Genomic DNA, 57671 nt, shown 5'->3' on the forward strand with positions numbered 1-57671 from the left:
TACAAATATTGCTAATTACTATTTTAACGCTTAATTATACGATATGCAATCTTTCCACCGATTTTATTGTCCTATGAACAGGACAGTTCGTTAAAGCTTAAGTTCCTTCATGATTTCCTGATTTTGAGCTTCAAAATCTTCTTTTGCTTCTCTAATTTTTTGATAATAAGTTTGCTCATTTTTCTTAATACGAGCGCCAATAGTTTGAATGGTTTCTAAATCATAATCAGGAACTTCAATTGTTTCTAGCTTGCTGGCATTTATGACTTTGATGGTTGTTCCAGTTGTGACGTTTTCAAGGACCAATCTCCCAATTTCACTTTCAAGATATTTTTTTAGAACATATTGGTCATATTTGCTGCTGTTAACTCTGATTATGGTTAGATTGTTGGAAATGAAAGACTCCTTAAAATCATCCGGTACAATAACAGCTCTTGAAGTTGTACCTTTAGATGTCAGAATAATATCTCCAGCCTTAATATCATATTTACCATACCAATTAACTTTCTTGTCTCTAATACGCTCTTCATCGTCATATACAATGCCTTCTTCTTGGATATTCTTAATATTCAAGTAATAATGTGTTGGATTTCTACGAAGTGTCTCAAAATCGCTCTTACTTACTTGGACACCTGGTAATACCTCTGCAACCTCCTTGAGCTGAATTGTCTTACCTAATGATTCCTCTATGACTTTGGCATTAATATAGACACTAGGATTTAAGTTGTACTCGTTATCTGCAACAAAATCAGTATCCGTTAGTGTGCTGAATCCTTCTATTTCCTTATGTTCTTGTAGACAGCTTAGAATTTTATCAATGCCAACATCTGGGATCGTGTTCTGCCTTCTGTTAAGTCGCTCATATTCATTTGAAGCATCTACAAACATTATTTTCTTTTGTCTTTGATTACTTTTATTTTTATTGAAAACAATCAAAGCAGTCTGTATTGAAGTTTCAGCATATAAACTTACAGGTAACAAAACGACAGCTTCAATCATATCAAGATTAACTATTGCTTTTCTGATACCATGATCACTTGAGCGGAATAATGCTCCAGAAGCCGCTGTAACTATTGCTTTTCCAGTATCTTTTAGGGAATAAAGTCCAATTTGGTAATTCCCCCAATCTGCTGCAACTTTGCTAGGAAGTCCATATTCAAAAACTCTATTGTGATCTAGTGCTTTATTTAGAGAGAATGGCGCATCCATTAATACGTAGTCAAAACTATTCTGTTTAACATTGCTTAGGTCATAAGCATCTTTGTTTTTAATATCAATGTTATACATGCCATTTATAAACATCAATATCCTTGAAAGGAGATACGTGTTCCTATTGATTTCTTCTCCACAATAGGAAAAGTCATATCCTTGATTGGCTTGTTTCAGGCTTAAGCCAATACCACCGTATCCCATAAAGTAATCTGCTACTGAATCATTATCTGATAACTTAACAAGCTTAGTCATTATCTGCTTGATTGATTTTGGTGTCAAAAAATTGTCATTACCGATATCAGTTTCTGTTAACAGCATATTGATTAGCGTAATAATTTCGTCTTCTTTTTCTACGAATGAGCCGATTCTTTCCAACATTTCAAGTAAAACATTGTATTTGTTATCCCTAAGCCTATGATTATCTAGAACTAATGCTTTAAGTACACCTTGTAAGGGATAGTATTCTTCTTCGATCTCATCGATCACATTGTGCAAGATGCTAGTAAAATCATACCGATCTCTATCAATCAGTTTTTTTGATTTTAGTTCATACCATCTCAAAACTAGCGCTGAGGTAATAACTGTTCTAAAATCCACACTACTAGAACTCCCTCTAATACTGTCTGCTAACTTGAAAAGCATACTCTCATAATTTACTGCCAATATCCTCACCTCTTTTTTTAAGTATGTTCATAATTTATTTTATATTTCCGGAAAAATGAGCAGTCATTCTGCTCTTTGTAATTCAATAATACACTAGCCGATTCTGTATGTCAATAGTTATTTTTGAATTATGTGCATACTTAAAATTGAAGGTGCCTTTTTGTTTTCAATAACACTAAATATTAGAGTGAATAGTTCAAGGTATGCCATCGTGACATGGGGACCGTGACAAGCATTCTTCTAATAGTTCTTTAAAGTCTATTGTTGGTAAATCTATATTGATTGAAGCCTGATATGAGTAGTTAACATTCAAATAATTAGGCTCCGCATTTGAAACGTCAATAACATTATTATCCTTGTCCCTCTTATCCTCAACTGGCTGTGTATTATCTTGCTCATCTTCCAAGACCTGCAGATAATATAGATTGGAACGTTGACCACCTTGTACGTGAAAGCGACTTTCACGCACAAGAAAACCTACTTCTTCAAGATCATTCAGTGCTCTTTGTACCGTTCTAGTACTGATATTACACTCCTTCGCAATTGTTTTAATCCCTGGAAAGCAAGTCCCCTCGCTATCAGCACGATTGATTAGATAAAATGCAACTAGTGTTGCTCTTTGAGTTAATTCCAAGGAATAAACTTTCTCTATTAAAAAACTTTTACTATTCATACTTGACCTCCGATTTTCTAATAAATGGTTTAATGACTGTTGTCCATATGGATTCATTTGCATCCCCATCAAAATAATTAGGAGTGTAATTTGAAAAATAGATATCCTTATGAAGTTTTAAAAATTTGTGTTGATCTGGCTCTGCAACAAGAGAAAATATGGTGCTAAGTAATGTTGTATCTAACAGGTCCTTATATTTTTCAATGTCGTTTATCTCATATGGTTTACCCGTTGCACAAAGAACAGCTGCATCACAATTATTTCTAATAGCACTTATAATCTTATTATTGATAACCCCCATGTCATAAATAATAAAATCAAATTCATCATGACACTCTGAATGTAGCGAAAGGTATTTCACGCCATTATATAGAATGACATCATCTTTCGATGTCATCCCCTGATAAAATGCTGGTAGTTTACTTAAATGATCATGTTCATTTGCTTCTACATAGCAAACCTTTGCTCCGATACTTGATAAGTAATTGGCAAGATTAATTGCCATGGTGGTTGTACCAACTCTGTTTTGCACTCCCGTGACAGCTATCTTTACATCTTTCTTTGAGAATTTATACAAATTAACTGATGTATTCAGAGCATATTCATCAGGAGCAAGCTTTCGCATAATATCTCTCTTACTAATGCCTAAATCACTTATGGATTTAAGAAATTCTGATCTTATAGATTCAATATCCTCGGCTATAACGATATTAAAAATTCCATTCTCAACAAGCTTAAGGGCTAGATCATGATGACTTTTCATGTCCTCAATATAAAATATCATTCTCGAAGTGAACATCTTTTTATACGCGTTTACAGCTTCCATAATGTCACTGTTTGAATCTTTAATGGCATTAAGGTCAATAACTATATACTGAAAGTGATTTAAGCTTCTGAGATCTCCAAGGACAAACTGTCTAAGTGAAAAAGTACCAGATAGCTTCTTAATGATGATGCCATGCTCATCATTAAGAAAATCCAGCAAGTTGATTTGGTCATTACTCGTTAGGTATAAAAGCATCGTTTACACCTCCCTCCTGCTCAATTTGAAAGTCCTTTGGAAGTACAACATCAACTTCCTCTGGTTCATACATGAATAGCATAATAATGCCAATAACAACGATAACAATATAAATCATAAGTTCTATAACAAGTTTCTTCTTCAAAACAATCGCCTACCTTCCTCCGGAATTTCCCATGAATTTAAATTTATAATCAGGAATCTGAAAATTGACATGGAGTCTTTTTGAGCCAATCATAACAAGGGCATTCCCTCTTTTCTTTTGTGCCAAAAGCTGTTCTTCTGCATCTGTCAGATTAAAAAGCTGTTTTGTTTCAATTAAGTTCATGCCATCACAACCCATTAATATTTTATAAGCAGGGATATCTAATAAGGCTTGTCCATACATTTTGACTTTAGGATCAAGAAAATCAACAACTGAATGTGAGATGATTGCGATTCCTGCTTCATACTTCCTTGCTCTTTTTTCTACATTTCTTAAGAATACCAATGACTGTGGGACATTGGGGTCAATCATCAGATAGCTTTCATCACAGATTAAGAGCACTGGTTCTGTTCGATCTAAGCTCATCTGTTGCCAGCACCAAGTTAGGATATTGAAGTACTGAGTCCTTTTAATATTGTCACTGGTATTTTGAAGATCATGGGTATCTAAGCAAATACATTTTGTTTTGGTCTCAATTGAACTTTTCCCATTCCATAAAAAAGCGTCACTACCAAGAGCAATATCTTGAAGCAGTAACGCCAGTTCTTCATATTCAGTTTGTTCATTTGATGATATCAGGTTATCCTTTATTTTTGCTTTCAAAAGCTCATACAAATCAAGAAACACGGGGAAATCTTCATTAGATAGCTTATTGATATTAGTATCCCAATGGATTCCAAAGTTATTATAAAGCTCAATCAAAGCATTTTTAAGAATGGCCTTTTGCTTATCTGATATAGATGGCAAATATAAACTAAAGAATATTTCAAGGTTTTTCATGTAAATGGCCATATCGCCCATGCCATTACCTTCATCCTTATAGTATTGATCATCTTCATCCACTGGTGTCGGTCTAATTTGAAGTGGATTAATTTTACCATTGATACCTCCACCAGCATTGATCCAATCACCATCAAGTGCCATACATAGCTCTCTCATTTCTCGTTCCGGATCAATGAATATAATTTTTGTGCCCTTCATATACTCCGAAAGAGCAATATGCTTAACGACGGTACTCTTGCCAACACCAGCCACGCCCATAATCGTAAAGTTTGTGTTGGTTCTGTCATTGCCTCTTTTCCATGGATCAAGTACAACAAGACCACCTGTGTTATCTCGTCCAAAATAATAACCGGTACCGTCATTGTAACCAGAAGATGAAAAAGGAAAACCCCCGACAAAACTGCTCATTGGAATAACTCTTTTAAGAACTTCTCCTATGGATTCATCGAGGGTATAATATGGGGCAATGCTTTTGTAAGCATCTTCTTGTAAATTAGCCATGATTCTTAATTTTGCTTTGCTTGTTGCTATAATACTTTCTGCTTTTCTACAAATCTTTTGAAAGTTGTTATCTTCCCTTGCTATGGCCATGATGGATATAATCATAGTTCCAACAGTTTCACCTTCCCTGTCAATTTGTAGCATGATTTTTTCACCATCAAGTGCGGCTTGCTCTGCTCTTTGTCTAATCAAAGGATCTTTGGCTGATTCCGCAGCACCTCTGTTTTGAATTACACTCTTTGATAATCCTGAAATAAATTCTCCATTATCAATCGGAATGAAAGTAATACCGACCACCGTTCCTGGTATGTTTGTAATCTTAGCTAGCCATCCATAATCCACTTTTTGTGGGTACTTGACTACTCCATAAATCCGACCTGTGTTTTCACCAATAATCAGACTGTTTCTTTTGATTTCAAGGCCGATTGGGGTGATGATGTTAAGTAGGGTATTATTTAAACTGCTTTGAATATTTTCAACTTTTTTCATTTTTTCCTCCAATAAAATAAGCACTATAGCCAAGAACTATAGTGCTCATTAGTTTTAATCATATTGATAATTCATACGGTTGGTTTAGTTTAATTTTCTCTAATAAATCTATACAGTCCTGTGAGTACTTATGTGTCTTCGATGTTTTTCCTGTCATCACACATATATGATATCTATTGTCACTTTTTTTAATATTGATACTTTTTTCTGTTTCTATAGCTTTAATCAAGTCGTTGGCATGTGACCAATATGAGAATCCAAGCTTATTTGCGACATCCGTTAGCGTATATGGATAACTTATATTGAAGGCACTTGGGTTTGATAAAGTAGTAATACCATATATCTTATTTATATCCGCTTCTTCGCCAAGTGCTCTTTCAAGAGTATCATAGTCAATTTCAATGGTTTTCTTAGGAATATCTGTACGAACCAACTTATATGTTCTAGATAATAATGCTCTAAGTAACTTTGGATTTACATTTTCTATAGCATTCTCATTTATAAGTGATTCATAAACCCACGAGAAATCTGAGGCAGTGATGTTGTGAATGCGTAAACTTTTTTCATTTTCTAATCTTATTAAGGTCTCAACTGGATAAAATTCATTTTGATTAACTTCTTCTTTCCAATTTACCATAAAAATATTTGGAACCAATTCATTGTTAGATGCTAAGATTTCATCAATATCTGATAGTAAGGCTTGAATATTTGGATCACCTACCCCATATCCAAGTATAATGATAGGATGTTCCAAAAAATAAGTTAGCAACTTGGCACTCAAATATTTCTTTTTCTCATTAAAATCACAGTAATCCTCCTCATGAATTACAATGCTAGATGGTTGGCTAACACAGCCATGAATTTTGAAAATTTCTCCAATACTTGTGTATTGTGTTTTCAAAATTTGCTGACCAATTACTGGTACATATTCTGAAAAAACCATTTCTACAAATCGATCGTAGTTTGTAGTAATTATTGCATGAGGTCTAATTTCTTTTAAAAGGCTTATTTCACTTTGGAGCTCTGGTGATAATTCGCCAATATCTTTAGGTGTAATTTTGCTTAAAAATTCCGAAACTTTATATTTGAAAAAAACATCAGCATTATGCTCTCCAGTAAATAATAATGGATCAAACTCTTCTCGTCCACTAGACCATGCCCACTCTGAGTAACATTCAGCTAACTTAGTCCCAATTTTTATGTTGTCTTTATAAATTTGCTTGTAATAAGCAAACTCCTTTGCTATAGGGTTATAAGCAGATAATTCATGTAGTAATTCGGGCCAGTTAGGAGCATTAAAATATCTTTTTGATAATCCGCTTCCAATAAAAAGAATTGGCTGACATTCCATAACTTCTAAACATTCATTTAATTGTTCAATTGATAATTCCTTATAAGTTTGATAATTTGCCACTTGATAACCCCCTTAATTACATATTAATATCTAATTTTATGCATCGAGATACACATAAGCTGGATTATTGATCAAATTACATAATCTAACAATCTCTTGCTCTTTGATTATATCACAACGAATGTTCACACTTTCAAATTTTTGGATAAATTCTTTACATTCCTTCAAAAGTTCAGGCTCAATCCCCTCTCTGTATTTATTCCACAGCATAATATAGAATTGGCGTTCAATAACTTCACCACTGGTAGCAAAATTACTTATTTCCATTATTTCATTTCTAAGTAGCTCCTTTTGCTTTTGATCTGTCGTTTCTGATAAAAGACTTTGATACTCGTTCACCAGTGGTGTTATATCTACAGGTCTTGAGACAGCTAAAAACTTAAAGGGTTTCTGAACACTGGATAATTCAGCTGTTAAAACCTTTGAAATCTGTTCTTTTTCACTGTCTGAAAACAAATCTATGCTAATGGGATGAATCTTAATATAAGCGATAATCTGCCCATCTCTCGTGTATAAGAAATTGTCATGAATATCTTTCACATTGACAAATTCTTGGGCTGTCTTTTGTTTTTCTGATATTTGATTGTTCTTTGCTTGAATGGGTCTTTTTAAAAAGAAAAAGGCTACTGCTCCTGCAATAGCACATAATACAATCATAACAATTGGTAATACTGGGTTCATGTTTTACCTCCCTAATTTTAATGGATTAGAACTGCCGGTCTTCTATAATATTGAAAACCAACACTTTCTGCTGTTGCTATTGAAACGTTATTAGCACCTGATGAACAATGGACAACCAATATCTGTCCGTCATTATTTCTGCCTACAACGATACCAATATGATTAACCTTTCTTGTTCCTGGTGTTGCAAGAAAAGCAAGATCACCTAACATTGCTGTACTGGCAGGAATACTTGTTGATAAATTCCATTGAGCTGTTGTGCCATGTCCTATGGTTGACTCAATGGACTCAGCAGCTAATCCTGCATTTACAAATGTCCACGTCACGAAGCCTGAACAATCTAAACCAAAGGGACGTATTGTACCTGTAGATGAGCTTCCCGGTGAAGTTACTTCCATATCTGTTCCAAAACGCTCATCCCATCCCATGGCAAGACTTTTTCCACCCCAGAAATATTTTACTTTACCAACTAAGCTTTCCGCTGCTTCAACAACTTTATCACCTTCAATGATTACACCTTCAGGTATATAACTGTTTATAATATCTATCTCTTCTCTAGTTAAAAATGTTTTGACATCATTTGTTGCCATCAATACACCATATCCACTTTTTCGCATTTCAACAATCATCTGGTTCTGTACTTCATCAAATCCATATATTTCACTGATATCTTTAGCTGTCAAGCAATCTATGGTAATAATTTTAGTGGTGGTCGTAACTGTTTTAGTCTCTGAAACTTGTTCACCCTTACCATTGGTTGTTGTGACTACAACTTCTTTTGATGAAGTCTGATAAGTTGTCTTAAACACATTCATATCCCAGTAGACCTTTTTAAGCCTTTCCACTTGCTTATCAGATAACACGGCAATCTGTTCAGCATCATCCTGTGTTACATTGTATTTCACAGCAAAAGCAATCAATACATCTTCTGAATTATCAATGAGAGTTCCATCTTCACTTCCCATTACTATGGTTTTAATGGTATCAGCAGAAGAATCTGATTGCTCTTGCTGAATGCTATAACTAAACTCTTCTTTCATTTCATTTAACACGCTAATCGCTGAGATAGATTCATCATGTCCACCAAGTATTGAAAAGAAGATAGCAAATGGTGAGGATAAAACAAGTAGAATCATTATAAATGGAACAAGGCAGGCGATCAAAATGATTCGCCTGCCCTTTTCATCTGACAAAACTGTTGTAGCAACCTTTGCTACCGCCTTTAGTGTTGCTGGATCTATTGCCATATCTATTACTCACTCCTTTTGGGACCAATATGCCAATCCATATATAAATCACCATCAATGGTCACATCATCATTTAGATTAATTCTAAGCATGCCATCAGGGGTCCACATATCTATTATTTCTGAATAGACACTATACCTTCCATCCATAAACCACAGCGGCGTAAAATGGACTCTGCTATTATAAGTTGAATACTTATTTTCCTTGAATTCAAATTCACCATACCCCCTTGCATCCAACAATCTCCAGTAAGTGTCATAATGAAATTCTGGAAAATAGGTGATGACATTTTGAGCACTGGTTACATGAGAGCTTGGGCCATTTGTTGTAGGATAGGTAGATACATTGATATTGACACCATAACCTGATTTCATTTTCTCGCCATCTGCGGTTGGAGATTTTTCATCCGGTTCCAATGTCATCGTGCCTGTGAGACTAGCACTATAATTTGTATATTCATATTCCCAGTGCCCTTCATCTACCCAGTGACCATTATCAACCCATTCACCTCTATCAACCCAGCGGTATCTTCTGTGTCCTGGACAAGAATCATCATCTCCATCACCATCAGTATCCCTGCATCCACCAGAATGATGATAGGTATAGTAATCCTTCTGCCAATCAGATTCCCATTCCCATTTTGGATGCCATACCCATTTTGGAATCCAATTACAATCATACACACCCCAGTTCGCATTAATTTTCTCTGCTTTTACCGGAATACTTGGTAAGGTAAAATGATCATTTCGGTCATTGGCAGTTGGATTTGGTGGCTCACTTAAGCTTAAATCGACAACTTTACCAATCAAAGTAGTACTTCGACTTGTTCCATCGATTTTAGCTGCACTGTTTCCACTAACATTTACTTGAATTGTTACGTCACCAGGCGTACTTGGAGTATGCCATTTGAGCCAAACTAGTTCTGAACCACCACTAGGAATAACGACTTCTGTGCTTTTTGAATAGCCATTGGCACTTATAGTAACGGTGGCAGTATTTTTAACCGGATTGTTGTAAGCTGCTTCACTTTCATGACGGTTATCTGGAGTTATGTCATCACTTGCATAAATACGAACCGAAGTAATAACATCTGTATCAACACGATACTCATAGTCATACTCTGTATCATTTTCAACGACATTAACCGCATTCGCCTTTAATAGACGCATTCCCCAGCCACCGCCTGCTATGATACGATCCAAATCCCAATAAACATTATCAGGAAGTGCTGACGTTACCGGATAGCCAAACCAACTTTCTTCTAAGAAAATTGAATTTGGCAAATCAGAATGGGTCATTCCTGAAATATATTGTCCATCAGATCCACCTCTAAAATTAAAATACCCTAGCTTTTGAGCTAAGGCATATTCTGTGGCAGTAAAGGCTAATGTAGTTGTTCGGTCTTTTAGATATGAAATAATCACAGGTTCGTAAACAATAAGCCAAGGTACTTTGTTCTGATATTGGCTATCAACTTTAATGGGGAGGATTTCTTCTGCGGGATAATGCATTGTTTCACCTTCAATATTAAAAGTTATACTTTCAACTAATCCTTCTCTCGTTGTTCCTCTTTGAGTTGCAAAGTAATTAATAAACATATCAAGTGTATTTACATCACCAAAATAGGATTTCACAGACCCAATATTGCCTCCATTTGTAATTGGTATTGGCGGCGGATTATCAGTCACTATAATTGGATTATTGTTAGGCGCTAAAGCATCACCCTGCAGATAATTCACTTTATTCTCATTGGCAAAGAACACATTTGATGACATTGAGAAGTTGGACGGTTTTACGTATATGGGGTTTGTGCCTATCATTTTCCAATCCGAGTTTAAGCTTGCATTCTTATCAGCTTGATCTGATAATCCAACGTATACAGATACCTTATACATGTATTCACTACCACGGTAAAATCCTTTTCCATCCAGTGCGTTACTTGTATCACCTGAACCTGTATCAGCATTGTCATCAGCATAAATGGGGATAGAACCAACCAATAATGTCATGATAAGAAATAGCCCTAGTAAACTATTAAATTTCTTCATCTTATTTATTCCTCCATAAAAAAAGACAGCCCCTTTACAATAAGAGACTGTCATAAATGTTTGCTTTCAATTAAAATTTATCGCCTTCACCAGCTTTTCTACCATCTTCATAATAGTCTTCGCCATTTGACTCTATAGGTTTTGCTGCATTAGCAGGATTAGCAAATGGGTTTTCAGATGGTGGCACTAAATTACTTTCGCCTTCCTCCTCAGCTACTGGCTCAGGTTTTGTCGATTCCTGAGGTTCATTCACCACAACAACCTCTTCCGTTTCAACAACCAAATCTTCTTCATTGTACTCTGGTACGTTAGCCATGTCTTCTAAATCATCTGTTGTTTCGGGTATGTCTTCTGGTGCTTCTAGATCTGGTTTTTCTGGTGGTTCAGGTAGTGGTTCGTCAATAGAAACTACTTCTTCATTATCTTTTACTACCTCTGTTTCAGTATCCTGAATTTTAGGTACTTCAACAACAGGCTTAACTTCTTCAGATACCTCAATTTCTTCTATAATAGGCGTGTTATCTTGATTTTCTGATAATAAATTCTCCTTAGTTACTTCCCCTGTGTTTAGCTTCGAAATAATCAAGGCACCAAATATTACTGCAACTAAGATTAATGCTACACCTGTAAACAAAGACGCTTGTCTTGAATTCATTTTTTTCATATTCTACAACCTCCTTAGGTTTCATTCATAATCAACTTTACTTCTTCTAATTTTTCTTTGAGCATATCCACTTCATCTTGAAGGGCTTTCTTGCCCTCTTCTGTCAGTTGATATGTTTTCTTGTTTCTTTCTTGACTGCTTTCGTCAACCTGTTCTATCAGATTAAGGTCTACTAACTTTTTAAGCGTTGGGTACATAGTTCCAGTCCTTACTTCAAGTCTACCCTTGGTGATATTAAGTATATTTCTTGTTAGCTCATACCCACTCATCGACTCTTTAGATAGTGCCAATAAGATATAAAAGCTTGGTTCATTCAAACTTATAGACGTTTTATTTTTCATGTTCATCAACTCCAATAACAATATGTATAATTTATACATGTACTATATATACATATTATCATCAGAGAATTTATTTGTCTATACTTGGCTTATTCTTTTCAGAACTTGGGGCTATATCCAGCATTAACTTTAAGTCGAATCTCCATTGGCGGTAAGTGTTCCCAACCAAATGATAATGGTACTAGTAGTGTCACCCAAGCTTCTGCTTCAAATCTATTGTTATTGTCACTGGTCGCAAAAGGTGCATTATTAATGTGAATATCCAAATCATATAAACTATATTCCAAATACCCACCCGTATATTTATTGCCACCAATCAATCCCAGTTTATCACTTAACTTCATAAGCACTGCACCTGAATCAACTCGTTCTTCCCATCTATCCATTTCATCTAACTGATAACCACCAGAATATCCTTCTCTTAAGGCATTGTAGACTTCATCATAGTTTTCAGTCGCTACTGCAATAACAGAGGATTGCAAGGCATCTCTGACACCGCTTGCTATGATATGTAGTCTTAAGTATTCACTTGCAACTGTAAAGAGAAGAATCAGACATAAAATAATGACAATGGCAATGATCGCTGCACTGCCCTGATTATCTTTTATAATTTTCATCACTTATGATATACCTCCGATCTACCTGTTGCTTTGGCCGTTAATGTAATCGGGAAGGAACCAAATTCAAAAAATCCAATATCTACAGGTAATGTTAAGACAAGACTAAACTCTTCATTGAGATCAATATTCCCTGATGTTGACCAGCTCACCGTTGGGTCAATCCCAAGACTTGCCCTAAGTTCATTTTTCTTAGCTGTGGTTTCTGAACCAATTCGTCCCTCAATCTCTGCCACTCTTGCAAGCTCATTAGCAAATGTGTTTAAATCACTCTTCACTACAAAAACCGGATAGACCTTAACTGCCATAGCAATAACCATCATGGCTACAAGGACAACTACCACTACATCAATATACCCTTCTCCCCGTTTTGACTTTAAAATCTCTATCATTCGACCACCTCCTAAAATAGTTTCCCAAGGGTTTCTATAATTTCAACAAACATAACCGATAGATACATCATCAAGAAGCAAAAGAGCATGGCAAAGGAATATTTCCTTATCTTTGCCGGTCTTTTCATAGCGATTGTCTTTAATCGTTGTAATTCTAATTGTTTCAAATCATGGGACAGCATTTGAAAATAGACCACCCCATCATCACCTCTAAGTACACCAATAAGCCCACGAATCGTTTCAGATAGCGATGGGCTGTTGAGCCTTGCCTCCATTCTTGTAAGGGCAGATTCATAACTACCTGATTTCATATCTGCCACGGTAATCTCTAGCTCATTTTTAAAACTCTTGCCTGCATTTTGCTTATAGGTTTCTAGGATGTTCAGCACATTTCGATTGGCTTTTAATTCCTGCGACAAGGTTGAGACAAATCGTGGCAATTCAAATTCGATATCTTCTCTTCTTTTTCTAACTGATTCATCGGCACTACGGATTTCTTTGAAGTAAACTGCTACTGCTAGAAACAATACGACTGGAAATACCATGGGGAAAATAAATAAAGCAGGGATTATAAAAAGTAGCATCATCCCTGCTTTTAGCCAAGCTCTTGCAACAAAAGTTTCTGGTGAGAGCTTAATATTTGCTGATTTTAAAGTCGCTGTAAGTCTTCGTCTGCTGTAATCCGTCATATGGACAACTTTAGATAATCTAATCGCCCATTCATTGATTAACACTTCAAAATTCTTTGATTTTTTTCTTTCTCTTTTATCTATGACGTGAACCGCTTTAACAGCTCGTCCTGAAGGCAATTTTAATAGGTCCTTCAAAATCAGATAGACACCTAAAGAAAAGGATATCGAAAATAAAAGTAAAATTTGAATCATTCTATCCCCCCTTTCTACCTCTTGTATTCTACAGGTTTAGATAATTTAACAACGGCTGCCAATGAAACAAATATGACGATACCACAGATTGCCAGCACAAATTTACCTATACTTGTGAACATCAAGGTATGATACCAATCTTTGTTGAGCATATACATGAGTGGTATGTTGCCGATTAACAATATGGCCATGGTCACAAACTCTTTAATAGGTTCATATAGAAGATAATCAAGTTCTGCTGAGACCATTCTCATATCTGATAATTTAGATACTATGGGTGTCAGAGTACTTTTAAGGTTTTTATCTTCCTGACAGTCAATAAGTGCATCAACCCATTCATGAAATACAGAACTTTCGATTTTAGATTTTAAGCTTTCCAGTGCCATTTTGGTATTGGCATTGATAAGCTTTGTTTGTGTTAAAAAAGCACGAAACACATCCTGGACTGGAGGATTGATATAGTTGACGTTTTCTTCAATTGCAGTGATAATACTCTCGCTTCTTAAATACGATGTTGTAATTATTGATAAGGCTGTTTCCAATTCACCGTTTAATCCCTTTTTCCATTTTGTTGCTGTAAATTGGATGTACCAAAAAGGAAGTAGTGAAAACCCAATTGCCAGTACCGGTACAAGGAACATATTATTGAGTGTTATGGCAATAAAAAAGCCAAAGGTCATAAATACTAGAGATAGCATGACGATCAGCATAAACAGATTCTCTTTATTGGTCATTTTCAGTACATGTTTGGTTTCTTCGATAAGTTTTTTCAGTCCTTTTTTCTTTTTCTTACCGGTTAATGCTTTAATTCTTTCGTTTAATGGCTGTTCCTTATATGCATACTTTTTTAGAATGTCTGTTGCCATATCAAAAGGAGAAAGTCCAAAGGTAATAAAAAGACCACCCGACATGGCAATAAATGCAATAAACAATAAACTATTCATGGGCTCCACCTCCTTTAAACCTTTCTAATAGGCTACTTGGCATGCCATTTTCAAGGAGCCTTTTCTCTAGAGAAAGTGATATATCATTGACCTTTTCATAGTTTCCAATGATCTTAAGCTTTCCATCTACAAAGGCATTATCCGTCACATTGAATTTATAAAGTGTTCTAATTTCTCTTGAACCATCTTCTTTGATCTGGCACTCCGTTATTTCCATGATATGCCTTGAATTGTCTTCTAGCTTCTTTGAAAAAGCAACAATGGGAAAGGCTTCTGTTACCAGATTATAAAGGGTCCTTTCATCCATATCATAGCGCTGTTTACAAAGGGTTACCATTCGATAATAGGTGGCAATACAAGAGCTGGCATGAATAGTGGTAGTTACCCCATGCCCTGTCCTTGCAGATTCTTGTGCGAAAAAGGCTTCTTCCGATTTCATCTCGGCTACACAGATATAATCTGGATTTACCGTAAGTCCTGTTTCAAGAAGTTTTACCATGGTAATATTCTGTTTTGGATCATCACTATGACGTGTTACAGTGTGGATAACATTGTTGATAACTTCACCTTTTTCATTTTTTTTGACTAGATTAAACTCTCTTGTGCCATTTTCAATGGTATATAGTCTCTTGTTATCCGGTAGTGTTGAAAGAATCCAGCTCATAAGTGTCGTCTTACCGCTAGACGTTGCGCCTGTTATACAAAGGCTTTCACCATATCGGTGGGCCAGTGACAGAAAATCTAGCATTTCCTCGCTTGCAGTATTTTGTCTGATGAAATCCTCTTTGACCAGTTTCTTTGGATTGACGATACGAATCGATACTGCAACACCAATTGCTGGATCAATAACACCTTGTCCCAGAACTGTGATTCTGATACGCTCCGATAAATGCCCTACAACAATAGGCTGTGACTGGTCTAGGATCATACCGCTTTTATGAAGCAGTCTTCTAATAACATCAATGGCATGGCTTGGTGAATTAAAGGTTTCTTTTATCGGTAAAATTTCTCCATTCGAATACGTGACCTTAATATCATTCCAGGCGTTAATGTTGATTTCTTCGATGTCACTTCGAAAAAGATACTTGGTTAGGAAAGAATACTCTGCCATTTCTGAGTATAGGGTTTCTACCAACTCGTCTAGGTTCATATCTTCAACCGCTAAGGAATAGTCCATCAAATACTTAGTGATATAGGATTTCATCTGTTCTTTTTGATTTTCACTGTTATGGGATATTAAAATTGCATATTTCCCTGATATATATTCCTGAACCTCGTGAAGGATATCAGAAAAATCCCGTATATTCTTTGCAGGATCTAAAAACACACCACTCATCTACGCATCACTCCCTTTTTTAGAAAATCCATTTTAAGCTTCTTTTCCTTTTTTACTTTTTCTTTCCCACGTTCAACTTGATCAAAGAACAAGACAGCCATCAGCTTATGAAGTTGATTATTATACCCCTCACTCTTTTTGTCTGTTAGTGATTCAAATAGCCTTGCTTCTAACACTTGTCGCTGAAGTTCTTCACTGTACTCCAACTCATTCTGAATGCCTCCAAAACGATTACCAACGATATCTTTAGGCATTTCCGGTTTCACATTTGATAGTACTTTGATATGATTCTCCACATTGAATTTTCTCTCACCTAATAATGGGAGCGAAGCATCATAATAACTAATGGCTTTTAGGTCTGGGGATATTAAGCGAACAACTTGATCTGATAGTTCAAGCGCACCTCTTGACAGTAAATCATGATGAAACTGACAGCTGCAATCCACAATAATGTGATCAGCAAGATGCTTTAGCAGTATGAAAAAATCAAGGACTCTCTCTTTCCCGTAATCTGCATATGTTCTGATGTTTTCTCCATGAAGATAGCTTAGTACACTTAAGTTCTTAGTCTTAGGGACTGGAATGCACTTTGTTAGAATGCTTTCTTGAGAAATCTGAACCGAGGACATCAATGCTCCCAATGACTGCTCCTTAGTTTCTGTAAAGGGAAGCACAGTATGAATTGCAGGAGTATAGGGGTCTGCCATGACCAATATAACACTTTTATTTTTCTTAATCAGTTCATTTGCAATCTTAATGCCCAAAGTGGTTTTTCCACTATTGGGATTGCCCCAGACTGCAATAATCTTATTGTTCTTCATCGTCACTTGCCTCCACTTCTTCCTCCACTTCTTGATTACTTTCTTGTGTCACATTTTGATTAACATCATCATTTTCATTTTTATCAGCTTGTGCTTCATCTTCACTTTCAGATAAAATCAACATTTGCTCATCTAAGAACTTATCTGCATTTTCCTTGTCACCACGATACACGAAGACTACATGAATTTTACCCTTAGCTTCCATCTCAGCAAGTACTTTTGCCTGCGTGTCATTCACCTTTAATGTCAATGTAGCTGGTAATTCTTTATCTTGCTCTATTGCTTCTTGATCCAATTCATATTCATTTGTATCAAGACCTGTTCCAGCTGTCACTGCTAAAACTTTAACATACTGAAGTTCTATCGGACTTACAGTTTCTCTCATGTCTCCATAGTCAGAAGCCATGACCTTAACAATATCTCCCGGTTCCAATTTTCCTGATAAGCCAGCAGCAAAGCTTTTTATACTGACAGATATAGCTCGTTCACTGCCATCAAAATCTGTTAAATACTCATAATTTGCTAGGGGCTTGCTTGAAATCTTAGAGTTTAAAACATAATCCCCTACATGAAGTTCTGTTAAGGCATAATTGCCGATAATGTTTTCTTCCTGACGTAAAACTGTATCCGGTAGATTATATCCACCGATTTCAACCGTTTCTATCATCTTTGATGTTATAAGTTCACCCTTTTGAATATTCTCTGTTATTCTTGCAACCGATACCTTCTCAGAAATCGCCCGATTGAATAAAGGGGTCAAACCAAAACAAATAATTAAAGATAGCACAATACTGGCTATCCCTAGAATGGTTCTGTTTCTTAATATTTTTTTCATCGCTAGTATTCCTCCCGTTCTTTTCTTTTATAACATTACAAAATTGGCTATTATACAGCCTGCTCCCAGATATGGTCCCAGTGGTATGCTTCTAGTCATCTTTTTACTTCTAATCACGCTATAGGCAAAATGAATGATAATGGTAAGCATGAGTCCTACAATACTCGCCATATATCCTGCTTGTAAACCTAAGTAAAATCCACAAGCAGCCATGAGCTTAATATCACCACCACCTATGCTGTTATCTTTTAGAAGTGCCATAATAAAATACGGTAAAGGAACTAGTATCAGCCCTAATACTGCTGGTAGGGGTTCCATATCAATCAATCCAACAAGCATGATTAGCACAGGTACATAATCCGGTATTGTTCTTGTCTTGAGGTCTATTATGGCAGCATAGATTAGAAGCATAATAAAGGCTAGCATTTGAAAAACTTCCATAGGCTACCTCCATTCATCTTGATACTTATAAGGATAAAATTTTTGCGACCTGGTAAAACGAATCATAAACCCTACCTGATCTACAACCGATATGTTGGATCGGTCTTTTGTCAACATCATGACACTGCCTGCAATTGCCACAAGAATAGCGACTATGCTCACAACCGTATTCTTAAATATCAAGTAATATAGAATATCAAGCATACCAATAACTATGGTCACAATAATGGTCTTGAATAACTCTTCTTTACCGAATCCATCAAAAATCTCAACCCTTGTTTTCAATCCTTGAGGAATATACAAGGGATTCTTTTTTCTTTCTTCCATAAGCACCTCCATCACATGTAATAACTCATGACTAAATCTTTTATCTGCCATATGCTCTCTGCTAAGACATAAAAGACTACTGTATTTTTCATCCTCTTTTTATAGCTAGAACCTTGTTCTTCATCAATCCCTATATGGATAAAGCAGTGTACAACTCTTAAAACTGCTCCAACACGAATTAAAAGGATGAAGGCATCAGCCATTTCTTTTAATAGATCCACTGCCTTACCACCCTTCTATTTTTTAAATACCGCTTTTCCCATTTGATAGATTCGAGCAGTTGAATAGACTCTATTCATCATGCCACCGCCGCCATTTCCACTTGAAACAATCAAGAATTCCTGTAAGAACTTCGGTGTCCTTAAGGCTAACAAAAGAGCTGCTAAGCCCCAAAACACATGGGCATTGAGCATTAAGGCAACCCCCAGTTTGGCAAGTACAATCTGTACCAACACTGCCGCTGTACTTTGAAAGAACTTTTGAATGTAGGTTCTAAATACACCATTATCTTGATCCATCAACCCCACACAAGCCAAAGGTAAACCTATTCTAAGAATTAAAATTTCAAGTCCTCTTGTTAGAAACTGGATATACAGCATGAAGAAACAGATGAAAAAGATGATGGACACAATACCTGTAAATATCCCTGCGCTCGTAATACCAGTAATAACACTACTGAAATCCGTTGCCATATCATTGGAGATTGTGGTGATTAGTTGACTGCTTAAATCTTCAACAATTTCAGCCAACCATCCATATAAAGTAGGAAAACTTATAGCTATAGCAAGGGATTTAAAGAAACCTGTAAGAAGCATAATGGGTTCAATCTCTGCATCACCCTCTGTCCATAAAATGTATCTCTCAAAACCTTTCTTTAGAAACTTCAAGACAATTAGAGAAACACCAAAGGAAAAGAAAATATCAAATATGCCACTTATCCCACTGGTTCCAAGAAGTGTGTCCATATAGTCTTCGGCATGAAGGGCAATTGGAACAAGACCATCTAAGAGTGTGTTTACATATGCTAAGCAGCCAGTTAATATGGCACCAATTAATAGCATGATGACGTATTCCATTAATGTGCACCTCCTTCTTTGATAAAGATTTCAGGGGCTAAAAAGCCCCTATTACTTTATTTTGTGATTTCCATACAATTAGCTAACGCCACCACTGAAATTGAACATGTCCTGAATACGTTGTCTTAGAGTTGGCAAAATTACATCACCAAAAAGAGCATACAAACCTGCTAACAGCAAGGCTCCAATGACAATTGATATCAAAATCTTAACCGCTGAATCAACCATTCCTTCACCGCTATTTCCTGAAAGAATTGCTCTTCCCTTAATCATTACTTTTACCATTTCCATTTGTGCTTTGTTCATTAACTTTTTCATTTCATTACCTCCGTAAATTTAAATATGTTTTTTATTTTTAATCGGGACTTGCCCATGATTAAACGTAGTAACCAATAATCAGATTAAGTGTTGCTGAAGCTAGAACTGCTCCTATAACTGAAACAATCACCGTAACAATACGGTTGTTCCATTTCTTCTGATCAATTTCATCTGCTGCACTTCTTCTGATGAAGAAATAAATAATCAGCAAAACACCAACAATCGGTGCTAAAACCATAAGCCATGTCGTTACATCTTGAATCAGTTTTTCAGTCCCTTTGACTATTTGACTGTCTTGCACAGTATCAGCCATCACCGGAACTGATGACATCATAATTACGCCTAGTGTTCCAATGACCGTCTTTAAAAGACATCCTGCTTTCACTTTTAGTGGTTTAAGATTCACCTTGTTCACCGCCTTTCATATTTCGCATATAAACAAAATTCGATTTTTCTTCTTGGGTGTAATACTCCCAAATGTTCCATGTATCAATGGAATTAGAAGCTTTTCTTTGATTTCGTTTTCTTTCTCTTAATTCACGCACCTTTCTGTTGTGTTCTTTGTCTCCAAGTCCAAAGAGGGTATTAAAAAACCACTCCGATAAATCAGGCAATTGCATCATTGCCGGGTGATTTCTCGAAGTGATTAATGTATAAGGTCTATTGATTCGTCTGATTTCATCCACCGTTAATAAGGATCGGTGGGTCAGATTAATGCTATGGGAACTTGACGGATTAGAATACTTACCATGAGATGAGCTTAAAGAGTAAGTGGATACGGTGTAATTCCCTAGTTTCTTTGATATTTCATCCAAAGTAGATAAATCATCCGCCTGAAGATAAAGCCATGTTTCACAGTTAGATTTAATAGTGCCAGCGACTTCTTTGCCATACTTCTCATCCAGTTGCATGAGGCTTTGAAGAAATAAATTAAAGCGAATGCCTCTACCACCACCAACGGTCAGCTTATTAGCAAAGTCGGGAATCTTCACAAAGTTACCGAACTCTTCTAGCATGAAATTGACTCGTCTATTTAAACGTCCGCCTCTCTCATCAGCATTTTTAACCAATTGCATATAGCATTGATTGACAAAGAGACTGGCTAAACTGTAATAGGTCGTCTTTTCATCAGGAAGCACAATAAACAGTACCTGCTTGTCTGTTCCCATTTTCCTTAAGTCAAAGTCACTGGCCTCTGACATAGAATGTATGAGTGGGTTTGTAAAGAGCCTTAATGTTGTCAGTGCTGAAGTATAAAATGAGCCTCTAGTTTTACTTGGAGCAACTTCACTTATGGCAAGTAAGGCTTTTGCTGGATGATGAGCTGGCATGTTCTTCATGTATTTGATAATAGGCATTGCCCCATCCACTACTTTGCACATTTCGCTTATGAAGAAATAGACATTACTCATGTTTTGATATCTTCTATCTTTACCATTACGATTGTCATAAACGACTGCCATAATGGCACTGGCAATGATGCTGGCTTCACCGTTGGTCCATATTTTTTCATTATGGCTATTCTCTGGTACAAGGGCAGCTGTTAAGTCCCATGTGGCATCCACTGCTTTAGGAATATTATTTTCATCAATGGCATCGATGACTGGTTGAAGGAAGTTATACCGATCACTCTTTAGTGGATTTTTAAAGTCAATGCAAATCACCTCATAACCAAGAGCTTCAAAATAGGGATAAGTGTAAGTGAAGATTTCACCTTTTGGGTCACTAATAACTAAACTTTCAGCAGAAAGCCCCAGTAGTCCAACAGATTGAAGCACGACAGACCTTGTTTTCCCTGATCGTGTTGCACCAATGCAGAGACTATGGGTATCTTCATCAATGTAAAATATCTTTTCTGTATCACCTTCTTGATGAAATCCAACAACGATACCGCCTTGGTTTAGCTTGGGTAACGGATACTCCTGCGTATCGGTTTCTGGCAAGTCTTTTTTATTTGACTTTTCATTACTTCTTTCTGATAGTCTTTGAAGGGTTTCTCCTTGGGGTAAGTTTTCTTTTTTTGAATAGTGTTCTTTTTCTTCATCCTGCCTGATCCTCTCCATTAATATTTTCAATTCGTTTTTCCTAAGTTTTATAGATTTAAAGCCTTTGTTCTTTTCTTCTTCTGTGAGCCATCTAGCTGATCCAAATTGCATTTGTCCTGCTCTAACCGGCGTTGATATATCCGGTGTAATGGCCTCTAAATCTGATTGATAGGGTTTCATATTTGCCAGATAGAAATAAATAGAGCACAGAAAGATAAAGCCTTGTAAATAAAGAAATAGCGACAAATGTTGACCACTTACCGCTATACTTTCAAAACATGATTTTATTGGAACAAAGGTGAGCACCTTCATTTTTCCTGACAATAAAAAATGTAGGTTCGTGGAAAAATAAATGTTCATCCATAAACCTACAAGAAATATTAGTGCTGATATTATCAGCTTCAGTTGTTTATACTTCATTTTTTAGATTACCTCACAGTTCTATCCCATCATCTGAAACCCTTTCAAGATCTTCTAGTTTATCATGTCGAAGAATCTCTGGAACAATCAATTCTATTTTTTCAAGAATAGACCCAATGGCTTTTTCATCCTTATAATTTAAGTTGCCATTAAGACCCACATAATTCACTAGGCTTGAATGGATTAATTTTAAGTCTGTTTCTCCAAACATCCGATTAGCATTAATAAGCCCTGCTCGTTTAGCAAAATCTTCATTTGCAGCTTCAAGACCTGTAAAATAATGCCCCAATGTAACAGAGCTACCATCATAGGTATATGACCAAGTCACAAATTCAAAACCTTCTTGCATTTTTCCCATAGCTAGAACGTATCCATTATGTTCTAGAATTTTACGATATCCCTCTCTTAATCCATCTGCCTGCAATGGTTTTAATTGATTATAGAGTTCCATTAATTTTGTCATTCAATCGTCCACCTTTCTTTTACATACTGTTTTCACTTTCTTTGTCCCAGTTGAGCCCTTTGCCTTTCTTTGATTCTTCAATTTTTTCTTTTAATGCTTCCCCTTCTAGTGTTGATAATGGATAGTTCTTACCGGTCTCTAATGGATCATCCATTTTGACAAGTTGTACTGCCGATAAAAGCATTTCCATTTTATTTCGAGAAAGCTTAGCATCCATCCTCTGGCTATTTAATTCAAAAGCTTTCAACAGTGCTTCCTTCGTAAAATGCTCTGGCGGATAGAGCTTTCTATTTCTGCATTTTTTGCCCTCCCCATTTGTAAAAGTAATATATTTTCTAGTATCTCTCCAATCTACTTGATATCCCAATGTTTTCATATTGGCTATAAAATCTTCTTTGCTTCTGGCAATCCATTTAACTTTTTTCACAGCTAAATAGAGTTCATACTTCCAACTATGACCTTTTTCTTTAGAACGGTATTCGCCCCGATTGACATGGTTGCCTGATTTGCCTTGAGTAATAATTAATCCATATTTTTTGCAAATTTCATCAGAATAGTCTTTCATCATTTGAAGTTGTTCTGCACTTTGTTTCCACTTCATGCCTGTTTCCTTATTAACAGTGTTTACAACAAAATGGGTGTGAAGATGATCTCTATCTGTATGAACTGCATAGGCAATTTGAAAACCTTTAAACTGCTCCATCTGTACAAGCTCATCGGCAATTTGCTTAACCATTTCAGGTGTCACTTTATCGTAGGGTGCAAAGCTCTGAGTAAAATGAATATATTGCCTACCATTTAGTTTGCTATATTCAGCTTTTGTCATGTAGTACTCGTTATAAGCTTTGTCAGCAACACAGTTATAACCTCCTATAAGACCGACTTCTGTTTTTGCAGGATTCATGATGTATTTTAGAACTCTTTCAAGGGCAGATAACGTGCTATTTTTTCCGTTAATGAATTCAATAACAGCCATAAGCACTATATCTCATCTAAGTCATAATCCGATTCATTGGCTAAATCCTTTAAGTCTTCAAGCATATTTTTACTAAAATCAGATTTGACCCCTACTGCATCATATAGATCTGATAATGCTTTAATCATCTTATCTGGATTCTCATTAAAAAGTCTTGATTGCCTGATGTCTTGAGATAGAAGAAAGTCTTGACCTTTAGCGTACTGTCCCTTAATTACAACATCTACTGCATAAGAACCCTCAGTAATACCTATGGTTGTATACTTCCCATCTGTCGGCAATTGATTAAAATAATCGGCTGCTTCCTGGAGATTGTCTTTCCACTCACAGCCATTCCCATAACGATAAATATGATATTTCACTTGTTATCACCTCTTCCCTTTCACTAATTTGCATAACTCATCCCACAAACCGGTAAATGCCTCTGTGACCTTCGTTAGATTAACTTCCTTAATTTTTCCTTGATGAGCTAATACGGTCAACTGGTTTAAGTTGTTGCCAATTTTAGATAATTGATGATTCATTTCTTTAATGTCATCAAAAAAAATAATCTCCTTGTCCAGTGCGGACAAGGAGACGTATTTACTAATTGAAAGCTTAGATTTTTCGGCTTTCCTTTTTATTTTGTTGTATTCGGCTTCTGTGACTCGAAAACCGATAAATTTTGTTTTGTTGATGGTTTCACCTTCTTTCTAAGTTTGAGATATACTACATTTTAATTAAGTTAACACTGATTCTAACAAATCAATTTCCTCTTCATCAAATTTGCAGTTTTTCTTGATTGCTGATTGTTCACGTTTTAAATCAGCATATAAACTTGAATCACCGTTTATAATACTTTGTGATACATTTAAAAACATTTTGATTTCATCATAATCATATCCATTATTATAACAAAATCCCACAAGATAATTGTTTTCTTCAAACCATCTTAATTTTGCAATCACACCTAAAATTTGTCCCCATCGAGGATATCCTGCAATTTTCATATAGATATTATTCATCATATTACTCCTTTCAAATTGTTGGTTTACCTATGAAAAGAATAACACTTCTTATGACACATTCTCTAATGAAAGATACGCTTTGCTATTTTTCATCAGCAAAAACTGAGGAATTGTATAATACCTTTTTTTCATTCAAAGTTAATTCTCTGTTGCGATATTTATTTATTCTATCAATCTCATCTTGGCTTACATTGCCTCTACCTAACTGAAGAAACTGATTAAGTAAATCCCACATATCGTGTTTGATAATATCTTCAATAAATTTTTTTGTACCAACTGTATCTTTTTCATCTAAATACGGCGCTACATTGTAAACTTTAGATAATTTTTCAATCGCATCCATGATTAAGGATTCATATGGATCTGATTTATCAAATAAACGAACCATTTTATCCATTAACTCATTATGTCTTTTCACATCGTAAAGATGCTTATCTATGTTAGACATTTTTTGAGCCACCTCAGAACCGTCTAAATAATTTATATTGTATATTTGAGAAGCAACGTACGCAGCCGGATCAGAAAGAAAATAATCATCTTCCTCAAAATCAATCTTTTCTCCTCTAACTCGAAAGACTAATAATGTAATTAGATATTCTTCAAGGCTTTTTGCTTGAAATAACTTCTTATATAGATCACCGTTAAGCTTTTCATTATCTGCAATCTCTTTCACTTCATGCCCATAAACTAATTTTGACGAAAACATCATACTTTGCTCTTTAGAGATCCACTTTCTAATTCTTGAAATCTCATAAATAGAATGTTCCATAAACTGATATCTTATCATAGGATCTGAATGAAATATTTCGCGTATTAATAATGTCAACTCATTATTAAATCTTTTTGTTAATTCATTTTCTAATGAAACATTTACATAAAGTAGCGATTTTTTAACTATCGCTGTATCCTTATCAAATAGGTAACTTTCTATATTTTTTAGAATATTCTTATACGACTTAGTTCGGTAGTCGACCTTGCGATCATTTTGTCTAGTGTCAAAGTAATCGCTATCAAACAAACATAATAAATAACCCTGTATTGTAGGAGAAATTCTATATGATTTACCAAACTTAAAATCATCTCTACAAAGTTTACCTTCAGTAAGTTCGCATATTCTTCCAATATAATTAATAAGCGTTCTATAACTAACCGGCTTATTTTCTCCATTTTCATCTACATTATTGCCATACTTATTTAAATAACAGGCTAATTGATTTAAGTCTAAATCAGTTTTCCCAATCAAATCTTTTATCTCATCAGGATTTAATTCAAGTTTATCATTCTGATATAACTTACCTGAATAATCTGTTTCTTTTGACATAAATTTCTCCTTTTACATTCAATTTAATGAGGGTTTGGGATACATCCCAACATTCAAGCATACTTTGTTAAACAAAGTGGAAGCTTGCCCTCATGAAAGCAGAGCTTTCTTATTCGGTCTTTGGGGTATTGAAAAAGAAGCATTATCAACTAATGTCGATAGTATTCTTCCAGAGCCTCCATTCTTTCTGCTTCGGCATCAGCTCTAGGATCATTTTCAATAAACTCTCTATTGGTTCGAGTCAACTGGTTTAATTCCAGATCATATGCAATTTCTTCAATTGCGAATTCTATGTCATCAGCAATTGATGTTACAGAAAAATTAATGATGCTTTCGAATTCAACAGAATGCTCTTCACAAACCTCGCCACGTCCTACATATAAATATTCTTTTTCTTCTGAGTCCCAAGCTGAATTTGAATAATCATCATAAGAGCAAAATACGCTAATATCCGCTTTACATTCAATTGTTATTGTAACGTTACCCTCATTAACATCGTCAACTGAACTAAATCTTACTTGCATATTTGATATTAAATCAACAAATGCCTCATCATAATCATTTCCCTCACAAACGCCTTTCCTGTCACAATCTTGACCATCGATTTCAAAGTTTCCATCTGTTATTTTTTCTTTCAATATCCCTATAATATGGTTCAGATTATGACTATTGGATAAATGCGCTTTGATCGCTTCATAGATATTCTTCTCGTCTTGTTTATTTATCATATCAAAAAGCTCATTCAGTTTTTCCACACAACTAAACCCTTGAATTCCTTCAAACGCTTTTCTGAAGCCTTTATCACCACTGATTATCCAAACCGGTTTATCTACTGAAAACTCATTTTTTATCTTTGCTATCATAATCGCGTCAGGAAATTCATTTTTCTTCTTTTCATTATTTTCAAATGGTGGTCTGAATTGAAAATAATCATCCATAATTTGATTAATCTCTACGCCAGCACTATCTAATATAGTAAACTGTAAATCCTTTATATATTCCTCAAACTTATCTACTGCCAATTCTTCAAAACCAATGTTTTCTGGTATTTGATAACATTGAGCAAATGATGTTTCTTTGAAAATACTTGGGGATATAAGCTTTCTCATTTCTTTTATCTGCTTATTTAAAAGCTCATATGATCTAGTCACATTGTTGCTAATGTGTCTTTTTGCTTCTCCCATAACAATGTTGCTCGTATACAGGCTCACTTTATTATTACCTGCAAATTTTTTTAATATCTGTAGCGGACTTTTCTCTTCCATATGATATTTACATTCATCGAAAACATTTGTATCAATAAAAACTGAAATTGGATAACTCAGCATCTTATACATCTCCATTCTCATATTTGGCGGAGCAGGGAGGAATCGAACCTCCCGTGTACTCTAACATATTAATATCAGATAAAATCCTAAACTACTTCTTCTACCCTCATGATATTAGTTGCATTGACCATCTGCTCCAGAAGTACAGCTCCTGCCATCACGCCTACATAAAACATAACAATTTTCATAAAATCAGCTCCTTTTTCTACATTCATTTCGATATTCAGAGTCATGGTTTTACTAATCATCATTAAATAGACAGTAGTAATCATTGGATTGAATCCTAAACATGTTCTATTCATCATCCATATTATACCATGTATAGTGAGTCATATAAATTCAATTTCCATATCTTCATCCATTTCCCCACAAGTTTGATTTTCAATATCCCCATTAAAACGCATATCAATTCCACCTTTGGCAACTAAGAAATTCTTTCGATCCAGATTACAAAACAAATCTCTTAGCGATGTGTACTTATCTTCATAACCATTAAAAAGATTGAAGGCAAGTCTTACTAAGGCCTTACTACTAGAACACAAATCCACTTGACCATTTGTTAAAATATCAGGATTAATTTCATGATTCTTAAAGTCATAGATGTGTCGAAACTTTGTAAATAAATCTTCGTTCCCTCCAATGATATAAAAAAGCGCCATCCTCTCTACATCACTTGGATGAGTTCTGTCTTTTAGAATCATGTTTTGAAAATTATAAGCATGATCTTCATTTATAAAATACATTATCTTCCTCCTTTCAAAGCTCCATTTCTTCTTCTATATCTCTTTCCGTTTCATAACTTACTTCGGGCTCTCTTACTTGGTTTTGCTGGAGATTACTTTTTATGGTTAATAGATCTTCATTAAAATCCTTACCTGTTGGACTATGTCTTAAAAGCTTGTAATTTTCATGATACTTCTCATTAAACTGCTGGCAAGCAAAATGCCCTGCTTCGTCATTGTCGAGGCAGAGCATAATTCTATTCATCTCTGGATGTAGTTTCAAATAATAATCTAATGCTCGATCAGCTACACCTCCAAGTGAAATCATATGATGTTCAAAAGATTCAATTCCATGATATTGAAGCAAAGTTAAATAGCTCATTAGATCAATGGGCGATTCAAAGACACATACCGTTGTGCTGCTTCCCTCATAAGAAAAGGGAAATGCCTTATCAGAGTTTTTTACATCTCCCCGATAGGAATTCCCCCTAGTATTGGTACTGCGTACACTGGCGTATTTGGCTTCATGATTATCATCATAGCCTACAAAGACACAGCTCCTATGAGTATTTTCATATAGCTTGTCTTGGCTGATAAAATCATAAACAACATCTTTATCAATGCCTCTTGATTGTATGAGATAGGCAATGACATGTTTATAGGTATCATTTTTATCTGGTAATACAAAGGGTCCTTTTACCTCATCAATTGATTTAGGTCTTGATGTAAAATCACTTTTTTCTGTACCCAGAAGTGTATAGACTGCATCCACCCAATTCTTACCTTCCATTTCCATAACAAATTGAATAGGACCGCCACCTGCATCTTTAGAAAACCAGTTCCATTTAGCACCCGTTGCATCGATATAAAGTCCGCCATAATCTTTGACTTTATAGGAATTGCCCACTTTCTTGAGATTTAGACCTAACTGCTCCGCATATGCAATCAGGTTAATATTGTTGGCTTCATTTATTTCTGCTTCAGTAAATCGTTTCAAAGCTTAACACCCCTCATCCATATCACCAAAATTCATTGTTTCAATATCTCCGTCAAATGTTTTAATCACACGTTTTAATACATCAATTTTTTCATGTTCTTCTATGGCAAGTTCAAGTTGTTTATGGTGAAGTAAAAAAGCTTTAATGCCCTGGTCCATAATATAGCTTTTAATCACTTCCTTTGTTTCACCTGTTACACCAAGTATCCATGTAATGGTTTCAGCGTTATTTTCTCGTATTTGTTCTGTTCTATTTTGATTCATCAATAATTCCTCCTAAAGTTCGATTTCTTCATCCACTGAAGTATATTCAACCTGATTTTCTTCAGCTGCTGATAATTTTATAGGTTCATAATTTGCAACATCCATTCTGTCGTTTGGTAATACGCCATTTTCAGCCATAGAGCTAAAGCTATAACCACCCACAATAATATGATCTAATACTTTAATATCTAAAGGTCTAAAGATATCGACAATCCGTTGTGTTAAAGCAATATCTTCACTAGAAGCTTTTAAACTTCCCCCAGGATGATTGTGCGATAGCATGATGCTACTGCAATCATTTGCAAGAGCCATTTTTAGAATCTCTCTTGGGTATACAACGGCCATATTGGTAGTTCCTTGTGATACTGTTCTAAGCTCTATGATGCTGTTGCTGTTGTCTAAAAAGGCAACCAAGAATCTTTCCTTATCTTTAACACCTCCAAGTAGAGATGCAAAGTATTTCCCTGAATCATTAGGCGATTTAAAGGTTATTTTTTCGTTCTCCTGATCCAGCTTCAGAACATTGTAAGAAGCGATGAATTCATTTAGCTTATTTATTTTTTCAAGTTGCTTGTCACTGGGTTCAACAACACCAGGATGTTCTAAGATATTAAAAGGGTTGTTTTCTTTTGCATAATTTTTTAATTTACTCATTGGAATACCGGTCAATTTATTTAAGCTTTGAAAAAAGCTATCTGAGTATTTTGCTTTCGTTGCCATATTACTGCCCTCCTTCCAATGCTTCTAATGATTTTGCTTTAACTTCAATCACTTCTTTAAGTGCCTTGATTCTGTCTTTTTCAACTTCTTCAACATCCAAAGCATCAATACTTGTAAAGAATGTCTGTATGCCTAATTTATCTACCGCTTTTGTCACTTTCTTTTCTGAGCTTTCCGAAAGCTCCAACACCTCACACATCAACTCAATGACGTTTTCTTGTTTGATATTTTGAATTATTTGTCTAGTCATTAAATTCAACTCCTTCCATTTAAAAAGCAGGGGTTGCCCCCTGCTAAACTGTCATTTCTTCGTCATCTTCAACGATTACTTCTTCATTAAAATCTTCTTCACTCACTGTCATACCATCATCACCTTTATCCATGTCCAGTTCAGCATTCAGCTCGAATTGCCGCTTTAGCTTCAGTGCTAACTCTTCCTCATACATAAATGGTTTCTCCCACTCTTCCTTGGACTGGGTCATGTTTCTTTCATACTCATCAATCTGACTTTCTGTTTTTTCAATGCGCTTTTCAAGCCCTTCCAAAAGGTTTTCAAGCCTAACCATATTACCGTGGGGACTATCTCCGAATTCAACTTCATACTTTTGCTCTGCATGAAGGATCATCCTATGCTGACCAAAGAAATTGTTCTTTTGGATTAAGAAATCAAAGCCATTAAATGTACCCACATGAGCTTCTTTATCTGGTTCAATCCTTGATAGTAACACTTGAAGATAAGTTCCAGCTTTTTCCCTTTCATCAAAGAATTTGCCATCAATATTGATTTGAAACTCTTCTGTCTTATTCATATCTCGTCTACTGATGTCCTTAATCAATCCTTCAAGTCGTTTTTTTGCCTGTTGAATCAGTTTAGGATATTTGTAGGTGAAATTATCCTCCATAGCATACCTTCTGCTGTTATATTCAGATTTTAGTAGACTTAAACGACTAACTTCATTATCAATATCCATCTTTTCTTTAATCAAAGGGTTACCTGTTGCCAAAGCTTTAACTTCTGCAAAAGATAGTACTGTTTCATCAATGTCCTCAGCATTTCTTGCAACAGATTTGCTTGTCATAATTTGACTGATGAAGCGCTGTTTATTCTCAACAATTTGCCACAAATAACTGTCAAATGTTGATTTTGTCACGTATTTATAAATGTTTACAGCTTCATTTTGATTACCTTGTCTTAAGATTCTTCCTTCTCGCTGCTCCAGATCACTTGGTCTCCATGGGCAGTCTAAATGATGAAGGGCAATTAATCGGTCTTGAATATTAGTTCCAGTACCCATCTTGGCAGTTGAACCAAGGATAATTCTTTTATTACCACTTCGCATATCTGCAAATAGCGTTTCTCTTTGTGCTTCACTATTGGCATCATGTATAAAGCAAACCTCTTTTTCTGGAATACCTCTCTTGATCAATTCCTCCTTGATATAAGGGTATACAGAAAAACGCCCATCAGTATTAGGCGTTCCTACATCACAAAATATGATTTGTGTTCCTTTAAAAGCATCACTCTCCTGATATTCTTCAAACACTTTATCAATACACTGATTGACTTTACTATACGGTTCATTAGGTGCTTCATCATAAAGAAGCCTCGGATCAAGTCCTAGAAGTCTTGCTTCGTTGGTTATTTTAAGCATGTTATCAATCCTTGGATCAACCATACCATTTCGAATATCACTTGCCCTTTCAACAAAGCTTTCCATAATCTCTTTTGTGAAATCACTGGACTCAGCTGAAATCAACTTATGCTTATTACCTTTTAACTTTGGAATAGGTAATTTAAGCATATCGGCTGTTTTTACATCTGCCATGTTTTTAAAAATCGTCATGAGCTCTGGCAAATTCGAGAACTTTGCAAATCTGCTTTTATAGCGATAGCCCGTTCCTTCAGGTGCTAATTCAAGACTTGAAACAACTTCTCCAAACTGTGCTGCCCATGCATCAAAGTGATGGATACCTCTTGCTTCAAGCTCCTTATTTTGAATATACCTTTGCATCACATACATTTCGGACATACTGTTACTGATGGGGGTTCCCGTGGCAAAGATTACCCCACGACCATGATTGATTTCTTGGATATACTGGGTTTTCATGAGCATATCCATGGATTTCTTACTTCTCGTATTTGAGATTCCTGCAACATTTCTTATCTTTGAAAACACAGCACAATTCTTAAAATAGTGGGCTTCGTCTACATAGACACAATCAATTCCAAGTTCTTCAAAGTTAATGACATCATCTTTAGGGCTATCATGAAGTCGTTTAATTTCAGCTGTTAATGATAGCTTAAGTTTTTCCATCTGCTTGATACTCCAATTTTCACCATTACTCTTTTTTGCTTCAGCAATAGCAGCAGAGATATCATTGATCTGCCTATGAATCATTTCCTCCTGACGTTCTTTCGATACAGGAATTTTCTCGAACTGGGAGTGGCCCATAATAACAGCATCATAAGCACCAGTAGCAATACGACTAACGAAACGTCTACGATTTGATTTTTGAAAATCCTTCTTTGTGGTGACTAGAATATTAGCCGATGGATAAAGCCTTAAGAACTCACTGCCGATATGCTGTGTTAAATGATTTGGTACAACAAGCACTGCTTTATTAAACAGTCCCAGTCTCTTTTGTTCCATACAGCTAGCAACCATTTCAAAAGTCTTACCTGCACCTACTGAATGAGCTAGAAGTGTACTGCCACCATATATAATTCTTGCAATGGCAGCTGTTTGATGTTCTCTTAATTTAATATCTGGATTCATGCCTGGGAACTTTAAGTAACTGCCATCATATTCTCTCAGGCGGATATTGTTATAGTGCTGATTATAATAATTCACATACTTTTTACGTCTTTCTGGATCTTTAAATAGCCATTCTTTAAAGGCTTGTTTTAGCAGCGATTGTTTTTCTCTTGCTAGCATGGTCTCTTTTTTGTTGATGACATATTTTACTGTGTCACCATCTTCAATGCGATCCTTCACCGTAGAATTTCTAAGGTTTAAGCTGTCTTCAATGATGTAGTAAGCATTCATTCTAGATGTACCATAGGTTTCTTTGGCTGAAACTGAATAGCCATCTAATCCTTTATTCTCAACACCAAAGCTTGCATTATAATTGTTGTAGTGCACTTTGATTTCATTTCTTCCACCGGTATTGTGATAATATCTTGGCGTTTTTAAGGTCTCATAGATGAACTGCTCATAATCTGTTGATTCGATCCATGTTGTACCTAACCTTACATCAATATCACTAGCCTCAAGATCTATGGGTTGTACTTTTTCTAGGGCCGGGACATTCTTTGAGAAGAGTTCCGGATTCATATCCGCAAAGACTTTGGCAAATTTAAGCTTTTGTCTTACATCACCAGAGAGGTATTCATCAGCCGTTTCCCAACCTCTCAAAGCATCATTTTCATCATACTTTTCAGGGTTCAAATAAATGTTGTGTTCAAGTTCCTTAATGATGACTTCTGCTTCTTCATCATAAAGCTCAGCCATAAATGGAATATCCACAATACCTTTTTCATTTAAGGATGCTGTTAATGCTTCAAATGCAGAATCTACATCCGTTATGGATTCATATGGCTTAATGGTTCTTTTGGTAAACATATCTGCCTTTGTGACATGATGATCTTCATCCTCCACTTCTAGAGAACACAAAAGTGGATAATCATTGTCATCACGAAAGGCACTGGCATTGGGTCTTGAAGTAATATAATCATAGTCTTTAACAAATGCATCATAGATTTGATTTAACTGGTCTTGAGCCTTTTCAAGTGATTCTTTCGTGCAGCCTTCGGTTTGAAGCGTAATGATTTCTCTTGTTATGTCCCGAACTGCCATCATGCCTTGAATTCGTTCAAGGGTTTTACCGGTATAATCCATTCGTCTCATAATAGAATTTTCACGGTAATAAAGTTTGTCATCAATAAAGGCATAACAGTAGTTCTTGTACTTAGGATCAGCAGGTATGTCATTGCTGTCCTCTTTTTTTTCCTGCTCGTAGTAACCAATTTCAGCTTCAAGATGAGACACAGCTTCTGATAGCGCTTCTTCTAGATTAAAGTTACTGTCTGTATTTACACACGTGGTATAACGACTGTCTCTACCAAACATCCTTTCATCAAATATCATTTCACCAAGCATCATATGGGGATGGTCAATGAAGTACTGATTGACGGGGACCCCATTTTCATTTTCTGATATTGATAGCCAAGTTGGTATTTCCACCGACCGACGCTCTCTCTTTTTAAGAAAAAGAATATCTGCTGTTACATCGGTATTGGCATTTTCCTTAAATGCTGTATTGGGTAATCGTATTGCACCTATAAGCTCTGCTCTTTCAGCAATATATTTTCTGACAGCTTGATCTTTTTTGTCCATGGTTCCCTTACTGGTAACAAAGGCGATGATACCACCAGGACGTACTTTATCTAGTGTTTTAGCAAAGAAATAATCATGGATCATAAAGCTATGCTTATCATAAAGTCTGTCATATACTTTGTAATTCCCAAAAGGTACATTGCCAATAGCTACATCAAAAAAGTTATCTTCAAACTGTGTTTCTTCATAGCCTTTAATTTGAATCTGTGCATTCTGATAGAGCTGTCTTGCAATACGTCCGGATACATCATCCAGTTCAACACCAAAGAGTTTTGACTTGTTCATAGAGTCAGAAAGGTGGGAAAAGAAATTACCAACGCCTAAAGAAGGTTCCAAGATGTTCCCCTTTTTAAAACCAAACTGATCAAGTGCCTGATAAATGCTTTGAATAACGACAGAAGATGTATAGTGGGCATTAGGTGTTGACGCTTTTGCACTATCGTATTCTTCTTGCGACAAGAGCTTCTTTAATTCAGCATACTCATTACTCCAGCCACTTGCCCCTATATCAAAAGCCCCAGGCATACCACCCCAACCTACATACCTGGCTAAAATGGATTGTTCTTTATCTGTTGCCATTCGATTTTCTGCCTCAATAACTTTTAACGTTTTAATGGCTTCAACATTGGCTCTGAATTTTGTTTTTAATCCACCAATACCAATCTCATCTTCAGGTGAAAATTGATAATTGATTTTTGTAGATTGTTCCTCCTTTTTCTTTTCATCTTTAACTGGACCAATGGATACAATGCCCCACTTTTCTTCTTCAGTCAGTGGTTTCATATCAGGCAGAAAATCTAAAACAAAATCAACACTTTCTTTTCTGAAAATTGGATAACCCGTTTGCCCTGCAAAAGTTAAATCCATAAGAGATACAACATTGTTGCCATAGTCAATGGATTCAATCTGAAATTTCCTTCCCTCAATATCCACTTCCATACCTACTTCTAAAGGATATTCATGGAGATCCTCATCTTCTAAGTCCAATAAATCATCTGTTTCTGAAGATGCTTCAATAATGATTTCATGACCGTTATCATCAAATGTTGTTTCTACGTTTGACTCGTCTATATCTTCTGAATAATAAGCCTTATAAACAATGTGACCTTGCCTAGCAATATTCGATAACCAATCATTGAGAAAATCATTTAACTCATCTTCTAAATCAGGATTAATTAATTCATCACCCTGATACGCTTCATGATAGATTGCCATATTATCTTGCTGAAAGGTGGCTGCTGTTAATGTTTTTTGCTTTTGATTGACTATGAGTTCCATATCCGGATCACTCATTAAATCTCCATTTTGCTCGTAATAATGGGATAGAGATATTCTATTCTCATATAGCTTTTCAATGACAAGGTCCATAAAGCCAGGTGCTTTTAGCTTCATATAGCTATAACGTCCATTTAAGATACCTGGGGCAATCTTCATTAGCTTTTTATAATTCTCATGCCTAGTGTCATTTTCAGCGTAACCTAAGTCAAATAATGTTGGTTGATACACTGTCTTTCTTGTTGGTGGATTATCATTTTTATAACGTGGTTCAAAATATCTACCGCTATCAATTAAGGCATCAATACCGGTAGCAACTTTAGCCCAAGACAAATAAATTTTTTTATCGGTTTTATAAAGATCAATGGTAATCCCTTTACTGTCGTGATTTTCAAAACCGCTTAGATCATCAGAGAATGTAACAGAGCTACCGCCAGTTCCATATTCATTTTTTAGAAAGTCTGCTTTTTCTTTTGCAGTATGTTCTTCTGAGAAGAAATCTACAATCCGCTGTTTCCCACCTTCAAAGCCAGAACCTCTTAGTAGTACCTTTTCAATAAGTTCATCATCTGTTAGTTCCATTAAAAAAGAGCTACGCTCTGGCAGCTCTAAATCTTTTGCTATCTCTCCTTGAAGATGATTTCCTGAAGAGCGATCTCCTCCGCTCTCGTTCTGATCATCTCTCTGTGACGATAAGTCTGATAAGTGTTGGTCGGGTCCTGAATGGGTTCTTTTTGCAGCATCTGGCCTTGAAGTTTCTCCATCCTCTCCCACGCTTCCTCGTTCACTTGATGCATCAGTGGAAGCAGCGTCCCTTCGGTCACTAGATAATTGTACCGATTGATGTGTTCCTCTTTCAGATAATTCAACGCCATCTGCCCGTACTTCCCTAGCGGCTTCTTGTCGTAGCTTTCCTCCCTCGATACTTGAATCTGAGGATGATAAATCCCTTGTACTTCCTGATAACTGAGTTCCATTGGTTTCATTAACATTCACGCTCCTTTTTTCTTCTTTGATGTTCTTAATTTCTCTTTCAATTTCTCTTAAAATTTGCTCTGAAATGGTACTTGTCAGATAGCCTAATCTTAGAGTTAATGCTTTTGAATCAAAATCAATTAATGTACTAAATGGGTTTGAATTACTTAGCTTAGGCTCTTCAATACCTGAGCGAATGGCTGTCATGTATTCTACACTATCCATTAGAGACTGCATAAACTGCCTTGTAACACCTTCAATGGGCAGTCCCGATAATTTGGTCTTAGCCATTTCTTTTTCAAGGCCTTGTTGGATATCTAAGGCATATGCAAGGACCGATTCATGGATCTGCCTTGCAATCCATTCGGACAGAGTATTTGCTTTAAGATTTTCTAATAGTTGTGATTCTAATTCTTCATTTAGTTGCCACACTGTTGGAATAGTATGTGGCTGACCATGGGTATCTTCAATATCAAACAGGTATTTTAGTTTTAAATAAGCACTTTGATCATCAAAGACTGCAATACTCTTAGCGCCCCTGTTAATCCATCTGCCGATACGACGGTTCCAAATTTCCATATCAGCAACTAATGTAGCTTCAGGTCTTTGGGCATATATGAGGACAGCGTTATTAAAACTGTGCTTATAGATTCTTGCATGAAAGGTTAGAAAGTCTTTCCAGGCCTGCTCATCTTGCATGATTTCTTTCAAGATGTAGTCATAAATTTCCTCGACTTCTGTCAGTCTACTCAATCATCTCCTCCCCCTCCTCAATGTCATGTGATTGGTTTTTCATCTGGCTAAAGTAAAAATCAAGAGCCTTTTCAATTGTTTTTTCAATAGCCTTCTTATCTTCATTTGGATTAAAATACTTTGAAATGATTGTTGGTTCAAGCTTAAATGGTTTCACTTTACCAGTGCTTTTGAGCATATCACCACTGATAATCTTTTGGGCTGTATTCCAATTAAGATTGCCTTCTTTCTCATGTTTCCTTAAAAGAGCAGCTTTTTTCATATCCACTTTAAAGGTATTTTCAGAAATAATGGCTTCCACCATCTCTTGATTTTCCTGTGATAGATAGGAAAGATCAACTCCTGCTCGCATAGCAATTTTACCTTCATCGACTAAGTCTTTTAATGGAGCACTTAATTCGTTAATACGTAAGTATCTTGATATATTTCTTGGAGAAATACCGTATTCTTCACCAATATTTTGATCAGACCTTAACTTTTCGCCCATTGGGCGAAAAGTTGAATCAGCTGACAAATCAGGAGCTTTCGATAGCTTTTCAATTTCATCTAGCAGATCATTTCTTACACCTTGTTTCTTCATGGCTGTATGTCTAGTAGCAATAACCGTGGCTCTTTCTGAGTAAGCTAAATCTGAAAAAGATCGTTGCATTAAATTTGTTTCAGTGACTATGAGTGTTGCTTCTTCTTCTGTAAGTCCTTCTTTAATAACTGTTGGAACTTCAGTTAATCCAGCTTCTTTAGCCGCATTAACTCTGTTATGGCCAGATAATATTTCATACTTATCATCCACTTTTCTTACTACAATAGGAACAATCACACCGTAGTTTTTAATGCTCTCCACCATGTCATTAAACCGGTCCCCTTCATAAAGCTTGAATGGGTGATTTCTAAAAGGAATAAGATCATCCAGCTTTAAAGAGGTTGTGCCATCTTGTTTTTCAGATGGCACTTCACTGTGATCTTCACCAAATATTGAGGCAAAGGTTTCAACTTTTTTCATTTTTGTTTTATCCATTACTAATCAACTCCTTTACTAGTTCCTGATACGCAATAGCAGCTTTATTTGTTGGCATATAATCCACAATACATTTACTTTGAAGATTGGCTTCACCTACTTTTACTGACTTAGGTATCCTAATATCAAACACTTTGATATGTTCACCATAAGCTTCATCCACCATTTCTATCATGTTCTTTGATAGATTGGTTCTTTCATCAAACATGGTTAGCAGAATACCTTCAAAAGTAATGCTTGGATTAATTCTGCGCTTTATCTTCATAATTGTTTGAAGTAATAACTCCAAACCTTTTACAGATAGGTACTCAGGTGTTGCCGGAATCAATACGCTGTCACATGCAGCCAAAACGTTCAATGTCATCAAACCTAATGATGGGGCTGAATCCATAATGATGTAGTCATAATCTGATCTAAGCTGTTCTGTGATTGTTTTTAGAACATATTCCCGACTCATTGTACTGACCAAGTTCATTTCAATAGCTGACATTTCAATACTACTTGGAATAACATCCACGCCATCCCTATTTAGTATGTAGCTCTCTTTAGACGGAAGATCATCTTCATTCATAACAGCCATCATCAGATGGTACAGTGTCGTATCCAAAGTTTCAGGTTTTACAATGCCAAAGCAATCAGTCATAGAAGCTTGGTTATCCGTATCGATTGCCAGTACCTTGTAACCCTCCTTTGCTAAGATCGTTGCTAAGTTCCTGCAAGTTGTGCTTTTTGCTACCCCACCTTTTTGAGATGCTACAGCTATAATTTTACTCATTATTTTTATGCTCCTTCCTTGTATTCACTTTATAATGTGATAATACACTTTTAAATTAATCGCATCAAGGTATCGCTTATTTTGAATTACTTTTATGAAATCATTCGATGATTCAATTGCAGATATTCACTAATAGGTGTATTATTTAACTTAGGTAGGTGATAATTAATGAAATTAACGATGGGTGAAAAGATCCGTATTTTACTTAAAAGAAAGAACGTAACGATAATAGAGCTTAGCAAAAGACTCGGTACCACAAATCAAAACATGGCAAATAAATTCAAAAGAGATAACTTCTCTATGAATGAATTAGAAGCAATTGCTGAAGCTTTGGATTGTGAGTTTGAAGGGTATTTTGTTGATAAGGATGGGGATAAAATATAGCAAAATATATTATTAAGGACGGTGTATATGAGTTTACTAGACGAATTTTATCAAAATGAATCTTCTACAAATAAGGAAACAATATGGGTATTTCTAATCTCATTAATAATTGGAGTTGTTTTTCTAGCTCTTTTTCTAATAAATATTGATAAACATACCTTACTAAGTAAGATAGGATCAATCTACATTATTGCAATGTTCTTTGTTTTAAGTTTTTTTACAATATCAATGTATTGGTTTACTAGAAAGAGCAATCACAATTTTCTGAAACCCATAAAGTACATTTTTGTTCTAATCTCATTATTTCTAATAGCAATAATTTTTTTACCCATGACTTTATTAGGATTAATATCAAATATCACTAAATTTGAAAACTTACCACAAAACTTATCGTTCTATTTGCTTTCTATTTCCATTACTTTAGGATTGAATTTTCTAATTTTTCCAGTAATACTTTCTGGAATATATGATATAGGTAATCATGTGTTTAATATTTATACACTCACAATAATTGCAACGTATTTTATCGATTTGATACTTATAAAGCTGTTCGCATTCATTAGGTATAAGTATCAACAAAGAAGGGACAAAAAAAGTCCTCGTTTATATAAAATAGAAAAATTCTATTCTGAGACAAAAAAAGAACTGTACGTATTAAACTATGCCCTAATCTTCTTTACAAGCTTATTGTTATATGTGATTAAAAGACCTATCTCACTGCCTGAAGAAGTGTTTAATACTCTCAATGAAGGTATAATCTATGCTTTCGCACTATTTATCACATATGATACTTTAAAAGACAAATGGAAAGATAATCTTAGTAAGAAAAGATTTAATGAAGAACTTGTTTTCAATGTAATTTCTGATGACTTAAAAATTGTTTTAATTCAATTAAATAACGCTAAGTATACTCACAATTTCAATTCAAGAGTCGTTTTTACATACCCACTTACTAAAATTGACTTTCTATTAGCTAGATATTCTAAAAATAAGTTGTGTTCTGAAGTTTTGGAAGAGATAATTATTATTGGTACTAATTTTTTGGATTTTAATGAAGTTGTAATGAGATGCGAAAAGATTATGCTTAAAATTAATGCACTTTAATAATCAACTTAAAATATTAAGATAAATAAGCAATAAAAAATCCTGAATTCATTGTTTGTAATTCAGGATTTTTTTTTACCTATTTTCCAATTTTAACTCTCACAAGCGACTACTGGTAGACGTGTTCCCACGTACCAGGTCATATTGCGATTTTGATTTTAATACTATTTTTTTTGTCCTTTTGGTGGTAATTATCGCTGTTTTTACTGAAACTAAAGAAGTCATAAAAGTGCTTAAATTCCAGTAAAATCAAGGGTTCTGGCGTTGTAGTTTTACCACCGTCTCCACATGCCCCGTATGTGGAAACATATCCACAGGCTGCACCTCTACAGCAATGTATCCCCTTTCATGTAAATATGCTATGTCTCTAGCAAGGGTGGCAGGGTTACAGGATACATATACTACTCGTTTTGGCTCCATGTTGACGATAGTGTCAAGCACAGCTTTTTCACAGCCTTTTCGTGGAGGGTCTACTACAACTACGTCTGCTTTAATGTCTTCTGCATATAGCTTAGGTACTATTTCCTCTGCCTCTCCTGTATAAAACTCTGCATTGCTTATATTATTAATTTCGGCGTTAGCTATGGCATTTTCTATTGCTGCCTCTAGTACCTCTACACCTATAACTTTTTTTGCCCTTTGCGCAAGAAATAAAGAAATTGTTCCTATACCGCAGTATATGTCGAAAACTGTTTCTACTCCTTTTAAGTCTGCATATTCCAGTGCTTTCTCGTATAGCACTTTGGTTTGAATGGGATTAACTTGGAAAAAGGACTTGGCAGAAATTTTAAACTTTAGTTCTCCTATATAATCCTCTATGGTGTCTTTACCAAACAGAGTAATTGTTTCTTTTCCAAAGATAACGTTTGTGTTTTTATCATTGATATTCTGAACAACAGCCCTTAGACCTTTTACATTTTCTTTCAAAAGCTTAACTAGACTTTCTTTATGTGGTAATTCTCTACCATTGGTTATTATAACAACCATTACTTCTCCTGTTTGGTACCCCACCTTTGTAACTACGTGCCTAATTAAACCTTTTCTAGTTTTCTCATCATATACTGATATATTGTATTTATTTATAAATTCCTTAATAGCCTTTACCACAGTTTCATTAATTGGATGCTGAATATGACAAGCTTCGGTATCTACAATTTGATGGCTACCCTTTTTGTAAAAGCCCATTATGGCTTTACCGTTAATTATTCCTACTGGAAACTGTGCTTTATTTCTATATTGATAGGGGTTCTCCATACCTAGTGTAGCATTTACGTGAATATCAACTTTTCCTATCCTTTTTAAGGTTTCTTCTACTCTATTCCTTTTGATATCAAGTTGAGCCTGATAATCCATGTGCATTATTTGACAGCCTCCACATTCATCAGCTATAGAGCAAATGGGGTTAGTACGATTAGATGATGGTGAAAGGACTTTTAACAGTCTACCAACAGCATAGCTTTTCTTTACTATAACTGTTTTAATTTCAACTAGATCCCCTGGGATACCACCATCAACAAATATAGTGAATCCATCAACCCTACCTATTCCCTCTCCACTGTGGCCTATATCAATAATTTCTAGTTGGTATAATTTGTTTTTTTCTATCATTTTATGGCTCCTCTCAAGGATAAATTTTCGTTAAATTTTAAATTTATCGAATTTTGTAGCTTGATTTTGGTTTACCTTGACTACTGATTATTCTATAATAAATATATAGGCAAGGACAAGCTAGGGGGGAGTAAAAAATGCGTTCCTTAAGAAATATTATCCTTTTACTTATTTTGTGTATAACTGCATCTGGTTTACCGCTGTATGTTGACTCAATGGATTATGAAAGCTTAACTGCTATTTCTTTTACTTCTGTAAATGATGAAAATATATCCTTTTCTTTAGATGTAATGCCTGTTTCTACATCTAACTATAGGGTTGACTTTTCTATTTCCACAAATGGCCAACCTGTACCGATATCATTTAATTCTAAGGATCCAGTTACGATTGATTTTTACTTAGGATCAAAGGAAGTAATGACTACACCTATCAATGAGCTAACTAAACAGCAAATACCTATAGAAACCACTATATTAAAGGATGCTCCATTAAACATATCCTTTGATTTAGACCAGAAAACCCTTAATCTACCCAATGGGGATTATCAGTTAGTAATAGTCCCAAACATTAAGGACCTTGAAAGCATAAGAATAGAAGATGAAGCTACTTATTATACTACCTCAATATCATTTTTCAGTAGCTTTGAATACTTACCTTCACTGAACTCTATAGATAATAATAAGACGGCTTTAAAGCTATACTTCTCTGATAAGGATTATAATCACATGATTCCTATAACTAGAGTTATACCCTATACCTCAACACCATTAAGATCGACACTAGATAATTTGCAGCTAGGGGCGGATCCTAATCTTGGTATATCTACTGATTCTCCAATTCCTAAGGGGGCTGGGCTTAGCTTGAATAATAGAACAGCAAATGTTTACTTATATGGTGATTTAGCTACATATGAATCTAACTCAAGTAATGCAGCTGTTGCATATGAGAGCTTTGTTAATTCACTTTGTGGGATTAATGAAGTGGATGAGGTTCAGTTTTATTTTAACAATAAAATAGTACCTGATGGATTTCATGGTCGTGTGATGGATGAACCCCATACACCCTTAAGGGGACCAAGACTTTACGCTGGTGTTATAACTGAAACCAACAGAATGCTACTAGCTCCTATTGCTTCAGTCAGCACCAACACATCAATATCTGCAATTTTTAACATGCTAAAATACACTGATAATATAAGTATGTATAGCTATTATCTACAGCCTCCAGTACCTGAGGAAGTCACTTTAGAATATTATAGTATTAACGATGGAAAGCTTACTTTAGCTTTAAACGATGCATTTTTAAATATTTACAAAGATGATAGTACTCAACAATCCTTTATGATTGATGCATTACTTTTTACCCTTACCTCATTAGATTCTGTTGATTCTGTTGAGTTTAAGGTGAATAATAAAACTATTAAGACTTTAAATGGAATTGAAATTCCCGATAATACAAAGGAATTATTCATTAACCCTGAAAAGCAATACTAAAATATAATCTAATCACTAATGGGTCTGTAGTATTTCAGTCTGGTTTTCTTTTTCCATTACTATTTTTTCAAAGCTCACAATGCTTTTTAAATATGTCTTTGGGGGTGCTCCAAACATTTTTTTAAAGGCTCTTATGAAGTTTGAGTAATCATTAAACCCACTTTCACTACAGGCTTCACCTGTTGATTTACCTTCTTTAATTAAGGATTTAGCCTTTATTAATCTTTTTTGTAATATATAATTATATAGGGTATAGCCAGTTTGCCTTTTAAACTTATGCATTAGATAGTGCTTGTTAAGGAAAAACTGTGCCGCCAACTTATCTATTGATAGGTCGTCAGCTATGTTTTCATTAATATAGCTTATTATGTTTGAAATGCTTTCATCGTAGGTTAAATCCTCATTTATACTTAGCTGGTAATTGGTTATTCCTAAAAAAGCTCTATTGATATTTATAATAAGCTGTAAAAATAAAGAGTTACTCAATAGCTTGCTGCCAAAGCTATTGCAATTACATTCCTTTTCCAGCTCCAATAGAAGATTTTCAATATATGTCTTTTGAGAGGGGCCTAGTCTTAATAAATTTAGGTTTTTATTATTGGCAATATTAAAGCATGTCTCAAGCATGCAATTTTCGCTATTATGTTGTTTTAAAAAGCTTGGGTTTATCCAAAACACAATCCTCTCATAGCTTTCACTGATATCAATTATTGGCTTATGGAGTTCACTACTATTTACCAGTAGTATATCCCATGGCTTTAATCTATAGGATTTTCCTTCTATCAAATATGTAACATCGCCAGAAATGAAGACTATTATTTTGGCAAAGTCATGATAATGGAACTCTAGCTCTAGGTTAATTTGATCCTTAATATGAAAAAGGGCAAAATCCTTCTCTAAATATCCTCTTTTTATATTGGTATTGTCCCTCTTATTTTCCACCTTATCCCCACCTTATCTTAGGATAATAATATAAAAAGTGAGGATTTTTTGCAATATTATTATGGGAATTTTAGATAAACCTTGTATAAAAAAAAGCAGGAGCACCATTGTGCTCCCAAATAGAATCAGTTAACCCATTGCCTTATTTGAAACTATTAGTGATTATATACCATGTTTTTATTTTTTATACTAGCTAATAGTTTTTTCCTTCTAGTTTATTTGCAACATCCTTCAGCATTTTTCTTATAGGTAGGTCATATGGACATCTTGGTTCACAGGTGCCACATTCAATACAATTGGAAGCTATTTTAGGTAGCCCACTGTACCTTTCTAATGCCCAATCCTTAAGCTCATATCTGGTATAATAGCCCTCCATTATGAACTGGGCAGGTATATCTATTCCTTGGGGACAGGGATGACAATAGCCACATCTTCTACAGAAGCTTGTTCCTAACTCATCCTGTATCTCCTTTAGTTCTTTCCTTTCTTCTTCTGTCAAAGGTCTAAAGCTTTTTCCCACACTGCTGTTCTCAATAACCTGTTCCTTTGTATCCATTCCTGGTATTATAACACTTATATGGGGGTTTTCTAAAATATATCTTAATGCCAATTCTCCCTTATGTAATGCCCCTCCTGCTAAAGGCTTCATTATAATTACTCCAATGCTTCTGTCATAGGCCCTTTTGAATAGCTGTACTCCCTGCTGCTCTACAATATTGTAGGGAAATTGTATGGTTGAAAAATAGTCGGTTTCTATAGCCATTTCCAGCATTTCTTTGCTGTGGCTGGTTATACCTATTTCTTTAATAAGTCCCTTGTCTTGGGCTTCCTTTAGGGCTCTATAGGCTCCATCCTCTGACATGATCTGTTGATACTGCTGTTGGGTTTTTACAAGATGAAGCTGATATAGGTCTATCCATTGACACCTAAGGTTGTTTAAGCTTATTTCAATGTCTTTTTTCATGGAATCATAGTCTCGTGCAGTAGATTTAGTAGCAATAATTAAATTTTCACGAATTCCTTGTATGCTTTTTCCTATGAGTTCTTCACTTTTTCCATATGCCCTAGCGGTATCTATAAAATTAATTTCTTCCTTAGCTGCTAATCTTACAATATCAATTGCTTCCTTTTCATCAAGTCTTTGGAGAGGTATTCCCCCAAATCCAATAACTCCAACACTAAAGTTACTTCTACCTAGCCTTCGTTGTTCCATATATTCTCCTCCTCTGCTACTTTCTTTTATTGCTTACTTTCTATAGTAGAATATAAAGGTGCCCTCCTCAAGCATTCTCTTCAGCCTTGACTTTACAAAGCTTTTTAGGGCTGCTCTAGTAAATGGAATTACTAATATGAATCCAGTTATATCCGTTAGAAGCCCTGGTGTTAGTAAAAGTGCTCCTCCAATTAAAACACATAGTCCGTTAACAAGTTCGTCTCCTGGCATTCTACCCTGACTCATTTCGTACCTAATATTACCAAGTATTCCTCTTCCCTCTTTTTTAGCTAAATATGCACCTGCAACACCAGTAAAAATAACAATAAGCAGAGTGTAGCCTAACCCTATATAGGAGTTAAGCCTTAATAAAAGGGCTAACTCTACAATAGGTATAACTGTAAATAATAATATTAACTTTAACAGCATTTTTTCACCTCACTGACTATATTTATTTAGTTTTTCATAACAGTCTCTAAAGTGTTTTTTGAAGTTTATTGGTTTAAATCCTTTGCCTACAAAGGCATGGGTGGTTTTTCCCTTTGCTAATAGCTTATTATCATCTTTTCTTATAATATTATATGAAAAGGTGACTCTTGCACCCATTACTTTATCCACCTTGCTTTCAATTATAAGTACGTCATCATATTTTGCTGGGGCTATATATTGGCAGGTGACATCAATTACAGGAAGCATTACATTTTTGTTTTCCAGCTCTTTATAAGAGTAGCCTATTTCCTTTAGAAGAGTGGTGCGTCCAATTTCAAACCATGTAAAATAATTGCCATGGTATACTACTGCCATTTGATCGGTTTCAGCATATCTTACAGTTGTTTCACAGCGACTAATCATTTTTATATTCCTCCTATTGCTATTATATACTTAATAGTTGTAAAATAATTCGACTCACTCTAAAGATTTACTGTCCTTATATTATTATAAACTAAAAAAAAAGAACTTACAAAGCTGTAAGCTCTTTAAAAAGTGAAGGACTCTTATAAAACTCTTGTTTTACCACTATAGATCAATCCTGTAGCAGCATCTACTGTGATAATATCTCCATTCTTTAGCTTTGTTGTTGCACCATCTGCTCCTACAACAGTTGGCTTTAAAAGGTTTAGTCCAACTATAGCTGCGTGGCTAGTCAAACCGCCTTCTTCAGTTATAACAGCTGCTGCTAACTCCATTAGTGGTACAACTTCTTTGTCTGTGGCTTTTGCAACAAGTATATCTCCAGTATTAAAGTCAACAGAGTCATAGTTACTCTCATTTACAATAACTACTTTACCTGTAGCAGATCTTTTACCTACCCCCATACCAGATACCAGTACATCTCCAACAATATGAACCTTAATTAGATTTGTAGTTCCTGTAACACCAACTGGAACACCGGCAGTTATTACTACAAGGTCACCTCTTTTTATCAAGGCTTTATTTAAGGCCATGCTTACAGCACCATCTATAACATCATCTGTTGATTCCATTACATCAGTTAGAACTGTTTCTACACCCCATGTTAAGCTTAATCTTCTTCTAATTCTATTTGTAGTTGTGGCTGCAATTATAGGAGCCTTTGGCTTGAATTTCGATACCATTTTCGCTGTATAGCCTGAAGAGGTAGCTGTTATTATGGCAGATGCTTCAAGATCCATTGCTGTATTACAGGTGGCATGACTTATTGCATCTGTAACCGTAATCTCCTTATCTATTGCTTTTGTCCTTAGTAATTCACGATAATTAATTGCAGCTTCTGTTGTTTTAGCAATATTGGCCATCATACTTACTGCTTCTACGGGATATTTACCTGCTGCAGTTTCCCCTGAAAGCATTATCGCATCTGTTCCATCGAATATTGCATTGGCAACGTCAGTAACCTCTGCTCTAGTAGGTCTTGGGTTTCTTATCATGGAATCCAACATTTGAGTTGCAGTAATAACAGGTTTTCCTGCTTTATTGCATAGCTGTATCATTCTTTTTTGTGCTAGAGGAACCTCTTCTGTTGGTATTTCGACCCCTAAATCTCCCCTTGCAACCATAATACCATCAGACACCTCAATTATTTCCTCAAGATTATCTAGCCCCTCTTGATTTTCAATTTTTGATATTATATGTATATGTTCTGCCCCATTGTCTTCTAGTATTTTTCTTATTGCTAGTACATCACTGGCTTTTCTAACAAAGGAGGCGGCAATAAAATCTATGTCATTTTCAATTCCAAACTCAATATCTTCCCTATCCTTTGTGGTTATTGCAGGAAGATTGATTTTAACTCCTGGTACATTAACGCCCTTATGATTTTTTACAACACCTGCATTTTTAACTATACATTCTATATCAGTGTCGTTTAAAACCTTTTCTACCTCAAGCTCAACCAAGCCATCATCAATTAATATTGAGTTGCCTTTAACTACGTCCTTTGGTAAGCCAGTATAGGTAATATTACATATTTCATTGTTTCCTAAAACATCCCTTATTGTTAGGGTGAATTTTTGCCCTTCCTCCAATTGCACCTCTGGTACTGAGAATTTACCAGTTCTTATTTCTGGTCCTTTAGTATCCAGCAGCAATGCAACTGGTACATCTAACTCATCTCTAATTGCCTTAATATTTTCAATTCTGTTGAGATGCTCCTTGTGGTCACCATGTGAAAAGTTTAGTCTTGCAACGTTTAGTCCATTTTTCACTAATTCTCTGAAAACATCTTTATTTTCACTGGCGGGTCCAATTGTACATACAATCTTGGTTTTTCTCATTTCTCATCCTCCCCTTAAATCGAAAGTATATTTGCTAACTCATAGGTTCTTGTGTCAAAGGATTCTTCTTGCTTAAAGACATCTGTAAAATCAACATCAATAATCTCTAATCCCTTTACTCCTAATGCACGGTTACTCTTTCCTTCCAATAGTAATTCTACTGCTCTTGCCCCCATTTTACTTGCAAGAATTCTATCAAAGGCAGTTGGGCTACCTCCCCTCTGTATATGTCCTAAAATAGTAACTCTAGTTTCTATTCCTGTTTTCTTTTCTATTTCCTCACTAATATCCATAGCACCACCAACACCTTCAGCTAAAAGTATTATACTATGTAGTTTACCACGGTTTCGTCCCTGTATAAGCTTACTACATACTTGGTCGATATTAAATTCTATTTCTGGTACAATAATACTTTCGGCTCCACCAGCTAAGCCAGCATACAGGGCTATATCACCACAATGTCTCCCCATAACCTCTATAATGTTTGCTCTTCCGTGGGAGGCTGATGTATCTCTTATTCTGCCTATTGCATCTAAAACTGTGTTTACTGCTGTATCAAAGCCTATTGTATATTCTGTATATCTTAAATCGTTATCTATCGTTCCAGGAATTCCGATTGTGGGTACACCTAGCTCATTAAGCTTTTGAGCCCCTTTATAGGAGCCATCTCCGCCTATTACCACTAATCCATCTATACCAAATATATTAATAGCATAAATTGCTTTTTGTCTTCCCTCTTCTGTTAAAAACTCTTCACTTCTTGCTGTTTGAAGCGTTGTTCCACCACGATGGATAATATCGGCTACAGAGGAAAGATTCATTTCTTCAATAAAGCCTTTTATTAAGCCATGATAGCCTTGTTTAATACCAATTATTTTGCAGCCATTATATATTCCACTTCTGACAACAGCTCTGATAGCAGCATTCATGCCTGGTGAGTCTCCCCCACTGGTTAAAACTCCTATGGTTTTCATTCTATAACCTCCTAATCGACTGTCCTGTATGGACGTTTTTTGTCCCGTGAGTTGTATTATAATCCCACTTGTTTCTATAGAGGTAAAAAACCTAGTATCCTCTCTGCATAAGGATACTATGTGCTTCTTCAACCTCAGATCTTGGTACAAGAACCTCACAAATACCTTCTTCATTGCTTTTACTTATTGGTTTAACCTTTACTAAAAAGCCCTCTTCTGTTAGCATATTTTTTAGATTTTCCGCATCTTGTTTAGTATTTGCCATATATACAACTGTCCACATATCTAAAAAGCCTCCTTTAACTGTACCTTGTTTACGGATAACCTTATTTCAGTATTTATTTATTCTAGTATAACATTGCTAAGATTTCTAGTAAATAGCAATATTTTATTACTATTTCTTAGATTATTATTAGATAATGAAATAAAAACAATTCCTATTATGTACACATAATATTTGTAATTGTAAAATTTTAGTTAACTATATATCGAATGCATCATTCAATAATGATGCATTCATTCCCAAATGTATTATTTAGCTTTGATATAAGCTCCTCTTCTAATTTTACCCATAGGTTTCTTTGGGCACGGAGGGTTTTGTTATGGTTTTTTAGATATATATATATTGGAACATTTCCATGATATTGATGAAGGATTGGCTTTATATCCTCCAGTAATTGTAGCTTTTTATCATCTTCTATTATTATTTTCAATTTGCTTATTTGCTGCTTTACAAGGGGTCTTATTTTATTTGCCAATATTTTAGGAGTTTCCTCCTCTTTAAAATTCAAGCTGCCCTCTATTAAAACAGCTTCTTCTAGCTCTAAAAACTTTGCTGACCTTGAAAGTACCTTTGGAAAGACTATACATTCCATAGTTCCATAAAGATCCTCTAAAGTAACAAAAGCCATTAACTGATTACTTCTTGTTGTTTTTGTATCCTTATCTAATACTATACCACCTATTTTAACAATATCACCATCTTTATATTTACAGGCTTCTGGGTTTTCAACCATTTCTACTAAGCTGTTACTTGAGACTGTGGTAAATAACCTAAGCTCCTTTTCAAACTCTGATAGGGGGTGTCCGCTAACATACAAGCCTAAAACTTCTTTTTCCATATTGAGCTTTATTTTTTCAGCGAATTCCTTCATATCTGGCAGTGGGTCCTCCATTGTAAGCTCCATAGCTTCTGTATCTTGAAAAAAACCAATCTGCCCTTTTATATTCCTTTTTCTATCCTGTACAACCCCCTCTAGTACCTTTTCAAATATTGCCAAGAGTTGTGAACGATAGGCCCCCAAAGAATCAAAGGCTCCACATTTAATTAAGCTCTCCACTGCTCTTTTATTTAAATCCTTTGATTCAACCTTTTGACAAAAATCTGTGAAGCTAGTAAAGGAGCCTTTTTCTCTTCTAGCCTCAACTATTGAATTGATCATACTTAAACCAACATTTTTTACAGCTGCTAAACCAAATCTTATTTTGCCATTTTCAACGGTAAACTTACTAAAGCTACTATTTATATCTGGCTTTAATATATCTATGCCCATTTTTTTACAGTCTTGAATGTATTGGGCTACCTTTGTTGAGCTCCCCATTACACTTGTAATTAATGCAGCCATGAACTCCACTGGGTAATAGCATTTTAAATAGCCTGTTTGGTAGGCCAGTACTGCATAGGCTGCTGCATGGGACTTATTGAAGGCATAGTTGGCGAACTCTATCATTTCGTCATAAATTTCATTGGCAATGTTTTCTGGAACCCCATTGCGAATACACCCTGGAATCTCTATATTGCCATTGGCATCGGTTTTTCCATAGGTAAAGTACTGCCTTTCCTCCTCCATAATATCCATCTTCTTTTTTCCCATTGCTCGTCTAACAAGGTCACTTCTACCATAGCTATAGCCTGCTAAATCACGCACCACCTGCATAACCTGTTCCTGATAGACCATACAGCCATAGGTTACATTAAGTATAGGCTCCAGTTGTTTATGCTTATATTTTATTTTTTTATAATCGTTTTTGTTTCTAATATATTTGGGTATTGAATCCATTGGTCCTGGCCTATACAAGGAAATACCAGCAATAATGTCTTCAAAGCAGTTGGGCTTTAGCTCCTTCATAAACTGAATCATCCCTGCACTTTCAAGCTGAAACAGACCTAGAGTATCTCCACGACTTATTAGTTCATAAACCTTAGCATCATCATAGCTGCAATTGGAGAAATCAATCTTAATATTTTTATTCATCTCTATTAAATCAGTTGCATCCCTTATAACTGTTAAGGTTCTTAAGCCAAGAAAATCCATTTTTAGTAGTCCCAGCTCTTCAAGGGTACCCATAGAAAACTGTGTGGTTACGCTGTTATCATGCATATATAAGGGAACATATTTATCTAATACATCCTTTGAGATAACCACACCAGCAGCATGGGTAGAAGCGTGTCTTGGTAGACCCTCTAGCTTTTTAGCCATGTTTATTAGGTAGCTGGCATCCTCATCATCTTCAACCATTTTTTTTAGTATAGGATTTACCTCTAAAGCCTTATCAATAGTCATACCTATTGCAAAGGGAATTTGCTTTGCTATTTGATCCACATCCCCATAGGGCATATTAATAACTCTTCCTACATCTCTTATTGCTGCCCTTGCCGCCATAGTTCCAAAGGTAATGATTTGGGCTACTTTTTCTTCTCCATATTTTTTCTTAACATAATCTATTACCTCTTCTCTTCTTTCGTAGCAAAAATCAATATCTATATCTGGCATGGAAACACGTTCTGGATTTAAAAATCTTTCAAAGATTAGGTTATACTTAATTGGGTCTATATCGGTTATTTCCAGGGCGTAGGCTACAATACTGCCGGCGGCACTTCCTCTACCTGGTCCTACTGGAATATTATTATCCTTAGCATATTTAATAAAATCCCAAACTATAAGGAAATACTCTGTATAGCCCATATCCACTATAACCTTTAGCTCGTAATCTAGCCTCTCTTGAAGCTCCGTTGTTACTTCTCCATATCTTTTAATCAACCCTTCATTACAGAGGTTTCTTAAATATTGATGTACTGTGTATTCCTGTGGTATATCATATTGGGGTAAATGTATGGTATTAAAATCAAACTCAACACAACAGCGTTGGGCAATTTTCACACTATTCTCCAACGCTTCTGGTGCATAGGGAAATAGCCTGTACATTTCCTCTGTTGTTTTTAAGTAGAATTGATCATTGGGAAACTTCATTCTATCTTCATCCTGTTGTGTTTTTCCAGTTTGGATGCAAAGTAAAATGTCATGGGCTTTGGCATCCTCTTGATAAATGTAGTGGCTATCATTTGTGGCTACAAGGGGAATGTTTGTCTCTTTACTAAGCTTTACCAATTGTGTATTAACCTGCTTTTGCTCCTTAAGTCCATGATCCTGTAGCTCAAGGTAAAAGTTGTCCTTTCCAAAAATATCCTGCATTAATAGTGCTTTATCCTTAGCTTTATTGTATAAGCCCTTCATTAGGTATTGCTGTATATCCCCAGCTAAGCAGGCACTAAGGGCAATAATCCCACCACTATGTTTTTTTAATAGATCGTAATCTATCCTGGGTCTATAATAAAAGCCCTTAGTATATCCAACTGAAACAAGCCTAATTAGGTTTTGATACCCCTCATTATTCTCTGCCAATAACACTAAATGTCCTTGATTTTTATCTAGGTTAGGGTCTTTATCCTCAAGGCCTCTAGCAGCAGTATACACCTCACAACCGATGATGGGCTTAATACCTTTCTTTTTTGCTTTTTTATAGAAATCTACAACACCAAACATTGAGCCGTGGTCTGTAATTGCTACAGCATCCATACCCATTTCCTTTACACGATCCATCATTTTATCTATGGTGGTAAAACCATCAAGTAAGCTATATTCAGTATGCACATGAAGATGCACAAATTTATCCATCATTTCACCCCATTTGCTTTTCCCATATTACCTGTTCTAAGTACATAAGCATTTAACATTTCTTTTTATGTTTTTTCTTTTTATTTTTAACTCTTAATTCTTAACTCTTAACTCTTAACTCTTAATTCTTAATTTTGGTTTTAATTTTCCATTTTCAATTTTCCATTTTCAATTTTCCATTTTCAATTTCCATTTTGTTTTATGGTTTTTTTTTTATCTTTTAACTCTTAATTCTTAACTCTTAACTTTTAACTTTTATTTTTGTTTTATGGTTTTTATTTTTTGTCTTTTGTCTTTTGTCTTTTGTCTTTTGTCTTTTCATTCAACATTCAACATTCAACATTTCTTTTATGTTTTTTCTTTTAATTTTTAACTCTTAACTCTTAACTTTTAACTTTTAATTTTCTTTTTATGGTTTTGATTCTTTACTTACCTATTCCTTATTACCTATTCCTTATTACTTGCTTTTATGGTTTTTCATTTTTAACTTTTAATTTTTAACTTGCTTAAGTCCTTCTCCGTATCTATATCTATTCCTGCTTCCTCCTGAGAAAAACTATCAAAGCTTATTTCCTTGTGGTATTCTTTAAATATTATTCTTCCACCCTTGTCTCCATTAACTTGAGTTAGCCTGTCCTTTAGCTTGGATGAAAAAAGAACGGGATTCCCTTGTTTTCCGCAATAGGTAGGTATTACTATAGGGGCTTGGCTTTTATTATAAATATCTATAATACTGTTTATTATTTCTGATGATAAAAATGGCTGATCCCCCACCATAAAAAGGTATCCTTTTGTATTGGGGGAGGCATTTTTTATGCCTAGCTTGACAGCTGCACTTTGTCCTTCGTGGGCCAACTCATTATAAATAGCCTTAATAGGATATTTATCTGCAATCTGCTTTACCTGGTTACATCTATATATAATAATTATTTCCTGTAGCTTTGAGGCGGCTGCTGCCCCTATAACCCTTTCAATTAAGGGTTTGCCATCTATTTTAAATAGCAATTTATTGTCATTGAAGCGTTTTGAATATCCCGATGCCATAATGATACCACTAATCATTAAAATCCCTCCAATACTTAACTGGGCTTTCATCCTTAATGCTGCAGATAATGATCTTTTTTATTGGTGGCTTTTTATCTTTTAACAGCTTTACAACCTCCATGCCCTGCAGATATCTCTCTCCCTCAGCCTTATTAAGTAATACATAGCCAGTGGAATTTTCAGGGAGATTTTTCATTATACCATTATTATGAAGTATTAGCATTTCAACTTTTTTCGGTGTTATAATATCATTCATAATACTGCCAGTAACACTACAAAGCTGCTGTGGTCTATGAACTATACTATTGTTAATTCTCTTGTTAATGCAATCAAGCCCAATAATTCCAACGTTTTTAGTTGTATTCTGGGGTATTACAGGCTCGTGGGCAGCTGGAGCCTTTATCGGCTTTCCCTTAGCTCCATCGGCCTCTACAAGTATTACATCGAAAGCCTCAGCATTAAAAATCCTATCAATTACATCTGGTTCTATACCCATTAGTTTATTGTCCTTATTTATCGACCTTCCTAGAACATATACTTTACCGGCCTTAATACCCTTAAACTTTTCTATATCATAGTCAGAATCTATAATAATTTCATCATATTGATTATTTCTTGGGTAATAAATTGCTGTAGTGGTGGTTACCAATATCTTTTTATTTAACTCCTTTAGCTTAGATGCCATTAAAAACATAGTAGTGGTTTTTCCACCCCCACCAACAAATGTAACCATGTCTTTAGTTGGGTTTATTAGGTCAAGTCCTTTTAAAATATCCACTATATTTCATCCCCACAAAATTATTTTACATCTCCTAATATAATTAAATAAACCACACAGATAGCTTTAATCACCTGCATGGCTTAATGAAGTTATTTATTCATTGTAGTCTTTATCTCTTCCCTATATTCATCTACAGATTTACTTAAAATATCTGCTAGTCCAACAAATTCGCAGCCAACAAAATAACCATTTTCAATACTCTTAGTTCTTATTATTTTTATGACACAGTAGAAAAATTTATCTTTTGTTAGATGTATTTTTGCGTCGAAATAGTAGTTGAGGGGAAGCATTTGATTACATTTAAAGCCTATTCCTCTACGGGATATATCTACTACCTCTATTCCTTCATTAATATCCTTTATAATTACATTGTCCTGCTTAAACAAAGAGGTTATCTTTAATTCTAGCTTTAACGGTAGCCTTTCACTTCTTCTTTTTTCCAGCATTTTATCACCTGCCAAATTTCAGATTAAAATAATATAGCACCTTTTCTATATTATAATATAAATTAGAAGATTAAACAAAAACTAATCTGTTTGTAATTCAACTAAATATTGTGGGTAAACATCTTCTATATTACCATCCCATGAATCGCAGGGATATGAAATTACTTGACTATAGACTGAATCTGGCTTGGGTAGTATTTTTTTATAGGAAACTTTTATTTTGTCGCCATCTATTACTACATCTCTAATTCTTATCTTATAACCTCTATTAGGCTTCTCTCCCCAAAATAGCTGCACCTTTATTTTTTTTTCTCCCATGTTCCAAACCTTATAGGTTATATCCTCTTCAATTCCTTCTGCACATATATATCTGTGGTCTTTAGGTATCATACTATTCCCTCCTACATTCTTATCATAATCTACAGTATAATTTAGTATTATCAATGGATGTAGTTGTTCTTTATCTAATACTGGTATCAGTTTAACTATATTCCCCCTATAGCAGTAATATACCTAATATTCTCTTCTTCTAAGAACCTTTAATATATCAATCTCATAACATTCGTTAACCTGATTTAGATAATATATGCCTGAGTCACAATATTCTCTATGATTACTTGTTAAATAGGTTTTAAAGGCTTTTTCTAGTTTTTTATTTGTACCCATATTAATCTTTATTTCTGCTTTAACTCTATACACTAAGCCTATTTCATATGGACTTTTTAGCTGTTGACTGTATGAATCTGCCCTTTTTAAGTTATCTATAGCTTTTTTATACTTCCCTTCTCTAATGGATAATAGAGCCATATAACCCTCTGCTATAGCCCTTCCCCAAGGTACATCAAACTCATTATACAGCTTAAGGCCATTAATAAAATAGTGTTTTGCCCTTTCATAGTCACCCATATCAAAGGCTGCTTGTCCTGCATTTGTATTAAAAATAGTTAGCCCCCTTGATAGCTTTATATTTTTACACATTTCCATAGCTTTATCATAATACTTTAGGGCATTGGAAAATTCCATATTGTATCTTCTTATCTCTCCTAGGTAATCATAAATTGCCGCAATGTTTATGGCATATTTATCATCATATTTGCTTATATCATTAAAAAGATGAATGGCCTTCTGTAGAGTTTCTTCTGCGGCTTCATAATCTATAGACATAATTTTATTTAATCCCTTAAGCCTTAGCAAAATTGCTTTTTCTAGTCTATTATTATATGCCTCTGCTAAAGCCAAAGCCATCTCTATATATTCCTCCATTAGCTTAATATTATGGGTCTGAATACTGTAATATATTATTTGTCTGTATCCCTTTAATAGCAATTCATGATCTTCATTTTCTCTAGCCCTATCAATCATTCTCATAATATAGCTTAAGCCCTCTTCATAATGGCCTTCTCTAATTAGGTATCTGCCCTTCATATGAAGAAAAGCTATTTCAAGCCTAATATATTCTTGGCTTTCATTAAATGAGCTTGCTTCCTTTAACAGAGCTTCAATTTCATTAATAGCTTCTAGTGCCTGTTGGCTAGACATATATAGGCTAGTTTCCTTAATGGAAAAGCTGTCGTTTATAATTGGAAA

At 35.1% G+C, this 57671-nt stretch carries 57 protein-coding genes and 1 tRNA gene (1 of these 58 only partly in view); 3 read left to right on the forward strand and 55 right to left on the reverse strand.

The genetic code is table 11. The annotated features are described in order from the left end of the window. Positions 1–90: 90 nt before the first annotated feature. The 41 genes from F8154_RS04135 to F8154_RS04335 form a co-directional block, all read right to left on the reverse strand. Positions 91–1698, reverse strand: a complete 1608-nt coding sequence (locus F8154_RS04135; RefSeq protein WP_243141164.1) for an N-6 DNA methylase — start codon at positions 1696–1698, stop codon at positions 91–93. A 373-nt stretch (positions 1699–2071) separates the two neighbouring features. Continuing rightward, positions 2072–2548, reverse strand: a complete 477-nt coding sequence (locus F8154_RS04140) for a helix-turn-helix domain-containing protein (protein WP_151860334.1) — start codon at positions 2546–2548, stop codon at positions 2072–2074. Continuing rightward, the gene (locus F8154_RS04145; protein ID WP_151860335.1) at positions 2541–3569 is read right to left on the reverse strand and encodes a P-loop NTPase family protein; all 1029 of its coding nucleotides are present in this window, start codon (positions 3567–3569) and stop codon (positions 2541–2543) included. The genes F8154_RS04140 and F8154_RS04145 overlap by 8 nt, the downstream gene beginning before the upstream one ends. Then, entirely contained in the window at positions 3547–3714 is a 168-nt protein-coding gene (locus tag F8154_RS15025) for a hypothetical protein (protein ID WP_192930156.1), read from the reverse strand. The genes F8154_RS04145 and F8154_RS15025 overlap by 23 nt, the downstream gene beginning before the upstream one ends. Before the next feature lie 9 nt (positions 3715–3723). Next, the gene (locus F8154_RS04150) at positions 3724–5547 is read right to left on the reverse strand and encodes a VirB4 family type IV secretion system protein (RefSeq protein WP_151860336.1); all 1824 of its coding nucleotides are present in this window, start codon (positions 5545–5547) and stop codon (positions 3724–3726) included. Between the two features lie 58 nt (positions 5548–5605). After that, a complete protein-coding gene (locus F8154_RS04155; RefSeq protein WP_151860337.1) occupies positions 5606–6961 on the reverse strand; it encodes an SIR2 family protein in 1356 nt (451 codons plus the stop codon). Positions 6962–6997: 36 nt separating this feature from the next. Further along, positions 6998–7642 carry a hypothetical protein gene (locus tag F8154_RS04160; RefSeq protein WP_151860338.1) on the reverse strand — a complete coding sequence of 215 codons (645 nt, stop codon included), beginning with the start codon at positions 7640–7642 and terminating at the stop codon, positions 6998–7000. 17 nt (positions 7643–7659) lie between these two features. Beyond that, the gene (locus tag F8154_RS04165) at positions 7660–8889 is read right to left on the reverse strand and encodes a C40 family peptidase (protein WP_151860339.1); all 1230 of its coding nucleotides are present in this window, start codon (positions 8887–8889) and stop codon (positions 7660–7662) included. A 5-nt stretch (positions 8890–8894) separates the two neighbouring features. After that, positions 8895–10937 (reverse strand): hypothetical protein, encoded by a 2043-nt coding sequence (locus F8154_RS04170; RefSeq protein ID WP_151860340.1) that lies wholly within the window; start codon positions 10935–10937, stop codon positions 8895–8897. Between the two features lie 70 nt (positions 10938–11007). Beyond that, the gene (locus tag F8154_RS04175; RefSeq protein WP_151860341.1) at positions 11008–11601 is read right to left on the reverse strand and encodes a hypothetical protein; all 594 of its coding nucleotides are present in this window, start codon (positions 11599–11601) and stop codon (positions 11008–11010) included. Between the two features lie 14 nt (positions 11602–11615). After that, positions 11616–11942 carry a PadR family transcriptional regulator gene (locus F8154_RS04180; RefSeq protein ID WP_192930157.1) on the reverse strand — a complete coding sequence of 109 codons (327 nt, stop codon included), beginning with the start codon at positions 11940–11942 and terminating at the stop codon, positions 11616–11618. A 98-nt stretch (positions 11943–12040) separates the two neighbouring features. Further along, on the reverse strand, positions 12041–12562 hold the full coding sequence (locus F8154_RS04185) for a hypothetical protein (RefSeq protein ID WP_330577835.1): 522 nt from the start codon (positions 12560–12562) through the stop codon (positions 12041–12043). Beyond that, complete coding sequence (locus F8154_RS04190) at positions 12559–12951, reverse strand: DUF4320 family protein (protein ID WP_151860343.1); 393 nt, start codon at positions 12949–12951, stop codon at positions 12559–12561. The genes F8154_RS04185 and F8154_RS04190 overlap by 4 nt, the downstream gene beginning before the upstream one ends. 11 nt (positions 12952–12962) lie before the next feature. Further along, entirely contained in the window at positions 12963–13835 is an 873-nt protein-coding gene (locus F8154_RS04195) for a secretion protein F (RefSeq protein ID WP_151860344.1), read from the reverse strand. 14 nt (positions 13836–13849) lie between these two features. Continuing rightward, a complete protein-coding gene (locus F8154_RS04200) occupies positions 13850–14779 on the reverse strand; it encodes a type II secretion system F family protein (RefSeq protein ID WP_151860345.1) in 930 nt (309 codons plus the stop codon). Then, on the reverse strand, positions 14772–16115 hold the full coding sequence (locus F8154_RS04205; protein WP_151860346.1) for a CpaF/VirB11 family protein: 1344 nt from the start codon (positions 16113–16115) through the stop codon (positions 14772–14774). The genes F8154_RS04200 and F8154_RS04205 overlap by 8 nt, the downstream gene beginning before the upstream one ends. After that, complete coding sequence (locus tag F8154_RS04210; protein WP_151860347.1) at positions 16112–16936, reverse strand: AAA family ATPase; 825 nt, start codon at positions 16934–16936, stop codon at positions 16112–16114. Before F8154_RS04210 ends, F8154_RS04205 begins: the two co-directional genes overlap by 4 nt. Continuing rightward, on the reverse strand, positions 16923–17771 hold the full coding sequence (gene cpaB, locus F8154_RS04215) for a Flp pilus assembly protein CpaB (protein WP_151860348.1): 849 nt from the start codon (positions 17769–17771) through the stop codon (positions 16923–16925). The genes F8154_RS04210 and cpaB overlap by 14 nt, the downstream gene beginning before the upstream one ends. A 27-nt stretch (positions 17772–17798) precedes the next feature. Further along, positions 17799–18212 carry a prepilin peptidase gene (locus F8154_RS04220; RefSeq protein ID WP_151860349.1) on the reverse strand — a complete coding sequence of 138 codons (414 nt, stop codon included), beginning with the start codon at positions 18210–18212 and terminating at the stop codon, positions 17799–17801. A gap of 3 nt (positions 18213–18215) precedes the next feature. Beyond that, a complete protein-coding gene (locus tag F8154_RS04225; protein WP_330577788.1) occupies positions 18216–18590 on the reverse strand; it encodes a hypothetical protein in 375 nt (124 codons plus the stop codon). Further along, on the reverse strand, positions 18551–18760 hold the full coding sequence (locus F8154_RS04230) for a mercury transporter (protein ID WP_151860350.1): 210 nt from the start codon (positions 18758–18760) through the stop codon (positions 18551–18553). Before F8154_RS04230 ends, F8154_RS04225 begins: the two co-directional genes overlap by 40 nt. Positions 18761–18775: 15 nt before the next feature. Continuing rightward, entirely contained in the window at positions 18776–19615 is an 840-nt protein-coding gene (locus F8154_RS04235; RefSeq protein ID WP_151860351.1) for a conjugal transfer protein TrbL family protein, read from the reverse strand. A gap of 78 nt (positions 19616–19693) precedes the next feature. Then, positions 19694–19933, reverse strand: coding sequence for a DUF6133 family protein (locus F8154_RS04240; RefSeq protein WP_151860352.1), 240 nt, complete (start codon positions 19931–19933; stop codon positions 19694–19696). A gap of 58 nt (positions 19934–19991) precedes the next feature. Then, a complete protein-coding gene (locus F8154_RS04245) occupies positions 19992–20339 on the reverse strand; it encodes an Mbov_0395 family pilin-like conjugal transfer protein (protein WP_151860353.1) in 348 nt (115 codons plus the stop codon). Then, on the reverse strand, positions 20329–22398 hold the full coding sequence (locus F8154_RS04250) for a VirD4-like conjugal transfer protein, CD1115 family (protein WP_151860354.1): 2070 nt from the start codon (positions 22396–22398) through the stop codon (positions 20329–20331). The genes F8154_RS04245 and F8154_RS04250 overlap by 11 nt, the downstream gene beginning before the upstream one ends. Before the next feature lie 13 nt (positions 22399–22411). Then, positions 22412–22861 (reverse strand): hypothetical protein, encoded by a 450-nt coding sequence (locus tag F8154_RS04255; protein ID WP_151860355.1) that lies wholly within the window; start codon positions 22859–22861, stop codon positions 22412–22414. 19 nt (positions 22862–22880) lie between these two features. Beyond that, positions 22881–23837 (reverse strand): relaxase/mobilization nuclease domain-containing protein, encoded by a 957-nt coding sequence (locus F8154_RS04260; protein WP_151860356.1) that lies wholly within the window; start codon positions 23835–23837, stop codon positions 22881–22883. Positions 23838–23842: 5 nt separating this feature from the next. After that, positions 23843–24199: a hypothetical protein gene (locus tag F8154_RS04265; RefSeq protein ID WP_151860357.1), complete on the reverse strand. Its 357-nt coding sequence runs from the start codon at positions 24197–24199 to the stop codon at positions 23843–23845. A gap of 6 nt (positions 24200–24205) precedes the next feature. After that, on the reverse strand, positions 24206–24514 hold the full coding sequence (locus tag F8154_RS15655; RefSeq protein WP_151860398.1) for a MobC family plasmid mobilization relaxosome protein: 309 nt from the start codon (positions 24512–24514) through the stop codon (positions 24206–24208). A 42-nt stretch (positions 24515–24556) separates the two neighbouring features. Beyond that, the gene (locus F8154_RS04275) at positions 24557–24841 is read right to left on the reverse strand and encodes a hypothetical protein (protein WP_151860358.1); all 285 of its coding nucleotides are present in this window, start codon (positions 24839–24841) and stop codon (positions 24557–24559) included. Positions 24842–24926: 85 nt separating this feature from the next. Next, positions 24927–26165, reverse strand: a complete 1239-nt coding sequence (locus F8154_RS04280) for a hypothetical protein (protein WP_151860359.1) — start codon at positions 26163–26165, stop codon at positions 24927–24929. A gap of 149 nt (positions 26166–26314) precedes the next feature. Beyond that, on the reverse strand, positions 26315–27493 hold the full coding sequence (locus F8154_RS04285; protein WP_151860360.1) for a PIN domain-containing protein: 1179 nt from the start codon (positions 27491–27493) through the stop codon (positions 26315–26317). Between the two features lie 24 nt (positions 27494–27517). Next, positions 27518–27645 (reverse strand) — tRNA-OTHER (locus F8154_RS04290). A 177-nt stretch (positions 27646–27822) separates the two neighbouring features. Next, positions 27823–28236, reverse strand: coding sequence for a DUF6075 family protein (locus tag F8154_RS04295; protein WP_151860361.1), 414 nt, complete (start codon positions 28234–28236; stop codon positions 27823–27825). Positions 28237–28249: 13 nt separating this feature from the next. Then, on the reverse strand, positions 28250–29212 hold the full coding sequence (locus F8154_RS04300) for a DUF3991 and toprim domain-containing protein (protein ID WP_151860362.1): 963 nt from the start codon (positions 29210–29212) through the stop codon (positions 28250–28252). A 3-nt stretch (positions 29213–29215) separates the two neighbouring features. Continuing rightward, positions 29216–29476 carry a hypothetical protein gene (locus tag F8154_RS04305; RefSeq protein WP_151860363.1) on the reverse strand — a complete coding sequence of 87 codons (261 nt, stop codon included), beginning with the start codon at positions 29474–29476 and terminating at the stop codon, positions 29216–29218. A gap of 12 nt (positions 29477–29488) precedes the next feature. After that, a complete protein-coding gene (locus F8154_RS04310) occupies positions 29489–30196 on the reverse strand; it encodes a JAB domain-containing protein (protein ID WP_151860364.1) in 708 nt (235 codons plus the stop codon). Position 30197: 1 nt separating this feature from the next. Next, a complete protein-coding gene (locus F8154_RS04315; RefSeq protein WP_151860365.1) occupies positions 30198–30446 on the reverse strand; it encodes a hypothetical protein in 249 nt (82 codons plus the stop codon). Positions 30447–30489: 43 nt separating this feature from the next. Further along, a complete protein-coding gene (locus tag F8154_RS04320; protein ID WP_243141159.1) occupies positions 30490–37596 on the reverse strand; it encodes a DUF6908 domain-containing protein in 7107 nt (2368 codons plus the stop codon). Beyond that, positions 37589–38611 carry a ParB N-terminal domain-containing protein gene (locus tag F8154_RS04330; RefSeq protein ID WP_243141160.1) on the reverse strand — a complete coding sequence of 341 codons (1023 nt, stop codon included), beginning with the start codon at positions 38609–38611 and terminating at the stop codon, positions 37589–37591. Before F8154_RS04330 ends, F8154_RS04320 begins: the two co-directional genes overlap by 8 nt. Beyond that, complete coding sequence (locus F8154_RS04335) at positions 38604–39386, reverse strand: ParA family protein (protein WP_151860368.1); 783 nt, start codon at positions 39384–39386, stop codon at positions 38604–38606. Before F8154_RS04335 ends, F8154_RS04330 begins: the two co-directional genes overlap by 8 nt. A gap of 168 nt (positions 39387–39554) precedes the next feature. Between F8154_RS04335 and F8154_RS04340 the strand changes: the two genes are divergently transcribed. Together F8154_RS04340 and F8154_RS04345 are read left to right on the forward strand one after the other, a co-directional pair. Beyond that, positions 39555–39770, forward strand: coding sequence for a helix-turn-helix domain-containing protein (locus tag F8154_RS04340; protein WP_151860369.1), 216 nt, complete (start codon positions 39555–39557; stop codon positions 39768–39770). A 27-nt stretch (positions 39771–39797) separates the two neighbouring features. Continuing rightward, positions 39798–40874 (forward strand): hypothetical protein, encoded by a 1077-nt coding sequence (locus tag F8154_RS04345; RefSeq protein WP_151860370.1) that lies wholly within the window; start codon positions 39798–39800, stop codon positions 40872–40874. A gap of 249 nt (positions 40875–41123) precedes the next feature. Here F8154_RS04345 and rlmD read toward each other — a convergent pair whose 3' ends face one another. After that, on the reverse strand, positions 41124–42482 hold the full coding sequence (gene rlmD / locus F8154_RS04350) for a 23S rRNA (uracil(1939)-C(5))-methyltransferase RlmD (protein ID WP_151860371.1): 1359 nt from the start codon (positions 42480–42482) through the stop codon (positions 41124–41126). Between the two features lie 137 nt (positions 42483–42619). Between rlmD and F8154_RS04355 the strand changes: the two genes are divergently transcribed. Continuing rightward, positions 42620–43975, forward strand: coding sequence for a GerMN domain-containing protein (locus F8154_RS04355; RefSeq protein ID WP_151860372.1), 1356 nt, complete (start codon positions 42620–42622; stop codon positions 43973–43975). A gap of 15 nt (positions 43976–43990) precedes the next feature. Here F8154_RS04355 and F8154_RS04360 read toward each other — a convergent pair whose 3' ends face one another. The 13 genes from F8154_RS04360 to F8154_RS04420 all read right to left on the reverse strand — a co-directional run. Further along, on the reverse strand, positions 43991–44917 hold the full coding sequence (locus tag F8154_RS04360) for an AraC family transcriptional regulator (RefSeq protein WP_151860373.1): 927 nt from the start codon (positions 44915–44917) through the stop codon (positions 43991–43993). A 193-nt stretch (positions 44918–45110) separates the two neighbouring features. Then, entirely contained in the window at positions 45111–46130 is a 1020-nt protein-coding gene (locus F8154_RS04365) for an aldo/keto reductase (protein ID WP_151860374.1), read from the reverse strand. Between the two features lie 33 nt (positions 46131–46163). Then, positions 46164–46559, reverse strand: coding sequence for an FxsA family protein (locus F8154_RS04370; protein ID WP_151860375.1), 396 nt, complete (start codon positions 46557–46559; stop codon positions 46164–46166). Between the two features lie 9 nt (positions 46560–46568). Then, the gene (locus F8154_RS04375; RefSeq protein ID WP_151860376.1) at positions 46569–46982 is read right to left on the reverse strand and encodes an acyl-CoA thioesterase; all 414 of its coding nucleotides are present in this window, start codon (positions 46980–46982) and stop codon (positions 46569–46571) included. Between the two features lie 143 nt (positions 46983–47125). Next, on the reverse strand, positions 47126–48883 hold the full coding sequence (pyk, locus tag F8154_RS04380; protein WP_151860377.1) for a pyruvate kinase: 1758 nt from the start codon (positions 48881–48883) through the stop codon (positions 47126–47128). A 14-nt stretch (positions 48884–48897) separates the two neighbouring features. After that, positions 48898–49857: a 6-phosphofructokinase gene (gene pfkA / locus F8154_RS04385; protein ID WP_151860378.1), complete on the reverse strand. Its 960-nt coding sequence runs from the start codon at positions 49855–49857 to the stop codon at positions 48898–48900. Positions 49858–49948: 91 nt separating this feature from the next. Beyond that, positions 49949–50140 (reverse strand): hypothetical protein, encoded by a 192-nt coding sequence (locus tag F8154_RS04390; protein WP_151860379.1) that lies wholly within the window; start codon positions 50138–50140, stop codon positions 49949–49951. Between the two features lie 214 nt (positions 50141–50354). Then, positions 50355–53816 (reverse strand): DNA polymerase III subunit alpha, encoded by a 3462-nt coding sequence (locus tag F8154_RS04395; protein ID WP_151860380.1) that lies wholly within the window; start codon positions 53814–53816, stop codon positions 50355–50357. A 480-nt stretch (positions 53817–54296) separates the two neighbouring features. Next, the gene (locus F8154_RS04400; protein WP_192930159.1) at positions 54297–54875 is read right to left on the reverse strand and encodes a nucleotidyltransferase family protein; all 579 of its coding nucleotides are present in this window, start codon (positions 54873–54875) and stop codon (positions 54297–54299) included. Next, the gene (gene yqeC / locus F8154_RS04405; protein WP_151860382.1) at positions 54868–55635 is read right to left on the reverse strand and encodes a selenium cofactor biosynthesis protein YqeC; all 768 of its coding nucleotides are present in this window, start codon (positions 55633–55635) and stop codon (positions 54868–54870) included. The genes F8154_RS04400 and yqeC overlap by 8 nt, the downstream gene beginning before the upstream one ends. A gap of 92 nt (positions 55636–55727) precedes the next feature. Next, positions 55728–56084: a PilZ domain-containing protein gene (locus F8154_RS04410; protein ID WP_151860383.1), complete on the reverse strand. Its 357-nt coding sequence runs from the start codon at positions 56082–56084 to the stop codon at positions 55728–55730. Between the two features lie 81 nt (positions 56085–56165). Further along, positions 56166–56474 carry a protease complex subunit PrcB family protein gene (locus tag F8154_RS04415; protein WP_151860384.1) on the reverse strand — a complete coding sequence of 103 codons (309 nt, stop codon included), beginning with the start codon at positions 56472–56474 and terminating at the stop codon, positions 56166–56168. A 123-nt stretch (positions 56475–56597) separates the two neighbouring features. Further along, positions 56598–57671: the 3' portion of an AAA family ATPase gene (locus F8154_RS04420; RefSeq protein ID WP_151860385.1), read on the reverse strand. 1977 nt of this gene lie beyond the right edge of the window; the window shows 1074 of its 3051 coding nt (coding positions 1978–3051); the start codon falls outside the window, past its right edge — the gene reads right to left on this strand; the stop codon is at positions 56598–56600.

Origin of the sequence: Alkaliphilus pronyensis (genome assembly GCF_009017275.1) — a bacterium.
GTDB classification, from domain to species: Bacteria; Bacillota; Clostridia; order Peptostreptococcales; family Natronincolaceae; genus Alkaliphilus_C; species Alkaliphilus_C pronyensis.

What these genes read in the sequence shown, in the direction of transcription:
- F8154_RS04210 (WP_151860347.1), bottom strand. Translation starts at nt 16,936, where the DNA reads ATGAAGAACAATAAGATTATTGCAGTCTGGGGCAATCCCAATAGTGGA.
- F8154_RS04180 (WP_192930157.1), bottom strand. Translation starts at nt 11,942, where the DNA reads ATGAAAAATAAAACGTCTATAAGTTTGAATGAACCAAGCTTTTATATC.
- F8154_RS04140 (WP_151860334.1), bottom strand. Translation starts at nt 2,548, where the DNA reads ATGAATAGTAAAAGTTTTTTAATAGAGAAAGTTTATTCCTTGGAATTA.
- pyk (WP_151860377.1), bottom strand. Translation starts at nt 48,883, where the DNA reads ATGAGAAAAACCAAGATTGTATGTACAATTGGACCCGCCAGTGAAAAT.
- F8154_RS04295 (WP_151860361.1), bottom strand. Translation starts at nt 28,236, where the DNA reads ATGTATTTTATAAATGAAGATCATGCTTATAATTTTCAAAACATGATT.
- F8154_RS04370 (WP_151860375.1), bottom strand. Translation starts at nt 46,559, where the DNA reads ATGCTGTTAAAGTTAATATTATTATTTACAGTTATACCTATTGTAGAG.
- F8154_RS04190 (WP_151860343.1), bottom strand. Translation starts at nt 12,951, where the DNA reads ATGATAGAGATTTTAAAGTCAAAACGGGGAGAAGGGTATATTGATGTA.
- F8154_RS04335 (WP_151860368.1), bottom strand. Translation starts at nt 39,386, where the DNA reads ATGAGTAAAATTATAGCTGTAGCATCTCAAAAAGGTGGGGTAGCAAAA.
- F8154_RS04220 (WP_151860349.1), bottom strand. Translation starts at nt 18,212, where the DNA reads ATGGAAGTTTTTCAAATGCTAGCCTTTATTATGCTTCTAATCTATGCT.
- F8154_RS04240 (WP_151860352.1), bottom strand. Translation starts at nt 19,933, where the DNA reads ATGAAAAAGTTAATGAACAAAGCACAAATGGAAATGGTAAAAGTAATG.
- F8154_RS04255 (WP_151860355.1), bottom strand. Translation starts at nt 22,861, where the DNA reads ATGACAAAATTAATGGAACTCTATAATCAATTAAAACCATTGCAGGCA.
- F8154_RS04165 (WP_151860339.1), bottom strand. Translation starts at nt 8,889, where the DNA reads ATGGCAATAGATCCAGCAACACTAAAGGCGGTAGCAAAGGTTGCTACA.
- F8154_RS04150 (WP_151860336.1), bottom strand. Translation starts at nt 5,547, where the DNA reads ATGAAAAAAGTTGAAAATATTCAAAGCAGTTTAAATAATACCCTACTT.
- F8154_RS04355 (WP_151860372.1), top strand. Translation starts at nt 42,620, where the DNA reads ATGCGTTCCTTAAGAAATATTATCCTTTTACTTATTTTGTGTATAACT.
- F8154_RS04285 (WP_151860360.1), bottom strand. Translation starts at nt 27,493, where the DNA reads ATGCTGAGTTATCCAATTTCAGTTTTTATTGATACAAATGTTTTCGAT.
- F8154_RS04330 (WP_243141160.1), bottom strand. Translation starts at nt 38,611, where the DNA reads ATGGATAAAACAAAAATGAAAAAAGTTGAAACCTTTGCCTCAATATTT.
- F8154_RS04260 (WP_151860356.1), bottom strand. Translation starts at nt 23,837, where the DNA reads ATGGCTGTTATTGAATTCATTAACGGAAAAAATAGCACGTTATCTGCC.
- F8154_RS04235 (WP_151860351.1), bottom strand. Translation starts at nt 19,615, where the DNA reads ATGGAATACGTCATCATGCTATTAATTGGTGCCATATTAACTGGCTGC.
- F8154_RS04375 (WP_151860376.1), bottom strand. Translation starts at nt 46,982, where the DNA reads ATGATTAGTCGCTGTGAAACAACTGTAAGATATGCTGAAACCGATCAA.
- F8154_RS04205 (WP_151860346.1), bottom strand. Translation starts at nt 16,115, where the DNA reads ATGAGTGGTGTGTTTTTAGATCCTGCAAAGAATATACGGGATTTTTCT.
- F8154_RS04195 (WP_151860344.1), bottom strand. Translation starts at nt 13,835, where the DNA reads ATGATTCAAATTTTACTTTTATTTTCGATATCCTTTTCTTTAGGTGTC.
- F8154_RS04400 (WP_192930159.1), bottom strand. Translation starts at nt 54,875, where the DNA reads ATGATTAGTGGTATCATTATGGCATCGGGATATTCAAAACGCTTCAAT.
- F8154_RS04365 (WP_151860374.1), bottom strand. Translation starts at nt 46,130, where the DNA reads ATGGAACAACGAAGGCTAGGTAGAAGTAACTTTAGTGTTGGAGTTATT.
- F8154_RS04145 (WP_151860335.1), bottom strand. Translation starts at nt 3,569, where the DNA reads ATGCTTTTATACCTAACGAGTAATGACCAAATCAACTTGCTGGATTTT.
- F8154_RS04225 (WP_330577788.1), bottom strand. Translation starts at nt 18,590, where the DNA reads ATGGCAGATAAAAGATTTAGTCATGAGTTATTACATGTGATGGAGGTG.
- F8154_RS04310 (WP_151860364.1), bottom strand. Translation starts at nt 30,196, where the DNA reads ATGGCAACGAAAGCAAAATACTCAGATAGCTTTTTTCAAAGCTTAAAT.
- F8154_RS04415 (WP_151860384.1), bottom strand. Translation starts at nt 56,474, where the DNA reads ATGATACCTAAAGACCACAGATATATATGTGCAGAAGGAATTGAAGAG.
- pfkA (WP_151860378.1), bottom strand. Translation starts at nt 49,857, where the DNA reads ATGAAAACCATAGGAGTTTTAACCAGTGGGGGAGACTCACCAGGCATG.
- F8154_RS04315 (WP_151860365.1), bottom strand. Translation starts at nt 30,446, where the DNA reads ATGACTAGACAAATAATTCAAAATATCAAACAAGAAAACGTCATTGAG.
- F8154_RS04410 (WP_151860383.1), bottom strand. Translation starts at nt 56,084, where the DNA reads ATGCTGGAAAAAAGAAGAAGTGAAAGGCTACCGTTAAAGCTAGAATTA.
- F8154_RS04160 (WP_151860338.1), bottom strand. Translation starts at nt 7,642, where the DNA reads ATGAACCCAGTATTACCAATTGTTATGATTGTATTATGTGCTATTGCA.
- F8154_RS04345 (WP_151860370.1), top strand. Translation starts at nt 39,798, where the DNA reads ATGAGTTTACTAGACGAATTTTATCAAAATGAATCTTCTACAAATAAG.
- F8154_RS04200 (WP_151860345.1), bottom strand. Translation starts at nt 14,779, where the DNA reads ATGAATAGTTTATTGTTTATTGCATTTATTGCCATGTCGGGTGGTCTT.
- rlmD (WP_151860371.1), bottom strand. Translation starts at nt 42,482, where the DNA reads ATGATAGAAAAAAACAAATTATACCAACTAGAAATTATTGATATAGGC.
- F8154_RS04250 (WP_151860354.1), bottom strand. Translation starts at nt 22,398, where the DNA reads ATGAAGTATAAACAACTGAAGCTGATAATATCAGCACTAATATTTCTT.
- F8154_RS04280 (WP_151860359.1), bottom strand. Translation starts at nt 26,165, where the DNA reads ATGTCAAAAGAAACAGATTATTCAGGTAAGTTATATCAGAATGATAAA.
- F8154_RS04340 (WP_151860369.1), top strand. Translation starts at nt 39,555, where the DNA reads ATGAAATTAACGATGGGTGAAAAGATCCGTATTTTACTTAAAAGAAAG.
- F8154_RS04305 (WP_151860363.1), bottom strand. Translation starts at nt 29,476, where the DNA reads ATGAATCAAAATAGAACAGAACAAATACGAGAAAATAACGCTGAAACC.
- F8154_RS04170 (WP_151860340.1), bottom strand. Translation starts at nt 10,937, where the DNA reads ATGAAGAAATTTAATAGTTTACTAGGGCTATTTCTTATCATGACATTA.
- F8154_RS04395 (WP_151860380.1), bottom strand. Translation starts at nt 53,816, where the DNA reads ATGATGGATAAATTTGTGCATCTTCATGTGCATACTGAATATAGCTTA.
- cpaB (WP_151860348.1), bottom strand. Translation starts at nt 17,771, where the DNA reads ATGAAAAAAATATTAAGAAACAGAACCATTCTAGGGATAGCCAGTATT.
- F8154_RS04175 (WP_151860341.1), bottom strand. Translation starts at nt 11,601, where the DNA reads ATGAAAAAAATGAATTCAAGACAAGCGTCTTTGTTTACAGGTGTAGCA.
- F8154_RS04390 (WP_151860379.1), bottom strand. Translation starts at nt 50,140, where the DNA reads ATGTGGACAGTTGTATATATGGCAAATACTAAACAAGATGCGGAAAAT.
- F8154_RS04275 (WP_151860358.1), bottom strand. Translation starts at nt 24,841, where the DNA reads ATGAATAATATCTATATGAAAATTGCAGGATATCCTCGATGGGGACAA.